Annotated in this window: 51 protein-coding genes, 1 tRNA gene and 1 other RNA gene (2 of these 53 running past the window's edge); 24 read left to right on the top strand and 29 right to left on the bottom strand. The window is 37.0% G+C overall.

Going from position 1 to position 57671, the window contains the following annotated elements:
- Both ccsA and JK139_RS01065 read right to left on the bottom strand, forming a co-directional pair.
- Nucleotides 1-2422 carry the 5' portion of a cytochrome c biogenesis protein CcsA gene (ccsA, locus tag JK139_RS01070; RefSeq protein WP_218330382.1) on the bottom strand. Its footprint begins 17 nt before the window's first position, so only the first 2422 of its 2439 coding nucleotides appear in the window; the start codon lies at nucleotides 2420-2422; its stop codon lies beyond the left edge, outside the window.
- 84 nt (nucleotides 2423-2506) lie between these two features.
- Nucleotides 2507-2914 carry a cytochrome c maturation protein CcmE domain-containing protein gene (locus tag JK139_RS01065; protein ID WP_074420202.1) on the bottom strand — a complete coding sequence of 136 codons (408 nt, stop codon included), beginning with the start codon at nucleotides 2912-2914 and terminating at the stop codon, nucleotides 2507-2509.
- A 144-nt stretch (nucleotides 2915-3058) separates the two neighbouring features.
- Between JK139_RS01065 and JK139_RS01060 the strand changes: the two genes are divergently transcribed.
- The 13 genes from JK139_RS01060 (at nucleotide 3059) to JK139_RS01005 (ending at nucleotide 13910) form a co-directional block, all read left to right on the top strand.
- A complete protein-coding gene (locus tag JK139_RS01060) occupies nucleotides 3059-3655 on the top strand; it encodes a hypothetical protein (RefSeq protein WP_218330381.1) in 597 nt (198 codons plus the stop codon).
- 28 nt (nucleotides 3656-3683) lie between these two features.
- The gene (locus tag JK139_RS01055) at nucleotides 3684-4979 is read left to right on the top strand and encodes a radical SAM protein (RefSeq protein WP_081299007.1); all 1296 of its coding nucleotides are present in this window, start codon (nucleotides 3684-3686) and stop codon (nucleotides 4977-4979) included.
- 18 nt (nucleotides 4980-4997) lie between these two features.
- Nucleotides 4998-5909, top strand: coding sequence for a DMT family transporter (locus tag JK139_RS01050; protein WP_218330380.1), 912 nt, complete (start codon nucleotides 4998-5000; stop codon nucleotides 5907-5909).
- A 120-nt stretch (nucleotides 5910-6029) separates the two neighbouring features.
- Complete coding sequence (locus JK139_RS01045; RefSeq protein ID WP_143439408.1) at nucleotides 6030-6611, top strand: hypothetical protein; 582 nt, start codon at nucleotides 6030-6032, stop codon at nucleotides 6609-6611.
- Nucleotides 6612-6746: 135 nt separating this feature from the next.
- The gene (locus JK139_RS15600) at nucleotides 6747-6881 is read left to right on the top strand and encodes a hypothetical protein (protein WP_262900152.1); all 135 of its coding nucleotides are present in this window, start codon (nucleotides 6747-6749) and stop codon (nucleotides 6879-6881) included.
- A 37-nt stretch (nucleotides 6882-6918) separates the two neighbouring features.
- Entirely contained in the window at nucleotides 6919-8142 is a 1224-nt protein-coding gene (locus tag JK139_RS01040) for a TCR/Tet family MFS transporter (protein WP_074420206.1), read from the top strand.
- 141 nt (nucleotides 8143-8283) lie between these two features.
- Nucleotides 8284-9279, top strand: a complete 996-nt coding sequence (gene pdhA, locus JK139_RS01035; RefSeq protein WP_074420207.1) for a pyruvate dehydrogenase (acetyl-transferring) E1 component subunit alpha — start codon at nucleotides 8284-8286, stop codon at nucleotides 9277-9279.
- A 47-nt stretch (nucleotides 9280-9326) separates the two neighbouring features.
- Entirely contained in the window at nucleotides 9327-10016 is a 690-nt protein-coding gene (locus JK139_RS01030) for a tetratricopeptide repeat protein (protein WP_074420208.1), read from the top strand.
- Nucleotides 10016-10525: a 6,7-dimethyl-8-ribityllumazine synthase gene (ribH, locus tag JK139_RS01025; RefSeq protein WP_081298999.1), complete on the top strand. Its 510-nt coding sequence runs from the start codon at nucleotides 10016-10018 to the stop codon at nucleotides 10523-10525. Before JK139_RS01030 ends, ribH begins: the two co-directional genes overlap by 1 nt.
- A 3-nt stretch (nucleotides 10526-10528) precedes the next feature.
- Nucleotides 10529-11248, top strand: coding sequence for a (Fe-S)-binding protein (locus JK139_RS01020; protein ID WP_074420210.1), 720 nt, complete (start codon nucleotides 10529-10531; stop codon nucleotides 11246-11248).
- A 25-nt stretch (nucleotides 11249-11273) separates the two neighbouring features.
- Nucleotides 11274-11693 carry an EVE domain-containing protein gene (locus tag JK139_RS01015; protein WP_074417932.1) on the top strand — a complete coding sequence of 140 codons (420 nt, stop codon included), beginning with the start codon at nucleotides 11274-11276 and terminating at the stop codon, nucleotides 11691-11693.
- 26 nt (nucleotides 11694-11719) lie between these two features.
- Nucleotides 11720-12418 (top strand): SIR2 family NAD-dependent protein deacylase, encoded by a 699-nt coding sequence (locus JK139_RS01010; protein ID WP_074417926.1) that lies wholly within the window; start codon nucleotides 11720-11722, stop codon nucleotides 12416-12418.
- A gap of 166 nt (nucleotides 12419-12584) precedes the next feature.
- Nucleotides 12585-13910 (top strand): hypothetical protein, encoded by a 1326-nt coding sequence (locus JK139_RS01005; protein WP_074420211.1) that lies wholly within the window; start codon nucleotides 12585-12587, stop codon nucleotides 13908-13910.
- Between the two features lie 6 nt (nucleotides 13911-13916).
- Here JK139_RS01005 and JK139_RS01000 read toward each other — a convergent pair whose 3' ends face one another.
- The gene (locus JK139_RS01000) at nucleotides 13917-15149 is read right to left on the bottom strand and encodes a nucleoside recognition domain-containing protein (protein ID WP_074417924.1); all 1233 of its coding nucleotides are present in this window, start codon (nucleotides 15147-15149) and stop codon (nucleotides 13917-13919) included.
- 246 nt (nucleotides 15150-15395) lie between these two features.
- On the opposite strand from JK139_RS01000, the gene ychF reads away from it, so the two are divergent.
- The 3 genes from ychF to JK139_RS00985 all read left to right on the top strand — a co-directional run bounded on the left by ychF (nucleotide 15396) and on the right by JK139_RS00985 (nucleotide 18643).
- A complete protein-coding gene (ychF, locus tag JK139_RS00995) occupies nucleotides 15396-16499 on the top strand; it encodes a redox-regulated ATPase YchF (protein ID WP_074417931.1) in 1104 nt (367 codons plus the stop codon).
- Between the two features lie 82 nt (nucleotides 16500-16581).
- On the top strand, nucleotides 16582-17724 hold the full coding sequence (locus JK139_RS00990; protein WP_218330379.1) for an NAD(P)/FAD-dependent oxidoreductase: 1143 nt from the start codon (nucleotides 16582-16584) through the stop codon (nucleotides 17722-17724).
- Nucleotides 17725-17773: 49 nt separating this feature from the next.
- Nucleotides 17774-18643: a glutaminyl-peptide cyclotransferase gene (locus tag JK139_RS00985; RefSeq protein WP_218330378.1), complete on the top strand. Its 870-nt coding sequence runs from the start codon at nucleotides 17774-17776 to the stop codon at nucleotides 18641-18643.
- A 7-nt stretch (nucleotides 18644-18650) separates the two neighbouring features.
- Here JK139_RS00985 and hisF read toward each other — a convergent pair whose 3' ends face one another.
- From hisF to prfB, 13 genes are all read right to left on the bottom strand, one after another.
- Complete coding sequence (gene hisF / locus JK139_RS00980) at nucleotides 18651-19439, bottom strand: imidazole glycerol phosphate synthase subunit HisF (RefSeq protein ID WP_218330377.1); 789 nt, start codon at nucleotides 19437-19439, stop codon at nucleotides 18651-18653.
- Nucleotides 19439-20164, bottom strand: coding sequence for a 1-(5-phosphoribosyl)-5-[(5-phosphoribosylamino)methylideneamino]imidazole-4-carboxamide isomerase (gene hisA, locus JK139_RS00975; RefSeq protein WP_074417921.1), 726 nt, complete (start codon nucleotides 20162-20164; stop codon nucleotides 19439-19441). Before hisA ends, hisF begins: the two co-directional genes overlap by 1 nt.
- A 10-nt stretch (nucleotides 20165-20174) precedes the next feature.
- Nucleotides 20175-20762 (bottom strand): imidazole glycerol phosphate synthase subunit HisH, encoded by a 588-nt coding sequence (gene hisH, locus JK139_RS00970; RefSeq protein ID WP_218330376.1) that lies wholly within the window; start codon nucleotides 20760-20762, stop codon nucleotides 20175-20177.
- Between the two features lie 49 nt (nucleotides 20763-20811).
- Nucleotides 20812-21582 (bottom strand): tryptophan synthase subunit alpha, encoded by a 771-nt coding sequence (trpA, locus tag JK139_RS00965; RefSeq protein ID WP_074417919.1) that lies wholly within the window; start codon nucleotides 21580-21582, stop codon nucleotides 20812-20814.
- Nucleotides 21579-22034, bottom strand: a complete 456-nt coding sequence (locus JK139_RS00960) for a GNAT family N-acetyltransferase (protein WP_074417918.1) — start codon at nucleotides 22032-22034, stop codon at nucleotides 21579-21581. The genes trpA and JK139_RS00960 overlap by 4 nt, the downstream gene beginning before the upstream one ends.
- Before the next feature lie 20 nt (nucleotides 22035-22054).
- On the bottom strand, nucleotides 22055-23269 hold the full coding sequence (gene trpB / locus JK139_RS00955; protein ID WP_074417917.1) for a tryptophan synthase subunit beta: 1215 nt from the start codon (nucleotides 23267-23269) through the stop codon (nucleotides 22055-22057).
- Between the two features lie 15 nt (nucleotides 23270-23284).
- On the bottom strand, nucleotides 23285-23923 hold the full coding sequence (locus tag JK139_RS00950) for a phosphoribosylanthranilate isomerase (protein WP_218330375.1): 639 nt from the start codon (nucleotides 23921-23923) through the stop codon (nucleotides 23285-23287).
- The gene (gene trpC / locus JK139_RS00945) at nucleotides 23914-24705 is read right to left on the bottom strand and encodes an indole-3-glycerol phosphate synthase TrpC (RefSeq protein WP_218330374.1); all 792 of its coding nucleotides are present in this window, start codon (nucleotides 24703-24705) and stop codon (nucleotides 23914-23916) included. The genes JK139_RS00950 and trpC overlap by 10 nt, the downstream gene beginning before the upstream one ends.
- Before the next feature lie 45 nt (nucleotides 24706-24750).
- Nucleotides 24751-25746 carry an anthranilate phosphoribosyltransferase gene (trpD, locus tag JK139_RS00940; protein WP_074417914.1) on the bottom strand — a complete coding sequence of 332 codons (996 nt, stop codon included), beginning with the start codon at nucleotides 25744-25746 and terminating at the stop codon, nucleotides 24751-24753.
- Between the two features lie 60 nt (nucleotides 25747-25806).
- Nucleotides 25807-26457: an anthranilate synthase component II gene (locus JK139_RS00935; RefSeq protein ID WP_228733071.1), complete on the bottom strand. Its 651-nt coding sequence runs from the start codon at nucleotides 26455-26457 to the stop codon at nucleotides 25807-25809.
- Between the two features lie 19 nt (nucleotides 26458-26476).
- A complete protein-coding gene (locus JK139_RS00930) occupies nucleotides 26477-27901 on the bottom strand; it encodes an anthranilate synthase component I family protein (protein WP_074417913.1) in 1425 nt (474 codons plus the stop codon).
- A 232-nt stretch (nucleotides 27902-28133) separates the two neighbouring features.
- Nucleotides 28134-30344 (bottom strand): alpha-N-acetylglucosaminidase, encoded by a 2211-nt coding sequence (locus tag JK139_RS00925; RefSeq protein WP_218330373.1) that lies wholly within the window; start codon nucleotides 30342-30344, stop codon nucleotides 28134-28136.
- Nucleotides 30345-30455: 111 nt separating this feature from the next.
- Nucleotides 30456-31545 (bottom strand): peptide chain release factor 2 gene (gene prfB, locus JK139_RS00920; protein ID WP_218330372.1). Its coding sequence is split into 2 segments (ribosomal slippage): nucleotides 30456-31484 and nucleotides 31486-31545, totalling 1089 coding nucleotides; the frame shifts between segments, so codons are not numbered across the junction.
- Nucleotides 31546-31780: 235 nt separating this feature from the next.
- On the opposite strand from prfB, the gene JK139_RS00915 reads away from it, so the two are divergent.
- Nucleotides 31781-32272, top strand: coding sequence for a hypothetical protein (locus tag JK139_RS00915; protein WP_218330371.1), 492 nt, complete (start codon nucleotides 31781-31783; stop codon nucleotides 32270-32272).
- On the opposite strand, the gene rnpB is transcribed toward JK139_RS00915, so the two are convergent.
- From rnpB to JK139_RS00880, 7 genes are all read right to left on the bottom strand, one after another.
- Nucleotides 32273-32616: RNase P RNA component class A (gene rnpB, locus JK139_RS00910), an RNA gene on the bottom strand. It abuts the gene before it with no gap.
- A gap of 12 nt (nucleotides 32617-32628) precedes the next feature.
- Nucleotides 32629-33330, bottom strand: a complete 702-nt coding sequence (locus JK139_RS00905; RefSeq protein ID WP_218330370.1) for a dienelactone hydrolase family protein — start codon at nucleotides 33328-33330, stop codon at nucleotides 32629-32631.
- 10 nt (nucleotides 33331-33340) lie between these two features.
- Nucleotides 33341-34375, bottom strand: a complete 1035-nt coding sequence (locus JK139_RS00900; protein ID WP_218330369.1) for a Smr/MutS family protein — start codon at nucleotides 34373-34375, stop codon at nucleotides 33341-33343.
- A gap of 195 nt (nucleotides 34376-34570) precedes the next feature.
- Complete coding sequence (smc, locus tag JK139_RS00895) at nucleotides 34571-38095, bottom strand: chromosome segregation protein SMC (protein WP_218330368.1); 3525 nt, start codon at nucleotides 38093-38095, stop codon at nucleotides 34571-34573.
- A gap of 215 nt (nucleotides 38096-38310) precedes the next feature.
- The gene (locus JK139_RS00890; protein ID WP_143439285.1) at nucleotides 38311-38757 is read right to left on the bottom strand and encodes a DUF3276 family protein; all 447 of its coding nucleotides are present in this window, start codon (nucleotides 38755-38757) and stop codon (nucleotides 38311-38313) included.
- A 90-nt stretch (nucleotides 38758-38847) separates the two neighbouring features.
- Complete coding sequence (locus tag JK139_RS00885) at nucleotides 38848-40707, bottom strand: ABC transporter ATP-binding protein (RefSeq protein ID WP_218330367.1); 1860 nt, start codon at nucleotides 40705-40707, stop codon at nucleotides 38848-38850.
- A gap of 56 nt (nucleotides 40708-40763) precedes the next feature.
- Complete coding sequence (locus tag JK139_RS00880) at nucleotides 40764-41201, bottom strand: CBS domain-containing protein (RefSeq protein WP_218330366.1); 438 nt, start codon at nucleotides 41199-41201, stop codon at nucleotides 40764-40766.
- Nucleotides 41202-41329: 128 nt separating this feature from the next.
- On the opposite strand from JK139_RS00880, the gene JK139_RS00875 reads away from it, so the two are divergent.
- Nucleotides 41330-41414, top strand: a tRNA-Ser gene (locus JK139_RS00875).
- Nucleotides 41415-41514: 100 nt separating this feature from the next.
- On the opposite strand, the gene JK139_RS00870 is transcribed toward JK139_RS00875, so the two are convergent.
- Nucleotides 41515-43524: an LTA synthase family protein gene (locus JK139_RS00870; RefSeq protein WP_218330365.1), complete on the bottom strand. Its 2010-nt coding sequence runs from the start codon at nucleotides 43522-43524 to the stop codon at nucleotides 41515-41517.
- 101 nt (nucleotides 43525-43625) lie between these two features.
- Complete coding sequence (locus JK139_RS00865) at nucleotides 43626-44333, bottom strand: C40 family peptidase (protein WP_218330364.1); 708 nt, start codon at nucleotides 44331-44333, stop codon at nucleotides 43626-43628.
- 160 nt (nucleotides 44334-44493) lie between these two features.
- On the opposite strand from JK139_RS00865, the gene dnaE reads away from it, so the two are divergent.
- Both dnaE and trxA read left to right on the top strand, forming a co-directional pair.
- The gene (gene dnaE, locus JK139_RS00860) at nucleotides 44494-48171 is read left to right on the top strand and encodes a DNA polymerase III subunit alpha (protein ID WP_218330363.1); all 3678 of its coding nucleotides are present in this window, start codon (nucleotides 44494-44496) and stop codon (nucleotides 48169-48171) included.
- Between the two features lie 180 nt (nucleotides 48172-48351).
- Nucleotides 48352-48669, top strand: coding sequence for a thioredoxin (gene trxA / locus JK139_RS00855; RefSeq protein ID WP_075051771.1), 318 nt, complete (start codon nucleotides 48352-48354; stop codon nucleotides 48667-48669).
- Nucleotides 48670-48729: 60 nt separating this feature from the next.
- On the opposite strand, the gene JK139_RS00850 is transcribed toward trxA, so the two are convergent.
- On the bottom strand, nucleotides 48730-49986 hold the full coding sequence (locus JK139_RS00850) for a nucleoside permease (RefSeq protein ID WP_218330362.1): 1257 nt from the start codon (nucleotides 49984-49986) through the stop codon (nucleotides 48730-48732).
- A gap of 184 nt (nucleotides 49987-50170) precedes the next feature.
- Between JK139_RS00850 and mqnE the strand changes: the two genes are divergently transcribed.
- Nucleotides 50171-51349 carry an aminofutalosine synthase MqnE gene (gene mqnE, locus JK139_RS00845; RefSeq protein WP_218330361.1) on the top strand — a complete coding sequence of 393 codons (1179 nt, stop codon included), beginning with the start codon at nucleotides 50171-50173 and terminating at the stop codon, nucleotides 51347-51349.
- Nucleotides 51350-51383: 34 nt separating this feature from the next.
- On the opposite strand, the gene JK139_RS00840 is transcribed toward mqnE, so the two are convergent.
- Nucleotides 51384-52820, bottom strand: coding sequence for an L-serine ammonia-lyase (locus JK139_RS00840; RefSeq protein WP_218330360.1), 1437 nt, complete (start codon nucleotides 52818-52820; stop codon nucleotides 51384-51386).
- 121 nt (nucleotides 52821-52941) lie between these two features.
- On the opposite strand from JK139_RS00840, the gene JK139_RS00835 reads away from it, so the two are divergent.
- The 3 genes from JK139_RS00835 to JK139_RS00825 all read left to right on the top strand — a co-directional run bounded on the left by JK139_RS00835 (nucleotide 52942) and on the right by JK139_RS00825 (nucleotide 55434).
- Nucleotides 52942-53595: a serine hydrolase gene (locus JK139_RS00835; RefSeq protein ID WP_218330359.1), complete on the top strand. Its 654-nt coding sequence runs from the start codon at nucleotides 52942-52944 to the stop codon at nucleotides 53593-53595.
- Between the two features lie 46 nt (nucleotides 53596-53641).
- A complete protein-coding gene (locus JK139_RS00830) occupies nucleotides 53642-54142 on the top strand; it encodes a hypothetical protein (protein WP_218330358.1) in 501 nt (166 codons plus the stop codon).
- Nucleotides 54143-54237: 95 nt separating this feature from the next.
- Nucleotides 54238-55434, top strand: coding sequence for a pyridoxal phosphate-dependent aminotransferase (locus JK139_RS00825; RefSeq protein ID WP_228733070.1), 1197 nt, complete (start codon nucleotides 54238-54240; stop codon nucleotides 55432-55434).
- 131 nt (nucleotides 55435-55565) lie between these two features.
- Here the strand turns inward: JK139_RS00825 and JK139_RS00820 are convergent, their stop codons facing one another.
- Complete coding sequence (locus JK139_RS00820) at nucleotides 55566-56555, bottom strand: YpdA family putative bacillithiol disulfide reductase (protein WP_218330357.1); 990 nt, start codon at nucleotides 56553-56555, stop codon at nucleotides 55566-55568.
- Nucleotides 56556-56603: 48 nt separating this feature from the next.
- Nucleotides 56604-57671 carry the 3' portion of a peptide chain release factor 3 gene (locus JK139_RS00815; RefSeq protein WP_218330356.1) on the bottom strand. It continues 519 nt past the right edge of the window, so the window shows 1068 of its 1587 coding nt (coding positions 520-1587); its start codon lies off the right edge, out of view; it ends in the stop codon at nucleotides 56604-56606.

The following is a 57671-nucleotide window of genomic DNA, read 5'->3' as shown; positions in this document are numbered from 1 at the left end:
GTGCCAGGCGGATTCGCTGATAAATAGACATAAAAAAGCCAATTACCATTATTACAACCCCCAACCAAAGCATATTAATCAGAGGAAACTCATATACTTTTAATGTTACCAAATCGGTAATGGCGCCACTCTCTCTTACTCCTATTTCTAATTTACCATCCTGCGGGTTACTCACTTTATTAAATTTCACTATCAGACTTTGTGCTTTAACCGTATCCGGATAGTTGATTAAATCGTTATTATCAATAACAATTCCGGGTGTTATGGGATAGCGGCGACCATCTTTAGTAATAGCAGTCATATCTAAAAACAATGCGGTTTCACCATTTTTAAATTTATCTTTTTGCGATTCAGGATTTACCTGCACTTTATTTAAGATAAGCATACCATTGCTGTAAAAAGTAGTATCGCCTGGTTTTATGGCAATATTTCTAAAAGTGGCAGTATCTGCCTGATCATTTTGCTGAAAGGATGATATGTATACAAAAATATCTCTGTTCCAATAGTGCTTTGAATCCGGATTGGGAGAAAAGCCTTCCATCCCTTTGTTATTTTTAATGATATCAGGATATACTTTGAACTGTTCTTTACCATTTTTGGCCTTAAAATCAATTTCATAATACCGTTTACGGTCTTTGGGGTTTAATGTATCCTGTACATAGGTTACCATGTATTTACCCATATCGGTAGCAACCCCTTTAAACAAAGTAATATTTTCTGCAGGATCTTCTTTTTTGTCTTTTTTAAACACTGCAATACCTGTTGTATTCCAACTCAATACTTCTTTTTTACTTGAAGAGATTAATACACCCAATAAAATCATTCCAAATCCAACATGCGCTACAGAAGCACCGGCAACCTTTAATTTTCCTTTTAAAACAATCCATATATAAGCAGCATTGGCAATAATGGAATAAATAGCCGCATAAATTCCCACATAAATGGCAACCAGAAAGCCAATACCTTGTTTGTTATAATGAATATTGCCCCAAATGCATATGGCTGAACCAACCAATAATGCTGCCACTGTTGGCCATAATATTTTTTTACCAAAATATTTTTCAGGCGTGCTTTTGTATTTAAAATACTGCGTTACCGCCGTTAAAATTCCAATGATTATTAAAATAAATATTTGAACCTGATTGAAAGAAAATTCCGGATCTTCAGGTGGAGCTATATTGGTACCAAATAATTTGTTATACACAGGAACGGATGTTTTGGCCGCAATAATAATAGCAGCAAGAAACAGTACCAATGCACCAATAAACATCCAAAATTCTCTGCTGTAAGTATTTTCTTCTTTCTGGATAGCCGGAATTTTTTTATAACGCAAGAAATATAAAACAAGGGCAGGAAATAAAAATACCAGTACAAACAATAACAACTGCACATTCATACCTAAATCGGTGAATGCATGTACAGAAGTATCGCCCAGTATACCACTACGGGTTAAGAAGGTAGAATAAAGCACTAAAATAAAGCTGAGAATATAAAAAAGATAGGTAGAACGTAAAGAATAGCCTGTTGATTTATAGATAAGATTCGTATGTAAGCCTGCAATCATTACAATCCAGGGTACTAAAGAGGCATTCTCAACCGGATCCCATGCCCAATAGCCGCCAAACGATAAACTTTCGTAAGCCCAGGCAGCGCCCATCATAATTCCGGTACCCAAAACAGCACCTGAAAATGCAGCCCAGGGAAGACTTATTTTTATCCAGCTATGGTCTTTTTTATATAAGCCTGCAATAGCATAGGCAAAAGGCACAATGGTTGAGGCAAAACCTAAAAACAATACCGGCGGATGAATGACCATCCAATAATTTTGTAATAATGTATTTAAATCATTTCCTTCATGAATGCGGGGCAATTGCAAATAATTTGGGTCAGAAAAAATAGGAATATCAGGCATTTGCTGACGCCATAAAATAAATGGATTACTCCCTACCTTGTAGCCAAAAAAGTAGATGCCAATTAACATAGAGGCTATGCAAAACTGCGCAAAACTTATCACCGTCATCACGCCTGCTTCCCATGTTTTGCTGGTTTTTATTAAAATCCAACCCAGCACACAATGCCAAAAACTCCACAATAAAAAACTACCTTCTGAACCTTCCCAAAAACAACTTAATATATATTTCAATTGCAAACTGCGGGAGGAGTGGTTCCACGCATAAAAATATTCAAAATAATGGTTATAAATAATATAATATAATGAAAAGAAAACACCCAATACAGAAATGGTTTCAATTAAAAATGAAATACGGGCAAGCTTTATCCAGCTCTGTTTGTCTGATTGCAGATCGGGAATACGAGCTGCATTAAAATAAGCAATGGTGGCCACTAATGAAGCCACCAAAGAAAGGATAGAAAAAAAATGACCAATTTGTCCGGGTAAAAGGTGTTCTCCGTTATACTGCATAATGTATCAACTTAATAAAAAGGGTAAATGAGTGGCAAACTAAGCATAAAATGAGGATTGAATGAAAAACCCTGTTGTTTATTGTTAGTCTTGCTTCGCCATAGATTTTTCGGTAGACTGGGGATTATCTTTATATTTTGAAGGGCACTTTAATAAAATATCTTTACATTCAAAATGATCACCATCCATACGGCCTTTTAATACCAACCGGTCGCTTTTTTCCATATCAGTAGGTTTGGTATTATGGTAAACAACTTTTACTGAATTGCCCAATGTATCAATGGCAGTAAAACTTAAAAAATTGGGGTCTTTCACTGCATCGTACTGAATGGGTTCATTTTTGTCGAGTTTAGCAATTAAATTCACAAATTTTCCCGGCTTTTCTTTTGCTGAAGCAATGGTTTCATAAGTGGTTAAATTACCGGTATAGCTAATTAAAACAGTAATGGCTGCTGCAATGGCTACTAATAATATCAAATGCATCTTCTTCATATCATTCGTATTTTACTGCGCAAAAGTACTTGTAAAATGAATAGATAATACTGATGTTACTCAGCTATTCTTAATTTATTGCCTTTCATTTAACAAAAATATGAGTGGGTGCAGTTTTTAAACCTATTTTTGCGGTTTTGGATTATGATAGCACGCCCTTCAAAAACATACGATTATATTATTGTTTTAAAATACCCTGTTCGTTTTTTTAAAGCAATTGACATCATTAGTCAGTTAATGCTGGTTATTGCAAGTGTGACTTTTATTTTAAGAGGTATTTTATTATATCATGCCGGCATTAGCGGCGGCATATACACCCTTTTTTTTCTGATTCCCATTTTAATCTTCAGCTGGTGGATATGGTGTTACCGGCAACAATCCAGAGGCTATATGCCTTTTTACCGGTTTGCTTTAATGATAGCAGCCTGGGGATGGTATTTGTATCCAAAAGGCCTATTCTTTGCCATTCTGTATTTAATTGCTGCGGTACTTGAAAAGCCGGCCAAGGTATTGCCGGAAGTTGCTTTCGACAGCAAAGAAATTGTTTTCAACAGTATTCCTTCCAAAAAAATTAGCTGGTTACAGGTAAATAATGTGATACTGAAAGACAATATTTTAACAATTGATTTAAAAAACAATCAATTGATACAAAAAAATGTGGATGCTGAAGTATCGGAAAAAGAAGAAGCTGAATTTAATGCTTTTTGTGCAGCGCAATTACGGGCCGCACAAAAAAATTAATTTATTTTTGAATTGAACGAAATTACACATGTTACAACAATCGCCTTTTTTATTGTATTCAGATGGTAATGGCAATATTTTTGAAGATGAAACCCTTTTTGCAACCGGACGTGCTGGTTGGGATGCATTTCAGGTGCCGGTAGAAGACTGGATAACCTTACCTGAAGGAGGTAACCTGTATGAATTACCACAACGTAGGGGCATTGGCGTTGATATAAAAACCGGTGAAATGCGATTGTGTGAAAAAGGCTGGGCGGTTGCGGCGTTTATTCCACCCGCACATACAGGATTATTTTTGGCTGCCTACGAATCGTTTCCCGATGCGCCCACCCTTCCATTATTCTGCTATACTGCAGCAGGTTGGTATAACAATACCATTTATGTACCTGCTATCAGAATTGAGAAAGATATTCGCCAGGAATGTGCAGGATATGATGAAAAACTGATTCAAACCGGCGCTAATCAATTACTGAAAAATTATCCGAGAAACAGGTTAGTACAACATTTAATGAATAATTGTTGTAATACCTATCACTGCCCCGCTGCCAGAAATTTTGCTTTGGGAAGATGGGAATGCCCTGTGCCTACCTCTCCGGCTTGCAATGCCAATTGCATTGGCTGTATTTCTTTTCAACCGGAAGAAGAAACTATTGTTTCAACCCAGGATCGGTTAACTTTTAAACCTACTGCTGCAGAAATTATTGAATTTACGGTACCCCATTTGCTACAAGCCCCCTATCCTATTGTAAGCTTTGGGCAGGGTTGCGAAGGTGAACCTTTATTGATGTGGGAAACCATTCGTGATGCCATCATTGAAATCAGAAAGCATACCTACAAAGGCAGTATTAATATCAACACAAATGGCTCTAAACCCGATGCAGTGGCCGAATTATGCAAAGCCGGTTTAAACAGTATTCGGGTGAGCACCAACTCTGCACAAAAAAGTATTTATACCAGCTATTATCGACCCAATAATTATGCATTTGAAGATATTATTGAAAGCTTGAAAACAGTTCGCCAATTTGGAGGATGGAGCAGTATTAATTATTTTGTTTTTCCCGGCGTAACTGATACTGTTAAAGAATATGAGGCTTTAAGAAAATTGATCCAAACTACAAAACTCAATATGATACAATGGCGTAATTTTAATATTGATCCCGACTGGTATCTGGGTCAAATTAATATGGTCGAAACAGGCGAAATGCTGGGCATTAAACAATTGCAACAATTAATACATGAAGAATTTCCGGAAGTAAAATTCGGTTATTTCAATCCTCCCATTGAGCGAATAAAAGGCAATTACGAAAAAGATTTTGCCCATTAATGAATGTATGAATCTCAAATGAGTAACAAAAAAGTTCTGGTAGGTTTTTCTGCTGCAATATTTGCAGTGGTATTGTGGTCTGGCAATTTTATTGTTGCAAGAGGATTGGCAAAATCAATTCCACCGGTACAATTAAGTTTACTACGATGGTGTACCGCCTCCATTCTTTTATTACCATTTGCATATGCAAAAACCAAACAACAATGGAACCTCATTATTCAACATCGCCGTTATCTTTTGGGTACTGCATTTATTGGAATTAGTTTATTTAATACACTGCTTTATTTTGGTGGTCATTATACACAAGCCATCAATCTTGCCATCATCGGAACTTCGGCATCACCGGTTTTTTCTACTTTTTTAGCCGCTATTTTTTTAAAAGAAAAAATTGGTATAGCCAGAATAACGGGCATGCTTTTATGTTTATGGGGTGTATTATTTTTAATGACAAAAGGTAACTGGCAACATTTACAGTTGTTAAAATTTTCAACAGGCGATATTTGGGTTTTCTTAAGCGCACTTTTATTTGCAGTATATACCATTATGGTAAAGAAAAAACCTGCACCCCTTGATGCAACGGTATTTCTTTTCACAATAATAACAGCCGGAACCCTGCTACTAATTCCATTATTATGGATTCAACCATTTTTTTTGCAACAAAAAATGATATGGACTCCAAATACCATTTGGATAATTCTTTATTTGGGCTTAGGCGCATCTGTTCTGGCTTATTTAAGCTGGAATAAAGCGATACCCTTGTTGGGTGCGGCAAGAACGGCCTTATTGGGCAATTTAATTCCGGTACTAAGTACTGTTGAAGCCGTTATTTTTTTGGGTGAAGCCTTCAGTAACATTCACTTAATAAGCAGTATCATTATTATTGCAGGCATAATTATTGCCAATTTACCAAGACTCAAAAAAGAAATTTAAATAAGCGTGAATGCACAACTGCTATTGATGAATTTTTAACAAATTTTCTCAATCATGGGCTAAACCTTTATGTACAAAAACAGTCTTTACAGGCACGTTTTCATTGCAAAAAAATTTATTATGCTTTATAAAAAAATATTCAATACTATTTTAATAGCTATTTTATTTGCTGCCTGTTCTACCCCTAAAACATATTTTACTGCTGCTATCCGCTCTCAATTAGCAGCTAATCATCAACCACTTGATAAAATTCAATTTTATAATGACAGGAATATTGTGTTAAGAAGAGATGTAAAAACCGGTGAAGCTAAAGTAAATGATGGTAAAGTAGTTTTGGAAAATGGCCGTAATGTAAATATTATTACATTAAAGAAAAATACGCCTGGTGTTTGTGTATTACAACGGAACAATATTGTAGGCATTGCATTTGAACAAGACAACAATAATTTTATCACTTTTGGCAAAACCAAACAGGCTCGGCCCAACGATCCCTATCGTATTTTAGCAAATGAATGGATCAATGAATATGGCGTAATTAATTATGATGGCCAACCATACCACATTGAGCCCGCAGGTACCGAAGCGAGTATTATGATTAAATCTAAAATTCTACGTAAACTCAATATTAGTCAACGCGAAATGAAAGGAAGAAAAGTAAATGATAATGATATGAGTAATCATACAGCAACTGAAAATAAATAAGCTGTGTAATTTCTTGCATTCTTATATAAACTACACCCTGAATGCAGTTTAACCTGCTATTTAAATTTGTTTTATTCCGACCAACTAACTTACCGGGAGGATTTCAGATGGCTCAAAAAAAACAACAAATCGGATATGATTTTATATCTGCAAGCTTTTGCTGCATTGCTTGAAGAAAAATTAACCGAGTATACCAATATTTCGGATGTATTGCAGGCATCAGCAAAACAAGCCTATTCCAATCTATTAAAAAAGATTGATTCAGGATAGATAATTTACTGTTATTTTGCTGCCACATTTTCACTTCATGGCAAAAGACAAAAAGCAGGCGGCATTGGGTTTTATTTTTATTACATTATTAATAGATGTTACCGGTTTTGGCATCATTATTCCCGTATTGCCCAAGCTCATTGAGCAACTTATTCATGGTAATTTAAGCCAGGCATCGAATTACGGTGGCTGGTTATTGTTTGTATATGCTGTGATGCAATTCATTTTTGCCCCCATTCTAGGCAATTTAAGTGACAGATATGGCAGGCGTCGTATTTTATTATTTTCTCTTTTTGGTTTTGGAATGGATTATTTGTTACAAGGCTTTGCACCCAATATATTCTGGTTATTTGTGGGCAGGTTTATTGCAGGCATAACCGGGGGTAGTTTTACCACAGCATCTGCTTATATTGCCGATATCAGTACTCCTGAAAAAAGAGCGCAAAACTTTGGAATGATTGGTGCAGCATTTGGCTTAGGTTTTATCATAGGACCTGTTTTAGGTGGTATTTTAGGTCATTACGGACCAAGAGTACCTTTTTTCGCAGCAGCTGTTCTGGCTTTTGTTAACTGGCTATATGGCTATTTTATTCTTCCTGAATCATTGCCTGCCGAAAACCGCCGAAAATTTGAATGGAAACGCGCCAATCCTTTGGGTTCACTGGTTCAATTAAAAAAATATCCGGTTATTTCCGGTTTGGTTTTCTCCATTACATTGTTGTACATTGCCGGCCATGCTGTACAAAGTTGCTGGAGCTATTATACTATGAGTAAGTTTGGCTGGGATGAACAAATGGTTGGCTATTCTCTCGGTTTCATCGGGTTAATTGTTGGCATTGTGCAGGGTGTTTTAATACGTTCCATTATACCCAGATTAGGTCAGGAGAAAAGCATATACATTGGATTAAGTTTATATGCAGTAGGTTTTCTTTTGTTTGCATTTGCCTCAACTACCTGGATGATGTTTGTATTTATGATACCCTATGCGCTGGGTGGTATAGCCGGCCCATCTATACAAGGTATCATCTCAAACCATGTTCCACCCAACGAGCAAGGCGAATTGCAGGGAGCATTAACCAGTTTAATGAGCGCCACTTCCATCATTGGCCCATTAATGATGACACACATCTTCGCTTATTTCACTTCCTCAAAAGCACCGGTGCATTTTCCGGGAGCAGCCATGTTATTGGGCGCCTTACTTACTTTTATCAGTACAGCGTTCGCTTATCGAACACTTAAAGCGGAAAAAACAGACCAATAAAATATTTGTGCTCTCACGGTAACAAATACATTTCTAAAATTTAGATAGAGCGACTCTTTCATTCACTGAAATTCACTTAAAATATTGCCCTCTGTAATTTACATTCTAAGTACTATATTTGCCCCTCAAAATTAAGTAGCAGTGGCAACAAAATTTACGAAAGAAACATACCTATACTGGTACGAATTAATGCAATTGATTCGCCAGTTTGAGTTGAAAGCAGAAGAAATGTATAAAATGGCCGGAAAAATCAGAGGTTTTTTTCATGCCTATGTAGGCCAAGAAGCTATTGCAGCCGGCTGTATGACAGCAACTACGCCCGATGATCCATTCATTACCGGATACAGAGACCATGGCTGGGCATTAGCAAAAGGAGTATCACCCAATGCCTGTATGGCGGAATTATATGGAAAAGCTACCGGTTGTTCTAAAGGAAAAGGTGGCAGTATGCACTTTTTTAGTGTTGAACATAAATTTTATGGCGGTCATGGCATTGTAGGTGCACAAATTGCTACCGGTGCAGGTCTAGCCTTTGCTGAACAATACCGTGGCACCAATAATGTTGCCTTATGTTTTTTTGGCGATGGTGCTGCCCGTCAGGGAATTTTACATGAAACATTTAATCTGGCTATGCTGTGGAAATTGCCTGTTATTTTTATTTGTGAAAACAACAACTATGCAATGGGCACTTCTGTTCAACGCACATCAAATGTTGTTGACATTTATAAATTAGCAGATAGTTATGATATGCCCGGCGATAAAGTAGATGGTATGATTCCGGAAGATGTACACGAAGCCGTAGCCCGTGCCGTAAAACGTGCCCGTGAAGGCGGTGGCCCTACTTTGTTAGAAATGAAAACATATCGATACAAAGGTCATTCTATTTCTGACCCCCAGAAATACCGTACCAAAGAAGAAGTAGATGAATACAAAAATCAGGACCCCATTCACAAGGTTTTACAAACCATCTTAACCAATAAATTTGCTACACAGGAAGAGATTGATGCCATTGATGCTAAAATTGCCCAGGTTGTTGAAGCCTCCGTACAATTTGCCGAAGAAAGTCCATTCCCCGATGATAGTGAAGTTTACAAAGATGTATATGCAAACGACAATTATGTTTTTGATATTGATTAATTAAAACAATAACACAATACAACTTAACACTTAAACCCACTATTGTAATGAGTGAACATACACACCAACACGTTGAAAAAGACCCATTATTAAAAGCTGAATATTTTTGGAATAAATATTCAAAACAAATTACCATTGCCGTTATTGCAATTATTGTTGTGGCGGGTGGATGGTATGGATACAATCAATACATTGTTAAACCCAAAGAAGAAAAAGCAGCAGAAGCTATTTATAAAGCACAGGAATATTTTGCTCAGGATTCTTCTAATCTGGTATTAAACGGTGACGGATTTAACAAAGGTGTTCTTTATATCATTAAAAACTATGATGGTACAAAATCAGCCAATTTAGCTAAATATTATGCAGGTATCAGTTACCTTAAATTAGGCAATTTTGCAAATGCTGTAAAATACCTGAAAGAATTTTCAACCGATGCCCTGCAAATTCAGATGTCTGCCTATGGCGCATTGGCTGATGCTGAAGCTGAATTAGGAAAAAATGATGATGCCATTCAAGATTATAAAAAAGCCGGAACCACTTTCCCTAAAGATGCGTTCTCCTCTTCTGAATACCTGTTCCGCGCAGGTTTATTAAGCGAAACATTAGGTAAAACGAAAGATGCCATTGAATTCTATAAAGAAATCAAATCAAAATACCCGCAAACCGATAAAGGCCTTCAGGCCGATAAATACATTTATAGATTAAGCATCGAAAAAAATGATTTAAGCGTAAAATAATGACTGCAAAAGGAAATACAACATTACATAAAGGCATCCCCGTAATAAAGGATGCCTTTGTATTATTGGTTAAAACCGAATGGAATGCACCTATTGTTGATGCATTGGAAAAAGGTTGTATCAAAATTTTAAAAGCCAATCATATTGGTTATAAAGTGATGACGGTACCTGGCGCCATTGAAATCCCATTTGCTATTCAACAACACTTCGACTTTACTGTTAATATACCCGATGCTTATATTGCATTGGGAACGGTAATAAGAGGCGATACACCACACTTCGATTATGTTTGCAAGTATGTAACCGAAGGTATATTACAACTGAATTTGAGTTTAGCAAAACCGGTAATTTTCGGTGTACTAACAGTTGAAAATGAACAACAGGCCAAAGAAAGAATTGGCGGAATACATGGCCACAAAGGAGAAGAAGCGGCCATTACAGCCATTAAAATGATTGATTTAAACAGAAAGATTCAGGCCCAGCAGTTTGAGTTTGATATAAAGTATTAGGAAATGAATGTGCAATTGTTTATACCATGTTTTATTGACCAGTTGTATCCGCAGGTTGGTTTCAATATGGTAAAAGTACTGCAAAAAGCAGGATGCACGGTTCATTACAATACCAACCAAACCTGTTGCGGCCAACCGGCTTTTAATGCCGGATTTTGGGGCGAATCAAAAGAAGTTTGTTCAAAATTTATCAAAGATTTTTCAGGAGATGAATTTGTTGTTGCACCCAGCGCCAGTTGTATAGGTTTTGTAAAAAATTACTATCCCAAACTATTTGAAAACACTTCTATGCACAACGAGGTAAAATCATTAACTGAAAAAGTGTATGAGTTTAGTGATTTTTTGGTAAATATTGTAAAGATAGAATCTTTTGGTGCCAGTTTTCCTGCAAAAGCAACGTATCACGACAGTTGTGCAGCCCTTCGGGAATGTGGATTGAAACAGGAACCCAGAAAATTATTGCAGCAGGTAGCCAGATTAGAATTGGTTGAAATGAAGGATGTAGAAACCTGTTGCGGATTTGGCGGAACCTTTGCCGTAAAATTTGAACCCATCAGCGCAGCTATGGGCGATCAAAAAATAAGCAATGCACTTGCTACAGAAGCTGAATACATTATTAGCACCGATATGAGTTGCCTAATGCACCTACAGGGCATAATTAACTATCAGCAAAAACCCATTCAGGTAATGCATTTGGCCGATGTGCTGGCAAGCGGTTGGTAAACTTAGTCAGTTAAAAAATGATATTATGCAATACTGGTTAGTAAAATCAGAACCTTTTAAATACAGTTGGGAACAATTTGAAAAAGATGGACAAACCTTTTGGGACGGCGTGCGTAATTATGGCGCCCGTAACAATTTAAAAGCCATGAAAAAAGGTGATTTAGTGCTTTGGTACCATAGTAATGAAGGCTTGGAAATTGTAGGAATTGCACAGGTAATTAAAGAATATTATCAGGACCCCACTACTGCTGAACCTGCATGGGTAGTGGTTGATTTGAAACCTTTTCAAAAACTTAAAAAACCGGTTTCACTTGCACAGGTAAAAGCAGATGAACGTTTAACAAATATGGATTTGGTTCGCTTGGGTAGACTTTCCGTTCAAACCGTAAAACCGGAAGAATGGAAGGTCATTATGCAATTAAGTGAAACCAAACTAAAAAAATAACGGTATCGCATTTACATTTATTCATAATGCTTAAACCTAATATTGTTGTACTAACCGGAGCCGGTGTTAGTGCCGAAAGTGGATTAAAAACCTTCAGAGATGCTGATGGGCTTTGGAATGGTTATGATATCAACGAAGTAGCCACACCACAGGGGTTTGCAAAAAATCCAGCGCTTGTGCTCAATTTTTATAACCAGCGAAGAAAAGATGTGGCCAATGCACAACCCAATGCTGCACACTATTTCCTTGCATCGTTGCAAGAACAATATTCCGTTCAGATTATTACGCAAAATATTGATGATTTACACGAACGAGCCGGAAGTAAAAATGTATTACACCTGCATGGCGAAATTTTTAAAATGCGTAGCATTGCCAACCCCTTCCTAACCTACCCCATTCATGGTGATATTCATTTGGGTGATCTTGCACCAGATGGAACACAACTCAGGCCATTTATTGTTTGGTTTAATGAAGAAGTACCCTTACTGGGAAAAGCGGCAGAATGGGTTGCCGCAGCAGATATATTGATCATTATTGGCACTTCCTTACAAGTATACCCGGCAGCAGGATTAATCAACTTTGTTTTGACCGGTACACCTATTGTAATTATTGATAAAAATATACCCCCTTTCCCTTCAAAAAAGAATATCATTACAATTGAGCAGCCTGCTACCAAAGGTGTTGAAAGTTTGCCGGCCGTACTTGAGGCGCTTAGCGATTCCTAAGTATGTTTTGCCAGGTTAAATTGTTAAAAACTGTTGGTAACAGTATACAAACATAAAATTGATTGTAACATTGCATATAACATCCGGCCGATATCAATTTTTTATTTGAACAATTCTGAAGAATACATTATCAATAATAACATTCTGATTATCTAAGGCATCATCCATGAAAAAAATCATTCTCAGCATCATACTGTTTGTATTTGTTACCGGAAATCTGCTTGCACAAAGAAAAGCAACAGCATCTTTACTGGAGTTAGAACACTTTATTCAGCAAAATAAACAATTGGTAACAGATACAACCAACCCATTTTTATCGATGTTAGAAAAAGGACGCATCCAATATTTTAAACCATTATACAAAGCTTTTGTACTAAAAAATGAATTAATTGACACGCATGGTTTACCGGCCTATAACGAAGATGTAGCGCAGGCTTTGGCATTTGCAGGTGATTATCAGTCAGCTTTGTATTATCAGGAACAAGCTTCTGAACCACTGCCCGACAGCTATATTAACACGGTTACAAAAAAGGTGGAAGCATTGAACAATCTTCAAATGGTTCCCGCCATTCCATTTATTTTAAAGCAAGCAGGAAATCGTTCCATTGTTTTAATAAATGAATCGCATAGCAAACCACAGCACAGAGCTTTTGCCATTGTGTTGTTAGAAGGATTGTATCAGCAGGGTTTTAGATACTTAGCTATGGAAACTTTAAATCCTTATAAAAATGCATCTTTAAAACAACTTACCGTACAAACAGGATATTATACTTCCGAGCCGGTTTGTGGTGAATTGGTGAGAAAAGCATTGCAAATGGGATTTACATTATTGCCTTATGAAGATGAGAATGCCAACCGGCTCAGCAACAATCAGCGTGATTCAATGCAGGCCGTTCATTTAGCTCAATTTATGAAAAAACATCCATCTGAAAAAATTGTCGTGTTGGCCGGGTATGAACACACAGCTCAATTGGCATGGGATCGTGAAAGTATTCCCATGGCAGTGTATTTGCGCTATTTATCCGGTATAAAACCTTTGAGTATTGACCAGACTGAAATGACCGAGGGTAGTAATTCTGATTATGGCCGCTTGTATTATGCTGCATTCGTTCATCAACACAATATTAAACAAACGGTAATTCCTTTGCGTAACAATATACCGGTACAATTGTTAGATTCGGGAGTGTATGATATGTATGTTGTACACCCACCTACCAAATACCAGGATGGCAGACCTGCCTGGTATAATTTTAATAACACCAGAAAAGAGATACCTGTTTCACCCGCATACAAAACACTCTTCTTTGTTCAGGCATTTTATAAAAACGAATGGGGCGAAAAAGAAGAGGGAATTTATATACCTGCAGACCAAACTTTTGTAAATGCAGAAAATGGTTTTTACTACCTGTATTTATATCCGGGAAAATACCAAATTGTATACCGCGATAAAGCCTACGCAATATTGGGTACCAAAGAAATTACAGTACAGTAGTGATAATTATCTAAAAAAGATATATCCAATAATAATGGCTGCTATAACACCAATAAAATCAGCCAGCATGCCGGCCCAAATTGCATAACGTACTTTTTTAATACCCACACTTCCAAAATACAGGGCTATTATGTAAAAAGTAGTATCTGCTGATCCCTGAAAGGTAGATGCCATTCTGCCCACAAAAGAATCAGCACCATGCGTTTGCATTACATCCAACATTAATCCACGTGCACCACTGCCGCTAAATGGCTTCATAATGGCAACGGGCAAAGCAGGTGTAAAATCGGCATTAATGCCCAATAATTGAATGCCGTGTGTTAACACATCTACCAAATAACCTAAGGCACCACTATCTCTAAATACCCGTATTGCAACCAACATACCAACTAAATATGGAATAATTTTCAACACCACATCAAATCCATTTTTTGCGCCATCAATAAAAGCATCAAATACATTTATTTTTTTCCATAAGCCTCCAATAATAATCAGTACAACAATCAGCATTAACAATAAATTACCCGATACCTTACTAAAAACGGCTTTATCGGGCGCAGATAATCCATTTACCCAAAACAATAATGCACCCATTATGGCCAGCAGGCAAGCCAGCCACGTTACCAAAACCATATCCCATTTTAGTTTTTGCCAAAACCCAACAATAATAATAGACGCCATTGTTGCAACAACTGTAGCCAATACACAAGGTATAAATACACTGGCCGGTTCATGCGAACCTGCCGCCAAACGATAGGTAAGAATAGATAAAGGAATAATGGTTAATCCGCTGGTATGCAGCACTAAAAACATAATTTGTGCATTGGTGGCTTTTTCTTTTACCGGGTTTAGCGTTTGCAAACTTTCCATTGCTTTTAACCCAAAAGGAGTTGCAGCATTATCTAACCCCAACATATTGGCAGAAAAATTCATCACCATCTCACCCATTGCCGGGTGCCCATCCGGCACTCCGGGAAATAAGCGCTTCATAAAAGGATTTAATATTTTCGATACAAATCGGATAGCACCTGCCCTTTCTGCAATATTCATCAATCCTAAAAAAAACACCATGGTTCCTGCCAGAGGAAATGCCACATCAATTACAGAACCTTTGGCAGTATCAAACATTCCATCCACCAATGTTTTAAAAATTTCGGTATCATGTAAAAAAATAAATCTATACAATGCAATTACAAATGCAATCAGAAAAAAAGCAATCCATACAATATTCAACGCCATTTTATAAAGGTTTTAATACAATCAATGAATGTAAAGCCTGATTTTACAGTTAAACTGTGCTATTATCCCAACTTTTTATCAAAATTTCAAATACTTGTTTAAAATAGGCTCTTCCAAATTTTCATTGAAAATAAGCATTCTGTAAATATGAATAAGACCTTACTTTTGCGGCTTAATAGAACAAATTACTTTGCTGTAATTAAACCTGTTCGGGAGCTAGTTACAGTTATACTAAAACAAAAAACAATGGCTTTACAAGCAGGAATTGTAGGATTACCCAACGTAGGAAAATCAACTTTATTTAATGCCGTTACCAACAGTGCCAAGGCGCAGGCCAGTAATTATAGGTTTTGCACCATTGAACCCAATGTAGGTTTGGTAGATGTACCCGATGAACGTTTACAACATTTGGCCGCTTTAGTAAATCCCAATAGAATTGTACCCACACAGGTAGAAATAGTAGATATTGCAGGTTTGGTAAAAGGTGCCAGTAAAGGAGAAGGCCTGGGCAATAAATTTTTAGGCAATATTCGCGAAGTAGATGCGATTATACACGTTATCCGTTGTTTTGAAGATGAAAACGTGTTAAGAGAAGAAGGGGCCATTAACCCCATTTCCGACAAAGAAATTATAGATACAGAACTACAATTAAAAGATTTAGAAAGTGTAGAGAAAAAAATTCAGAAAACGGAAAAGTTGGCTCGTGTAGGTTCCGAAACCAAAGCGCAGGCAGAGTTAAAAACGCTTTTACAATGTAAAGCACATTTGGAACAAGGAAAAAGCATACGTTCATTACAACTTTCAAAAGAAGAAAAAACAGCTATTGATGATTTGTTTTTGCTAACCGACAAACCAGTTTTATATGTAGCAAATGTAGACGAGGCCAGTATGCATACCGGCAATAAATATTCTGATATTTTACTGAAAGCCGCCAATGAAGAGGGTGCTCAGATGATTATTATGAATAATGCCATTGAAGCAGATATTGCAGCGATGGAATCGGCAGATGACCGCCAATTATTTATGGAAGAATACCACATGAAAGAACCGGCGCTAAACCGATTAATTCAAAGTGTATATAAACTTTTGAATCTGGAAACTTATTTCACGGTTGGCGTTCAGGAAGTAAGAGCATGGACCATACATGTGGGCTGGAAAGCACCGCAAGCTGCCGGTGTTATACACAGTGATTTTGAAAAAGGCTTTATTAAAGCGGAAGTAATTGCTTATGAAGATTTCATAAAATATGGTAGTGAGGCCGCCTGCCGCGATAATGGCAAACTAAGAATTGAAGGAAAAGAATACATTGTTAAAGATGGCGATATTATGCACTTCAGGTTTAATGTTTAACGCTTAGAAATAGCATCAATTCAACTTCTAAATGCTTTCTTAAAATGTAAGTATTTGATGTGATGTTTTGTACATTTGATAAATGCAAGCAAATATTTCAATTTGGGAAAAAGAAAGTTTTTTTGCACCTCAGGATGTAATTATTGTGGGCGGTGGATTAATGGGTTTATGGACCGCCATTGCATTGATAGAAAATGCACGTACTTTACGCGTTACCATACTTGAAAAAAATATTACCCCACTAGGTGCTTCTACCCGAAATGCCGGTTTTGCCTGCTTTGGCAGCCCAACAGAATTACTGCAAGATGCACAAAAACTGGGAGAATCGGCCATGTTAACTATAACAGAAAAGCGATTTAGAGGGATAGAAAAAATCACACATTATATTCCTAAAAATCAAATTGAATACGATCCCTGTGGTGGTTATGAATGTATTACTAATGATCAATTAAAATTAGATACGATTGCAGATAGCATTGCCTATCTCAATAAATTACTGGCGCCCATTACAGGAACGAAACGCACATTCATTAGAAATGATGCTGCACTCTCCACTTTAGGCTTACAACATTTTGATGCGCTGATTCAAAATAAAATGGAGGCCGGATTACATAGCGGTAAATTAGTACAGGCATTACAAACAGAAGCAATAAGCTTGGGTGTACAAATATTAAGTGGTATTGAAGTAACTGAATGTTTGCAACACAACAATGGGGTACAGTTACATACCCGTCAAAATTTGGTATTTACCGCTGAAAAAGTGGTGTTATGTACTAATGCATTTTCAAATAACATTTTTACCGGGCAAACCATTCCCGTAACACCCGGAAAGGGTCAAATTATTCTCACGTCGCCCATCGAAAATTTGCCATTACACGGCACATTTCATTTTGATGCAGGTTTTTACTATTGGCGCAATTTGGGCAACCGTATTTTGCTGGGAGGTGCCAGAAACAAAGCGTTTGAAGAAGAAACCACTACCTCACTTACTACTTCTGCTACCATACAAACTGCATTGGAAGATTTTTTGAAAACACATTTGCACCCTTCCATTCATTATACCATTGAACAAAGATGGAGTGGTATTATGGGCTTTACCGACAGCCATTTACCCTACATTCATTTTATAGAATCCAATATTTTAGCTGCTATTGCCTGCAATGGTATGGGAGTTGCTTTAACACCCATCATTGCAGAAGAGGTTGCTGATAGGTTAATACAATGAAACTAATCCATTCAACATACTTTTCTATTCAAAAAATGAAACCATTACAATGAACATTTCAGAAAAAATTTTTTTTAAAAAAAAAATTCGGTTGATGCGCCCAATCAATATTGTATTGTTTAGTATTTTGCTGTTTTTTACAGCATGCCATAATAACAACGAGAAAGAAAATACCTATCCCACTACTCCTTCCATTCCATCGCTTTCTTATAAAATCATTAGCGTATTGCCGCATGATACTACTTCCTTTACCGAAGGATTAGAGTTTCACAAAGGCTATTTGTACGAAAGTACCGGCGACCCTGATTATGCAGGAAGAAGTAAATTGGCAAAAATAAATACTACAACAGGCATGGATGAACAAAAAATTATTTTAGCACCCGCCTATTTTGGAGAAGGCATTACATTATTGAATAGAAAAATTTATCAACTTACCTATAAAGAACAAAAATGTTTTGTATATGACGCCGCTACTTTTAAAAAATTAAAAGAATTTACTTATCAGGGTGAAGGCTGGGGTATGACCAATGATGGAAAATATTTAATTATGGATAATGGCAGTAATGAGTTGATTTATCGCGATCCGGAAACTTTTAATATTGTAAAAACCGTGCCTGTTACCGGTGTCCCAAAAGATTATAACGGACATGATGTTTTCATTAATGAGTTGGAATATGTAGATGGTTTTATTTATGCCAATTTATATACCATGGATTTTGACCAATTGGTAAAAATTGATCCTGCAACCGGTAAGGTAATGGGTATTTTGAATTTAAACGGATTGTTGGAACGTTATGCCCCACCTGCCGAAACCTCAAAACGTGATGTACTGAATGGCATTGCATACGATAATGCCAATAAAACATTTTATATAACAGGAAAATACTGGCCAAAATTATTTGCCATCCAAATTCAATAACATTATACTACGATCGAATTGGGATATTGCAGCTTTTTAAATATTTTTTTAAATCGGGTATCCCCATTTCTTTGAAATGAAAAATACTGGCGGCCAGCGCAGCATCTGCATGTGCATGGTTGAACACTGCTTCAAAATGTTCCATGGTGCCACCACCGCCACTGGCAATTACCGGTATAGGTAATGCAGTACTGAGCTGTTTGGTAATATCCAAAGCAAAACCTTTTTTAGTGCCGTCGTTATTCATAGAGGTTAATAAAATTTCGCCGGCACCGGCATTATATGCCTGCTGAGCCCATTCCATACAAAGCATTGCTGTTTTAGTTCGGCCACCATTCAAATAAACATACCATTGTCCATCAGCCTCCTGCTTTGTATCAATTGCCAGCACCACAAACTGACTACCAAATTCATTGGCTAATTGTGTAATTAAATCAGGTTGTTTAAATGCAGCTGTATTTACTGAAACCTTATCAGCACCATTGTGCAGTAATATGGATGCATCATTAATAGAACTTACTCCACCGCCCACTGTAAATGGTATATTGATATGCTGTGCAATTCGGTTGGCTAATTCTTTAAACGTTTTGCGTTTTTCAACAGTTGCCGTAATGTCTAAAAAAACCAATTCATCAGCTCCCTGTTGTGCATAAAAAGCACCAAGCTCAACAGGATCTCCGGCATCACGAATCTGCTCAAAATGAATTCCCTTTACGGTGCGGCCATCTTTAATATCTAAACAGGGAATAATACGTTTGGTTAAGCCGGACAATATGGGTTTATTTTTTGTTTCCATTACAATGATGCATTAAAATGAACCAAATCGTTCAATGATATTTTATTTTCATAAATAGCTTTACCTACAATGGCACCGCTGCAACCTATTGCTTTTAAATCAACCAAATCCTGCAATTGGCTGACACCACCACTGGCAATTAAGTGCAAATCAGGCAACGATTCAATCAGATTTGTATACAATTCAATGGAAGGACCTTCCATTCTGCCATCCTTACTTACATCGGTACAAAAAATTTGCTGTACACCCAAGGCAAGATAGGTGGCCATAAAATCTTTTACGGGTAGATCGGTGGTTTCCATCCATCCATGAATGGCAATACATCCGTTTTTTACATCTGCCCCCAATAAAAATTTAGTAACGCCAAATTGCTGTAACCATTCTACAAACAATTCCTTGTTCTTCACTGCTATACTTCCTACAGTAACCAATGCAGCTCCTGATTCTAAAACCACTTGTACATCGTGTGTGGATTTAACACCACCGCCAAAATCAATTATTAAACCGGTTTCGGTAGCTATGGTTTCCAGCACTTTCCAGTTGGAAACTTTACCCATTTTTGCACCATCCAAGTCAACCAGATGTAATCGTTGAATACCGGAAGCTTCAAACATTTTGGCAACCTCTAAAGGGTTTTCATTATAAATTTTTTTCTGATCATAATCGCCTTCCGTTAATCGGACGCATTTTCCATCTATAATATCAATGGCGGGAATAATTTGCATAGAATAACTTTTATAATGCGATGAAATTTTTTAAAATCTTTTCTCCAATCTGTGCACTTTTTTCAGCATGAAACTGTACACCATAAAAATTATTTTTATGGATAGCTGAAGCATAAGGTTGTATGTAATTGGTTATAGCAATGGCATACTGATTATGTGGAACATAATAGCTGTGTACAAAATAACAATAACTTTCTTCAGGTACATCTTGCATAAGCGGTGATGATAAATGATAAATGGTATTCCATCCCACCTGTGGTATTTTAAGCATTGCACCACTTTCAAATTTTTTTACCGGTTCATCAAAAACCCCTAAACATGTTGTATTATTCTCTTCCGAATATTTACAAAGCAATTGCATACCCACACATATACCCAATACAGGTTGTTTCAATTTGGGAATTAGAAGATGCAAATTATTTTGCTGCAAACTTTTCATGGCACTGCTTGCCTCTCCTACTCCGGGGAAAATAATTTTATCTGCACTCAGTATGGTTGCATGATCATTAGAGAGTATGGTTTTAATACCAATTCTTTCCAACGCATACCGCACACTTTGAATATTGCCTGCATTGTATTCTATAATTACAACTTTCATGAATGCTAACTATTTATGGTATAAAAAACAATTTTCACGCTCAAAAAAACTATTTGATAATGTTTTGTAAAAAGTTTTTTGTGCCGGTTTCAATATCAACTGAACTCGACAAAGCCTTAATATAAGCACTACCTATAATGGCGCCATTGCTGTACTTACAAGCAGCAGTAAATGTTGCATGGTCTTTTATGCCAAATCCAACCATAATTGGATTTTTTAAATGCATTTGCTGTAAGTTTTGCAAATATTTTTCTACTTCTGCAAAATTTTTATCATTTCCTGTGGTTGCAGATGAACTAACTGCATATAAAAATCCTGAACTTAATGCATCTAATTTTTTGATTCTTGTTTCAGAGGTTTCAGGGGTTATTAAAAAAATAAAATCTAAACCATATTTTTTTATCATGGCTCCGTACATGGTTTCAAATTCGTATTCCGGTAAATCGGGGAGAATTAATCCATCTACACCCACTTCCACAGCTTTTTGGCAAAAAGCTTCAAAGCCATATTGCAAAATCGGATTCATATAACCCATTAAAATAATGGGCACATGAATGGTGTTTCGGCAATCCTTCAATTGTTCAAATAATACCTGAATGGTCATGCCATTTTGAAGTGCAATACTGCTGCTTTCCTGAATAATAGGGCCATCTGCTAAAGGATCACTGTAAGGCATACCCAATTCAATTAAATCTGCACCGTGGTTTTGTAATGCCTGCATTACTGTTAAAGTACTATTTAATTCAGGATAGCCGGCCGTACAATACACATTGAGTACATTGTTTGATTTTTTTAAGAATACCTCTGTTATTCTACTCATATAGAAAAATATTTTTGCATGTATAATTTTATTGGATCGTTTGTGGGAAAAATCATAAAACCTAATTGCTGATACAATTTTTGTGCTCCGGTATTTAAATGCAATACTTCTAATGCTACTTTCTTTTTAAGCGCTGTTGCTTTAATACACTGTTGATTAATTAAGGTTGTACCAATTTTTTTATTCTGAAATAAGGGATGAATGTATAAACTACTGATGAAAATTTTTTCTGTATCTTCTGCAATTTCTATGGTACCAATGGATTGATTTTGCCATTCAATGATCTGTGTTTGTTCGGGAAGAAAATTATCCCGATGAAACTGCTGTTGAATGACTTCATCCCATCCCCATATTGCATGTACATAATCATACAGCACTGTTTTTTTTAATTCATAAAAGAAAGCACTGTCGTTGATTGTTGCCTGCCTCAGATTCAATTGATGAACATCCATCCTTTTAATTCTTTAAAAAATTAAGCATTTATTTCCATTGCCTGCATGTAAGTAGATAAATCTTTATCCCCTCTCCCACTTAAACAAATCACAATAACATCGGTGGGTTTAAAATGCAATTGATGTAGTGCGGCAAAAGCATGTGCTGTTTCCAATGCGGGGATAATACCTTCCAATTTACTTACTTCAAATGCCGCTTTTAAAGCTTCTTCATCTGTTGCACTTAAAAATGTAGCTCTTCCGGTTTTAAATAAATGAGCATGTAAAGGACCTATTCCAGGATAATCTAATCCGGCTGAAATGCTATGTGGCTCTACCACTTGTCCGTCAATGGTTTGCATCACTAAACTTTTACTGCCATGCAAGATACCCGGTTTACCCAATTGTGTGGTAGCAGCACTCATGCCACTGTTAATACCATGCCCTGCAGCTTCTACAGCAATTAACTGTACAGCAGTATCTTCCAGAAAATGATAAAATGCACCCGCTGCATTACTGCCACCTCCTACACAGGCAATAACATGCGTTGGTAATTCGCTTCCGGCTTTTTCTTTTAACTGCCATCTTGTTTCTTCACTGATAATGCTTTGGAAACGAGCCACCATGTCAGGGTAAGGATGCGGACCAACAACACTGCCAATTACATAATGGGTATCGTTTGGATGATTAATCCAATCGCGAATGGCTTCATTGGTTGCATCTTTTAATGTTTGGCTGCCACTGGTGGCCGGAACCACTTTTGCACCCAGCATTTGCATACGGGCAACGTTAGGGGCCTGACGTTCAATATCTTTTACACCCATATACACAATGCATTCCAACCCTTTTAAAGCACAAACAGTTGCTGTGGCAACACCATGCTGACCGGCGCCCGTTTCGGCAATAATTCGTTTTTTACCCAAACGTTGTGCCAATAAAACCTGCCCTATAGCATTGTTAATTTTATGAGCACCGGTATGGTTTAAATCTTCTCTCTTAAAATAGATATTTGTGTTGAATTGTGCACTGAGGCGTTCTGCTAAAAATAGCGGTGAGGGCCTTCCTACATAATCGTGTAGCAATTGGTTAAATTCTTCAACAAAAGTTTTTTCCTGCATAATTTCCAAATACCTGCTACGCAATTCTTCCACATTTCTGTGTAACATTTCCGGAATATATGCACCGCCAAACATCCCAAAATAACCATTGGCATCGGGATGAGTGAATGATTGATTTTGTTTTTTTTCAGCTATCATAAAAAAAATTTAGAATTAAATATTTGTAACACTGTTTACAAATTCCTGTACCAAAGCTAAGTTTTTTATACCCGGGGCTATTTCAAAACGGCTGTTAATGTCTACCGCAAACAAATCTTTTGCAACGGTATCCTGCATAAAAGCGGCTAAATGATGTACATCTTCAGGCTGAATTCCACCGCTTAAAAAAAATGGTTTTCGAATAGATAAGCCTTTGAGCATATTCCAATTAAATTTTTTGCCGGTACCCCCGTATCCAACACCTTCCGTATCGAATAAAAACATATCCACCACATCTTGATAATCTTTAATTTTCCAAAGAATATTATCCTGCTCGCTGATTCTAAATGCTTTAACCGTAGTAACATAGTTTGAGAGATTTTCGCAGGTACGCGGACTCTCATCGCCGTGCAATTGAACCAGATACAAACCACATTCATCTACCATTTTTAAAACGGTATCTTCTTTTTCATTCACAAAAACGCCCACTTTATTAATATTCCCTTTTATTTTTTTAATTGTATCGGTTGTATTGGTATTCAACACGTAGCGTGGGCTTTTTGGATAGAAAATAAAGCCACAAAAATGCACCCCCAGATCGTTCAATTGACGCACCTGATTCATATCTGTCATACCACAAACTTTTACCCGCATAATTCAGAGTTTAGCTGATGAACAAATTGTGTAAATGCAATTTCCGGAGATGCATGTTTCATAAAATTTTCTCCCATTAAAAATCCTTTAAAACCTGCTAATTTTAATTGTTGAATACTTTCAATACTTGAAATACCACTCTCGGTAATTGCAATTTTATCATCAGGTATTTTGGCAATTAAATGGAGAGATGTTTGAATGTTTACTTCAAATGTTTTTAAATTTCTGTTGTTTACGCCCACTAAATCAACTTCATTACAAATATGTTGCAGCTCATCTGCTCCATGTATTTCTAATAACACTTCTAAGCCTAATTGTTTAGCAACGGTTGCCAATTCTTTTACCTGTTGTGGTGTTAAACAGGCAGCAATCAGCAAAATAACATCGGCACCAATGGCTTTGGCTTCATAAATCTGATAAGCATCTATCATAAAATCTTTTCTTAAAATAGGAACAGGTTGGATGCGTGCCTGTTGCAAATCTTTGAACGAGCCACCAAAAAAAGATGCATCTGTTAATACAGATATGCCGGCTGCATATTTTGCATAAGCACTTGTAACTGTTACTACATCGGCCGTAACATTGATGATTCCTTTTGAGGGTGATTTACGTTTAAACTCTGCTATTATACCACTTGTATTGCCTTTCTGTAAAATTGATTTCAATGAAATAGTATTGCGCCTGAAAAAAGGCATTTGCCGTAAATCATTAATAGATGTTTGCTGCTTTGCCAATGTAACCTCAGCTTGTTTTTTTGCTACAATTGTTTCTAAAATATTCATTGTAAATTTTATTGTTCAACTAATAAAACCAGCGGTTGATGAATGTTATGCTTGCAAACGAATGAGTTGCTGTAAAGTTTGATAGGCCTTACCACTTTCTAAACTCTCAATCGCTGCAAGATATGCATCATCATAACTGTTAAAAGCTTTTGTGGCATGAAGTGCCATTGCGGCATTGGATAGCACCACTGCATTTTGTGCCCAGGTGCCCTCCCCTTTCAAAATATTTAAAAATATTTTAGCTGCCTCTTCAACAGAGTTGCCGCCATAAATATCCTGCGGCTGTACCATTCTTTTACCCAAATTTTCAGGTGTTAAAATTTGTTCACCATTATTGGTAATTACTTTTGTATCGCCGGTTAAAGAAATTTCATCATAACCATCTAAAGAATGTATAATGGTAAACGATTTGTTGGTTTGTTGTAACAGATAATTGTAAATTCTGGCCATTTCTAAATTATAAACCCCTACTAATTGGTAGGCAGGAGAAGCAGGGTTGACCATGGGACCTAACATGTTAAAAAATGTTCTTACGCCAATGCTCTTCCGTAATGGGCCAACCACTTTTAAAGCCGGATGAAATAAAGGTGCATGCAGAAAACAAATATGAACGGTATCTAATTCTTTTTGCAAAGTGGCCACATCATTTTTAAAACGATAACCTAATTGCTCCATAACATTAGATGCGCCACTAATAGAAGTTGCACCATAATTGCCGTGTTTGGCAACTTTTTGGCCAGCACCTGCTGCAATAAAACAACTAATGGTAGAAATATTGAATGTATTTTTTCCATCGCCTCCGGTTCCTACAATATCCAATGTTTGATAATCTTCAAACGGAAGTTGCACACAAAGTTCCAGTAAAGCATCGCCAAAACCCTGTAATTCTTCTATGGTGATGGTACGCATTAAATAAACCGTTACAAATGATGTAATTTCATATTCATTGTACATGCCTTTACTGATGTTCAATAATACTTCTTTTGCTTTTTCCCTGCTGAACGACTTGTATTCAAACAAGTATTGTAAAATCTTCTTCATATTGTATATTTTCAAAAAATAAGATCTGATTAAAAATCAAGGCAGTTAGTTCTATTGGTTTCATGAATGGATTAACCAATTACGGAGAATCTCCTCACCTAAAGGCGTTAGAATACTTTCCGGATGAAACTGAACACCTTGTATATCATATATTTTATGTTGCATAGCCATAATATTTCCTGCATCATCGGTTGCAGTTATCTCCAGCTCTTCCGGTAAGGTTGCCTTATTAATAATCCAACTATGATACCTGCCTGCTTCAATGGTGCGTGGCAAATTTTTAAACCAGCTATTCGGCTTTTGCGTAGCCTGATTGGCAATATGAACCTGCGTAGCTACACCATGAAACACTTTGGTTAAGTTGGTAAGTTTTGCGCCAAATGCTTCACCAATAGCCTGATGGCCTAAACATACTCCTAAAATTGATTTTGTTGCAGCATACTTTTGAATTAAGGGCAATAATAAACCTGCCTCCTCCGGTATGCCGGGACCCGGCGATAAAATGATTTTATCAAATTGTGCTATGGCATCCAATTCAATTTCATCATTTCTACATACGGTTACTTCCTGTTGCAATAGGAATGAAACCATGTGCACTAAATTATAGGTAAACGAATCGTAATTATCAAACACCAATAATTTAGTAGGCTTTATATCTCCTTTCTGCATGGTGCCGGAGCTGTGAAATGGTTGTGCAATTTCAGTATTCATCAATTCAAATAAATTTTAGTTAATGGATGTTGATGTTAGTGGCATATTCAACGGCTTTTTTCAATGCCCCAAGCTTGTTGTTTACTTCCAGTAATTCGCTTTCCGGATTACTTGCGGCAACAACGCCGGCACCTGCCTGATAAAACAGTGTATTGTTTTTACTTAAAAAGGTTCTAATCATAATGGCATGATTGCAACTGCCATCAAACCCTATAAAACCAAGTGCACCACCGTAGTAGCTACGAGATGTTGTTTCCAAACCATCAATTAACTCCATTGCTTTAAATTTTGGTGCACCGCTGAGGGTTCCTGCTGGAAAGGTTTTGGCCAGTAATATAAATGGATTTGCACCTTCGGCAATTTTTCCGGTTACTTCACTCACCAAATGAATAACATGACTGTAATAATGTATTTGACGAAAATGGCTTACCGTTACATCGGTACACAATCTGCTTAAATCATTCCGAGCCAAATCAACCAGCATTACATGTTCTGCATTTTCCTTGGCATCGAGTAATAATTTTTCGGCAGCAATGGCATCTACTGCATCATTCCCTGTTCGCTTAAAAGTTCCTGCAATGGGATGTACAACTGCTTTCCCATCTTTAATAATCAATTGTGCCTCGGGTGATGAACCCATTAATTTATAATCACCATAATCAAAGAAAAATAAATAGGGAGAAGGATTAATGCTGCGTAATGCCCGATATACATTAAACTCATCGCCAATAAAAGTTTGCTGAAACCTTCTGCTTAAAACAATTTGAAATACATCGCCTCTTAAACAATGCTGAATGCCGGATTTTACCATGGCAATATATGCTTCATCTGAAATGTTGGATGTTTCATTGCCTTTAACAGCAAATGGGAAAACCGGTATGTCTTTACTTTGAAGTAAACTTTCAACACGTTCTACTTCCGACTCAATACCTTGTATTTTATTTTCACACAAAAACAATTCATCATTGAAATGATTGATGATGATAATATATTGATAAAAACGATACCGCATTAATGGTATAGCGGGTTGGGTTGTGGCTTCTTTTTTAAATTTGATGGTATCAAAAAAAGGAATAGTATCATAGGACGTATATCCGAAAAAGCCCTGTGCACTTTTTACCGTTTTATTGTCAGCAGGTGCCACTTCAAATCTTTGCATAAAATTCCAAACCACCTCCTGAACCGATGTATTATTATTTAAAGGAATTTTTTCAGGTTGTTCGCCTGGCAACTTAAATTCTATTTGCTGATTAGATGAGATTTCAATACCCGCAAGTGCATTAATGCAAATAAAACTAAAACTATTTTCTGCAACATGATGATCGGTACTTTCCAATAAAATTGTATCTCTGAATTTATCTCTGAATCTTAAATAAATACCAACCGGTGTGTACACATCGGCTAGTAATTTTTTCTCTTCTGTTGTTACCAAAATTTTTTTCATAAAAAATATCTATTTTATATTAAAGCATTTCAATACTGTTTTCTCTGCATGATTCTATTACCTGATTTCAAAAAAAAACCCCAACACAATTGTCGGGGCTTGTATAAATGTACATATGCAATGTGCAAGGCATTATAATCCCCGAAAGAGATTTGAATGCCACCACCACATATTGTTGATTGTATTTTTCATTGCTTTGCGAAGATGATACAGAAATTTGAAACCAACAAAATTATTTTACAGCCATAATTGCAGACGCATATTTTGAATATAACCGTTTGCTTACCTGCATTGTATTACCAATGGGCTGATCCGGAAAATGGAGTTTATTTTCAACCCAGCCCGATTCAAATTCCATGAGTGCCTGATTGAACTTATCCTGATCAAAATTGGTATTATCCTGCATATTTTTTTCAACTGCATCAATAAACATTTTCCATCTTTCACGGTAATAGGTTTGCATTAATCCTGCCCAGGCTCTGTTAGCATAGTCGGTTAAATGTTTACCGGGCTCGCCCCAAACCGTTAAAATTCTTTTTGCATCTTGGGCATAATATTGTTTTTCCTGAGAAGTGGCCGCCATTTTTTCTGCATCTGCAATCCAGCTACCCAACAAAAAATTTTGATTGGTTGCCAGAAGTGTATCCATATCACTCAATAATGCTAACATTTGCTTGCCATACTGTTGAACGGCATCGGTATTGTGTTCGTTATAACTTTTGGTAAAACCATCACGAAGCACAGCAAAATAATTTCCGAGTACCTGCCGGCCGGTATTTACTACATCGTATAAATAAACCGGAGGTATATGTGCATCAACAGGTGCCTGCAATAATAAATGCCAGGCCTCTAATAAGTTTTTGTTATTATATTTAATTTGGGGATCAGTTGTCCAGGTATTGTGTCCAGTAAAAGCCGGACGGGCATTGGTTAAAGTAGCACGCCCTAAACCGGCCCTTTCAGCGTATGTAGTATGTAATAAAATATTCCAGGCTTTTTTTACAAATTCGTTGTTGGATCCATACCGGCTTTTAGCCCAGTTATTTACCCAATTGGCAACATTTACAGGGCCTGAGCTCCAGGCCTTGTCGAATACATATTGATACATGATGGGGTTAACACCAAACCCTTCTAAAGTTGAGCCCAAACCTTTCATATTTGCACCTCCCTTCTGAAAAGTATTTTCCATTCTTTCCTCTATTTCCTCAAGGTTGCCCGACATCATGGTATTGCCGCCAAAATTGCCAAGATAGCACCAGATATAGGGTTGGCCATAAAAGGCATCGGTAAATTTCCATATTTCGGTATTATCACAGTAATAATCTAACAATGTCATTTTACCTTGCGGAACAGCCGTTAAAAAGGCTTTAATACGTTCATCTGTCCATTGTTTACGCTGGTAATAAAAAATCCAGCTCATTTGTAACCACTCTGCTTTGGGATCGGTTTGCAGCATAGATTCATAGATGGTTTTGGCTACTGAAGCCAGATAATTAGGTTCCCAACTGGGAGGAGTTACTTCATTAAATGGATCGGCACCATAAATATGACTGGTGCCCAATAATTTGGTTTGTTCTTCTAAATAAGCTTTTTGTATGGGTTTAAATAAGGAATCAAATGGATCTAAAAAATAACTTTCATATTGTTTACTAAACTCGCCCCACTCACCCAATGAATGAATTTTTGCTTTAGGATAAATGGTGGCAAGTGCCTCAGGAACATGGCCTGCAAATGCAGGTAAAACAGGCTTCATACCCAATTCTTTTTCACGTTGCACAATTTTTTTCTGTAAGACTAATTGTGTGTTGATCCAATGCATGGGCAATGGCCCTTCCCATCTGTCAATATTGGCCATTCTGTGCCAGGGCAAATAGGCGGGGCCGGTAAAAAAACTTCTGATTTGTTGATCTGTTAACCCAAATTTTTTCCATACTTTATACCAAATGGCTTCCTGGCCGGTTATGGCCAAAGGCATATTAATGCCATTTAATGCCATCCAGTCAATAAACCATTGCCAATCTTGCCAACCCCACCAGGGCATGGTATAACCAAATGTGCAGTAATTTAGAAAAAAACGCTCATTACAACGAGCTTTTAGCCCAATGGCTTTATCTAAAACAGGCATTTTTTGCGGCACGGTTACCCCTTCATTTCTGTACCACGAAACATTGGCTAAGCAGGTATTTTTCAAGTAATAGTTTAACCCAGCGGCCATAGCATTGACGTTACTGCCTTTAACAATGAGTTGATTATTTTGCCAATTGATAAAAAAAGAATCAATGGCGCAATGTTCAATTTTTTGAAATTGTATAGCAGCGGCATATTGGGGTACTACTCGTTTAGCCAGTGCCTGTGCAGCAATTATATCAGGCGTGCTTTTGTTTTGCTGTGCATGTACCTGTAAAAAACAACAGATCAATAATAATGAGAACAACCGTTTCATATGTTTCCTTTTTAGAAGTGACTAAAAAATAACACCCAAACTTATAATGGCATGGCTGTGAAACACAAGCAGATAATTTTTTTTCAATAATGAAAAAAGCAGATGTATATTTTACAAGCCTTCTTTTTCCAACATTAAGTAAGCTTTAATAAATCCATCTAAATCGCCATCCATCACCGGCCCCACATTGCCCACTTCATAATTGGTGCGATGATCTTTAATCATTTTATAGGGATGAAATACATAACTCCTGATTTGACTTCCCCATTCAATTTTCTTTTTAGTTGCATTGGTAGCATTCACTGCTTCTTGCCTTTTACGTAATTCCTCTTCATACAACCTGCTTTTCAGCATCTTCATGGACATTTCTCTATTTTCGCCCTGTGTACGTGCCTGCTGACATTCTACAATGATGCCTGAAGGTATATGCTTCAATCGCACAGCGGTTTCAACCTTATTTACATTTTGGCCACCTTTACCACCGCTTCGGTAAAATTCCCATTCTACATCGGCCGGGTTTACGGTTATTTCAATGGTATCATCAATTAACGGATACACAAATACCGATGCAAATGAAGTATGCCTTCTTGCATTGCTATCAAAGGGCGAAATTCTTACCAAGCGGTGCACACCACTTTCTGCTTTTAAAAAACCATAAGCAAATGTTCCGTCAAATTGCAAAGTAACACTCTTAATACCGGCTCCATCACCTTCCTGCAAATCCACCTCCGTTATTTTCCAGCCCTGCTTTTCGCCATACATAATATACATGCGCATCAGCATTTCTGCCCAATCCTGACTTTCAGTACCACCTGCACCGGGATTAATTTGCATCATAGCAGGCAATTCATCTTCCGGTTTATTTAATGTGCTTTTAAATTCAGCATCTTCAATAACGGAAAGCGCATGTTCATAAGCTGCTTTAGTTTCTTCGTCCGTAGCATCCCCGGCCTTCCAAAATTCAAACAGCACTGCAAAATCTTCAACAGCGGTATCTACCTGTTTAAATATATTTATCCAATATTCATGAATCTTAATAGATTTCATGATGGCTGTTGCCCGCTGATTATCATCCCAAAATCCGGGAGAAAGTGATAACTGTCGATCGGTTTCTAATTTTTGCAAACGATTATCCACGTCAAAGAAACCTCCTCAGGACAAGCACTCTGTCCCTCATATTCTTAATTTGTTCCTGTGTCATATACTTACAAAAATAAGGAATTGAAAAGTTTTGGCAGTAACGAAATAGGAATGAATGATAAGGAGTATTGTATTTCCTTACATTGTTTGATTTTATTCGAATTTTAATTATCCCGCACGGAGCTTATTCATTGAATATTTTTATCTTTAATTTCTTGAAATGTGCAACCATTGATACAATATCTAAATGCCCTGCTGTGTAGTAATTGATTATTCAAATCATTAAAAAAGACACCTTGAAAAAGTTACTGATTTATTGCTTACCATTGATAATGATATCCTGTTCTAATCATTCATCAGACTCTCAGGCAATGCAGGCAAAAATTGACAGTCTTCAAAAGCAAGTGAATAAAAGTTACAAACCGGGGTTGGGTGAATTTATGTCGGCCATTCAGGTACATCACGCCAAATTATGGTTTGCCGGCACCAATCAAAACTGGGAATTAGCCAATTTTGAAATTCATGAAATAATGGAAGCCATAGATGATATTCAGCAATATTGCACAGACAGGCAGGAATCGAAAGAAGTGGTGATGTTACAACCTGCAATAGATAGTCTAAATAAAACCATTGCGTCAAAAAACAAATTGGCTTTTAAAAGCAGTTTTATTTTTTTAACACAAACCTGCAATAATTGTCATAAAGAAGTACATTATAATTTTAATGAAGTGGTTATTCCTACCACGCCACCCTTTAGCAATCAGTTATTCACCATGCCTAAACCATAAAAAGCTACAAACCTCATAAGCCGGATTCTGTTTCTACACTATCATTTATCTGCGATAAACATTACTGTTTACCTGTTGCTGCCTACCCTGAGCCTTGAACGAGCAGCTCTCAAAACGGCTCTATATGTGGCATTGCAGCACCCAAGGTTTACCCGTTGCTACCGTTACCGATAACAACCGTGAGCTCTTACCTCACATTTTCACCTTTACCCCGTCAATGCAGGGCAGTTATTTTCTGTGGCACTTTCTCTCACCAATTGGTGGCCGGCTGTTCACCGGTGGGTTGCTCTGTGCTGTCCGGACTTTCCTCCCTGTTAAAACAAGGCGATAGCGCGGGTTTGTAGCCAACTGTAAAGTTATTGTAAATTATTTTGTAAGAAAGCTAAACTTAATGCCCATGCTTCTTTTGCCGCTTTTGGATGATAACTTGCCTGTTCATTACAATGAAATCCGTGATCGGCATAAGAAAAAATAACTTTCGCATAATCTTTATTGGCGGTTATTAAGGCCTGCTCCACTTCGTTTCTATGTGCTTCTGTAATATGCTGATCTTTACCACCATAAAAAAAGAGTTGTGGCCCATGTAGCTCATTTACTCTATTGGCAAGTGCATGCATGCCACCGCCATAAAAAGAAATGCCTGCTGACAATGGTGCAACCATATTGGCCAATAATGCAACTCTACCACCGAGACAAAAGCCTATGGATGCAATTTTATTGATTTGAACATTTTGTTCATTTTGTAACCAATGGTAGGCAGCTAGAATATCGACCGATAATTGTTCGGTGGTTAAAGCCTGAAAATGCGGTGCAATAACACTAAAATCATCATAGCCGGTTGCAAAACCAGGTGCGGTTCTATGGTATAATTCCGGAGCAATTACCACATAACCTTCATTAGCCAATCGTTGTGCTACATCTTTAATATGATGGTTTACACCAAATGCTTCCTGAAACAATAGTATACCGGGTAAACTTTTATTGGTTTCAGGATGTGCAATAAATGCATTCATTTGTGATCCATCGCTAACAGGCAATATAATGGTGTCTGTATACATGTTTCTTAATTTAATATTGAAAATAAATTTCTGTTGCACCATAACCATAACGCGGATGGTATTGATTTACAAAAGTTTTTACCTCTTTTCTTGTTTTTAAAATAGCATGAATTTCATCGCGTAATTTTCCACTGCCAACACCATGTATAACAATGAGTGAAGGTTGCCTGTGGGTAATAGCCAAATCATACCATTTTTCAAATTCTTTTAGTTGATACATTAAAATATCAAAATTGTTCATATCCTTCCAATTATCTAACAACTTTTCCATGTGCAAGTCAACCTCTGAACGTGGAGCTGCCAAATGCTCTTTTATTTTTTTGGCTTCATATATTTTGTAGCCTTGCGCTGCAAGCCCGGTTAATTCAAATTTTTCAGCTTCCGGTGCATTATCAGGATATGTTTCAAATAACAAATATTCAATTACAGATTGATTTTTACTTTTCAATTCTTCTATTTTCAAAAACAATTGTTTTGATTTTATTTTGATTGCAGTTTCAAAATGAGGAGCTTTATTTTTTTGCGGATTGTGTAAACTAAAAGTAAAATGAAAAGATGGCGCATCATTTACTGAAGCAAAATCAATGTCGTGCAGATAAAAATCATGAAAAGGCAATATAGAATTATTTAATTCGAAGGATGCTGTACCAAAAAAGTGTTGGCTATACTCAAATTGGTAAGCCACTGCTGTTCTGTTGCGTAAATAAATTTTAAATTTTTCAACTACCTCATCATTAAACTCATCAAACATAAATACAGGTAACAATGACAGCCATACACCATCAGCAACTTTTGCTTTATTGGGTATAGGTTTTTCTTTTGGAATTTGATCAATATATTTTTTGGGTACTTCTTTGGGAGCAGCCTGCTCTTTTTTTTGCTTACTGAACCGATAAAAATAAGGAAAATCAATCTGATCCATATATGCCGGAAATTGAACCCCTCGCACCTCTACCAGCACCATTTTATCATTAATAATTTCTACCACCTTGCCCGATTCATGGTTATGCAGAATGATAATCTCATCACCTACCTGATATTTCATTTATATAATTTAAAAGTGAATGGAAAAAGCATTTCGCATTTAGTTGATGCAAAATATTGTTCAATGTTATTTTAACTATTGTTAACACACTGTAAACACAGTTTGCAAATTTACAAATTCTATGTTGCAAGGTTTTGATAAAAAAACCGCCTCGTGTTAAGAAAGCGGTTTCAAATACTTTTGTTGAAGGTAAAATTAATTCAGGCTTCTAAAATCAACCGGAACCAATTTACTGACACCGGGTTCCTGCATGGTTACACCATAAATTACATCCACCGCACTCATAGTTTGTTTATTATGGGTAATTAAAATGAATTGAGAGTTTTCACTAAACTTTTTAATCATTTGCGTAAACTTGGTAACGTTGGCATCATCTAGTGGTGCATCTACTTCATCCATAATACAAAATGGTGCTGGCTTAATCAAATAAATGGCAAACAGCAAAGCTGTTGCGGTTAGGGTTTTCTCACCACCGCTCAACTGGGTAATGGAGGATGGACGTTTCCCTTTGGGTTTAGCCATAATTTCAATACCGGTTTCAGCTAAATTTTCTGGATTTTCCAATACCATATCACAGGTATCTTCTTCTGAAAACAGTGCTTTAAATACTTTTTGAAAGTTATCGCGAACCTTATTAAAAGTATCTAAAAATTGTTGATTGGCGGTAGCCTCTACCTCCTGAATGGTTTGTAATAAACTTTCTTTTGCCTGAACTAGGTCATTTTTTTGTTCCACAATAAACTCATATCGTTTTTTCATTTCCTGATACGCTTCAATTGCTGTGGGATTGACTTCACCAATGTTTTCCATCCGCTTCCGCATCTTGTCGCTGGTGGCCTGTAACTCTTCCAGCGGCATTTCTGTGGTACGGGATTGCTCTAAAATTTCTTCCAACGAAATTTTAAATTCCACATTCAATCTTTCCTTCATGCCTGCCAATTGCAACTTCAATTCATTCAATTTATCTTTTATTTCAGCCAGCAGATGTTCTGCCATTTCACGTTGCTTATTTTTCTGGCGTACATCATTTTCTTTTTCCTGCAATATATTGCGCAAATTGTAATAGGCCTGATCTGCCTCATTCAATTGCTTTTCTTCTGTTTCCTTTTGCTTCATTAGCAGTATTAGCTCTTCTTCAATGATTTCAACTGTCAGTTTCCCATCTTCAATTTGTGTAGCGGCTTCTGCCAATTGCCGGGTATTATTTTCTATTTGCTTTTGCAGATCGTTCAACTGATTTTTTTTGAACTGCAATTCCTGTTGAATGGCATTGATTTTACTTTGCTGACGGGTAAGCTGCAGATTAAATTCATTGAACTGAATATTAGTAAGATTATAATCCTGCTCTGCCAACTGATAGTCCTGTTCAATCATGGCCATTTCATTGCCCAACGCTTTCAACTGTTCATTCAGTTGCGCAAGGGTTAGCCTGGTTTCAGCAATGCTATCCTGCTCATCCTGCATACGTTGTTCAATTTCTTCTATCCGTAGCTGGGTTTGTTGCTGAGAAGCAGTGATGTTTTCAATTTTATTTTTAGCAGCAAAAACCTGATTAATTAACTGATTAATTTCATTTTCAGTGGCACGTATGGTTTGTTCTTTCAACTGTTCATTAAACCCCACAACTTTTTGATGGTTGTGCTGAATATCTGCTTTCAGTAAATTTACAACTGCTTCCTGCTCCTGAATTTTTTCTTCTAATTTTTCCAAATTTTTTGCACGCCCAATTTTCTTTCCTTCAAACAAGCCAACGCTACCGCCGGTTAACGTGTATTTACCCTTTACAATTTTGCCCGATTTTTCCAAAATAATGGCATCAGAAAATATATCCTGTTCCATTAGAACTTCTGATTCTGCAATAAATACATGGCCAAGTAAATAAGCAGCTAATGGCCGGTATTGATCATCTACTTCAATAATGTCCATGGCCGCAATGGTTTGTGCAGGCTGTGCTATGCCGGTAGAATAATGTTGAAATTTATCCAACATAAAAAAGTTGGCTTTCCCTTTTTGGTGTTTATCTAATAAACGTACTGCCTGCAAACCTTCTTCTAAATTATTTACCACAAAATAGTTGAGATAAGGCTCCAACACATTTTCTACTGCGGCCCGATAAGCTTCTTTTACATAAATAATGTCTGATAAAATGGGGGCCTGATTATCCCATTCCGGATTTTTATGCAAAAATTTAATGCTTTCAGGGTAACCTTCCATTGAATCGATTAAACTCTTTAAAAGGTTGTATTCATTTTTGCGTGCATCTAACTTGCGGCTTTCATCTGCTAACTGATTGCGTAAAACTTCCAGCTCTTGTTGTGTTTCCAGAATTTGCTGTTTGGTTTTTTCATGTTGTTCCTGCATTTGTTGCAAATGTGTACGCTTTTCAGCCAGGGTTTGTTCTTTTTGGGTTAACTCAATGGTTAATTGTTGCAATTGTGCTTCCCTATTTTTTTGTTCGGTAGTTAATTGCATTTGCGAACGCTGCAAATTTTGTATAGAAGTATCGGCAATGGCTACTTTTTTTTCTGCGTCAAACTGTGACCGTTGTAATTGCTGATATTGCTGGCGTAGTTGATCAACGCCGGCTCTTTTTTCATCAAATATTTGCCTTTTCAGTTCCACCTCATATTTTAGGTTTTCTAAATTGGCATGCATATCTGCCAACTTATTTTCTTCATCCTTTATTTGTACTTTACTGAAAGCAAGAGATTCATCAATTCCTTTTAACTGGCCTTCCGCATTTTGAAGAAAATGCTTCAAATTGGTTTCTTTTTCTTTTAAAAAAACTAATTTTTGTGAGGCGAGATTTTTATCATTTTCTTTGGTACGCAACTGTTGCACCAGTTCATTAAACTGGTATTGCATGCTTTGCAATGCCCTTTCTTTTTCTATAAACCCAATTTTTTCCTGCTCTAATACTGCTTCCTGATTGGCTATTTCAGCCTCTAAGCGTATTTTTTTATCGGTTTCAAGTTCCTGCTGTTCCTGTAAATTTTTATAGGTTAAATTAAATCCTTCCAGCGAAGCCTTGGCCAATTCAACGGCTATGATTTTATATTCTTTTTTTATTTCATAGTATTTTTCAGCTTTTTTAGCCTGGCTTTCTAAGGATTTTAGCTGGTTATGAATTTCAAAAAGTAAATCTTCAATTCTGGCTAAATCCTGTTCGGTAGCATCTAATTTTGATTTTGCTTCCTTTTTTCTGGTTTTATAAATGGTAATACCGGCCGCTTGTTCCAACATTCTTCTGCGGCTGTTATCTTTGTCTTTAATAATATCATCTACCATTCCTAGTTCAATAATAGCATAACTGTCATTACTAACACCGGTATCTAAAAACAGATTATGAATGTCTTTTAAACGGCATGCTACGTCGTTTAAACGGTATTCACTATCTCCATTTTTATAAAACCTTCTGGTAACGGTAACGGTGCTAAATTCGGTAGGTAATAAATTTCTGGTATTTTCGAAAGTGAGGCTTACTTCAGCCAAACCGCTGGGGCTGCGGGTTTTAGAGCCATTGAACACCAATGCATCCAGATTTTCACTACGCAATGAGGAAATTTTCTGTTCACCAATTACCCAACGGATACTATCAATAATATTGCTTTTACCACAACCATTGGGCCCGATAATGCCGGTAATTCCTTCATCGAAATTAACGATGGTTTTATCGGCAAAACTTTTGAAACCTTTTATTTCTAATGACTTTAATCGCACAGTTCTACAGTTTTTTAGTACCTGCGAACATAGCTAAAAACCTTTAAAATTGTATGCTTTGGAATATTTTGTGGAGAACTGGGGTTAAAATGAGGAAAAATAAAAAGATATGCTTCTAAAATGCAGTTCTGTAACAGATTTTGCACAAAAAAACCTTACTTTTTGCGTTGAATGCTCGAAGTAAGGTTAAAGCTATTTTAGTATAATGTTCTATTTTACCACTTGTCAACTTCTTCTGTACCGGTATTATTTACCTCAGATATTGTCGTTTCAACTGAAGTAGTTGCTATTTCAATAGGGGCAACTTGTTCTTCTTCTACAACTGAAACAACAACATTTTGTTCTGCCGGTTCATATCCTTCTGATTCGGAATATTCGTGATTAAAAGCATCAAAATCAAAATCGGGCATTAAATCTGTTTTAACAAAATCAACCGCTTCGCCCAATGCTTTAATAAATTTATTAAAGTCTTCTTTATACAAGAATATTTTATGCCTGTCGTAGCCATTATCATCAAACCTTTTTCTGCTTTCGGTAATCGTTAAATAATAATCGTTGCCTTTTGTAGCTCTTACATCAAAAAAATAGGTTCTTCTTTTTCCTGCCCTGATACGTTTACTATAAACGCTTTCCATTTTTTTTTCGTTATTCTCGTACGCCACAGTTGTAAAGATTTTGGTTACTGAATTATTTGTGCTTGGCAAATATAGTATTGTTTATGAATTACCAAAACTTTATACCTGAAAGCTTTTTTAAGCTTCAAAAGCAGTTGCATTTTTTTCCAATACCTGTATGCGGTACAATTCTGCGTAATAACCATTTAATTGCATTAGGCTTTCATGGGTGCCTTCTTCGGTAATTTCACCATCTTCTAACACTACAATTTTATCGAATCTGAATGTTGAGAAAATACGATGGGTAATAATAATGCCGGTTTTATCTTTTAAAAAATTATACAGATTGGTTACAATTTCGTTTTCGGTTTTTGCATCAACGGCACTTAAACAGTCGTCAAATACAATTACTTCGGGCTGTTTTATTAAGGCTCTGGCAATGGATATTCGTTGCTTTTGGCCACCGCTTAAAGTAACGCCCCGCTCTCCTACCAGTGTTTCATAATGTTTATCAAAACTCATAATTTCATTGTGTATGCTGGCGTTTTTTGCTGCCTGCTCAACCTGGGCTTTATCAACAGGCCATTGCTGACCGAATGCAATATTATTGGCAATGGTATCACTAAACAGAAATACATCCTGCGGAATATAACTGATTTCTTTTCTAAGAATTCTCAGTGGAATATTCTGAATATCGTGCCCACCAATGGTAATATTGCCTTTATCGGGGTTATAAAAATGCAATAATAATTGTGCAACGGTTGATTTTCCGCTACCGGTTCGTCCCAATAACAATACTTTTTGGCCGGCCTGTACGGTTAAATTAAAATTAGATAATGCCTGTATGCCTGTGTTGGGATATGTAAAACTGATTTGATTGAAATGAATATCACCCGAAACATGCACCGGTTTTAAATTCGGTTTATCTTGTATTTCCGGTGTAGTGTTTAAAAACTCATTGATTCTTTTTTGTGAAGCAGCAGCCCGTTGAATCATACTGGCCGTCCAGCCAATTGCACTTACCGGAAACGTAAGCATGTTAATATAAATTACAAACTCTAAAATGGTTCCTGCACTTACATTATATTGTTGATGAATGAGATACCATCCGCCAATGGCAATGGTTAATAAAGTACTGATGCCAATTAACAGCGTCATGGATGGGAAATAGATGGCTTCTACCTTCGCCAGACCAATGGCATTTTTTTTGTATTCCTCGCTGTTTTTATCAAAAAAATGCAACATCGATTTTTCCTGAACAAATGATTTAATAACCCGAATACCGGAATACGATTCCTGCGCAGCGGTAGTTAAATCGGATAATAGTGCCTGAATTTTTTCGCTTTTCCGGTTAATGATGGTATTTACATAATAAATGGTAATAGCCAAAATGGGCAATGGCGATAATACATACAATGTTAAATGCCAATTGGTTTGAAACATAAAGAACAGGCAGAAACCAATGGTAGCGGCCAAATTAATAAAATACATCACTGCCGGGCCGGCATACATTCTTACCCTGCTTACATCTTCAGTAATACGGTTCATTAAATCGCCGGTACTATGCGTTTTATAAAAAGCAGCGTCTAATTGCTGATAATGGGTAAATATTTCATTTTTTTGATCAAACTCTATATGGCGGCTCATTACTATAATGGTTTGCCGCATTAAAAACATAAAGAAACCACCTATTAATGCCAGTAAAAACAAAACCACTGCACTGATGAAGATATTGGTTGAAAAACTGTTGTTTTCTGCCTGAATAACTTTAATAAAATGTTGCACCAAAAAATCGTAATTGGCAATCCGTTTATTTTCATGTATAGTATTAGCTGCAATTTGGTGTTGAATCAGATGCTCAGCCTGATCTACCACATAACCGGAAACCTGAGGAGCCAGGATTCGAAAATAGTTAGACAGAATAATGAAAAGTATACCTAACAGAAATCTGGTTTTATATTTCCAGAAATATTTATTTATTACGGATAATTGTTTCATGAACCGCAAAGATAAGAAAAGCGGTTTGTATCAATTTTTTCTGTGGAACCCCTTTTTTAAGTGGATTGTATGTAACTGTGCAGTTGTTCGATGGTTTCTTTTTGGTCGTGAATGGTTTCATAAATTACATCATTAATAGAAACAATACCACATAAACTATCTATTTGATCGAACACCGGCAAATAGCGGATATTGTTATCACTCATGATGTGCATACAACTTTCAATAGAAGTTTCGGGGGTAATATGCGGCAATCCTGTACTCATAATTTCTGCAACGGTGGTTTGTTCAGAATGTTTACCGGCTAAAATTACTTTACGGGCATAATCACGTTCGGTAAGTAAGCCAATGTATTGTTTTTGTTCATTTTGAACTACTACAGAGCCAATGTTTTTGTCGGCCATTAATTTTAAAGCATCAAAAACCAATGTGTTAGCAGGTACGCCTATCACAGCAGTACCTTTTCTGTTTAAAATATCTTTTACTTTTTTCATATTTAGAAGCAGTTTAGCAGTTACAAAAGCCAATGGAAAATACAATTTAAAAAGGATATTACAAAATAAGAAGCAGATAAAGTATAATTTTTTTGGAAGATAAACAGCCGCACCTTTATTTTGCACCCGGAGAGATGGCAGAGCGGTTTAATGCGGCGGTCTTGAAAACCGTTGACTGTAACAGGTCCGGGGGTTCGAATCCCTCTCTCTCCGCTCTCAATAAAAAAACTCCTGAAAATTCAGGAGTTTTTTTATGATATATATTCAAGCAAATGCTATCCATTACTACCTAACACCAACAAGGGTAAAACATTTATTTATTGCTGTTTTTTTTATTATGATGGGTAATATACCTGGTGGTTTCATAAATAGCCTGCATACATAACTGCATATCTTTTTGAATAGAATCAGTTAGGGCATTTTTAGGAACCGGGGCATTATTTTCCATTGAAAATATTTTTATTTTATCGGGCTTGCCAATTGGCTGAGTTACAAAATATTGGTGTTTCAATAATCCTAATTGTTGTTGTTCTCCTTCAAAAATAAATGCCATGTTTTGGGTAGTATCTTTTACATGCAATATGTCTCTGCCCATTCCGGTATTGGTGTAGGGTATGTTGGCAATGCCTGCTAATACAGGCAATACATCTACCTGCGAAGCCAGCATGGTGTGTTTGGCAGGCTTTACCAGTTTGGGGCCATAAATAATGAAAGGTACATGGTTTTTGGTAAGCCCTTCAGCTGTATAAGCTTTGGGAAATAAGGCTTCCGCATTCCCTACTAAACCATGGTCGCCAATAAATGCAATAATAGTGTTATTAAAATAGGGCTCTTTTTGTATGGTTTCAATAAAATGTTGCACATTAAAATCAAAATACCGAAATGCGTTTAACTCTTCATTCGATGTAAAGCCATATTTCAATAAAGTATCATTGGGTACGGTAACCTTTTTAAACGTTTTTAAGTCTTCTGCAGCAATTGAATAAGGCCTGTGGTTATCGGCCGTTTGTATTACGGCAAAAAATGGGCGATTCTGTTTTGCCAGCACTTTATTGGCTTCTGTAAACAAATTATGATCGCTAATACCCCAAACATCTAACCGTGGTGCGGTATAATTTTTCTCTTCATAAATATGCAAACTATCTATATTATTTTCCAACAAGCCTTTTATATTGGCCCAACTGGTACTGCCACCAATAAAATAATAATGGCCGTAATTTTTAAATGAATTAATGATGGTTTGCTGATCAACAATTTGCGGATTACGACTGGCCGTTTTATTTTGTTCAACATCGGTTAATCCGGTAATAGTGGTCCAAACACCACGTGCCGTTCCGAAACCGGGTGTAAACATATGATCAAAGAAAATACTTTTGGTTGCTAATTGATCAATAAAGGGCGTACTGTTTAACGGGTTACCAAACAACGAACTTTTATAAGCACTAAAACTTTCTGAAATAACTAAAATAATATTGGGATATGTGGTTGCAGACAAACTGGAATCGGGTACAATATGCCTGGTATAATTTAAATGATTGGCATCCGGATGGGTAATGCCTAAATAGTTGGCCATTAAAGAATAATATTTCTTTGCCTTTTCCACATCATAAGTAGATTGCCGAAAAGCCAGCGTACTGAAAAAACTTTGAAATGGATTTAAAGCGGCCTGCGCATTAAAATCGCTGTTCAACGAAAATGCATCACTCCAACGCAGTGGAAACTGATCAAATTTCCCAAAAATTCCAAAGCCAAATAGTAGAAAATACAGGATGGAAAATAAACCTCTCCGTTTTCTGTAAGGCTCCTGCATATCAGCAGACTGTGCAATGAGCCTATGAGTATATTTTACCAAAAAAAAACTGAGCCAGATAAAAAGAATCATTCCCAATAAAACCCAAATAACATGATAGGTTTCCCACAACATGCCGAGTGAAATGCGTGTATTATGTAAAAAATCGAGTGCCTGTGCATTTAAGCGCACATCTAAATAAGCAAAATGTCCATAATCAAATGCATAAAACAAGGTAAACAGCACAATAGCTACGAACCATAAAATATAGGCAACTGTTTTCCCCAATTTTTTTCGGAAAGGATGCAAGGGCTTAATGGCACCCAATATTAACATCAGTATGGCCATAATACCTACATCCCTGGCATCAAACCGAAAACCCATCCACAATACAGACAAAAAAGATTTCCATGAAAAAGCACCTGTATTGAATAAGCAGAAAGTAAAAATTCGGGCAATACTCATCAGCAGGAAGAAAGTAGCAGACAATATGAGTATCCAGCGCTGCAGGCGCGACAGTAGATTTTTTTGCATAGTAAGAGGCGTACAGTTAAAAAAAGAAAAACAAGCTGTAAAAATAATGTATTTCAATAAAAGCGAAAGTTATGATTGAACGCAATGGACAAATTGCAGGCTTAACGAACCCTGCCGGCACCACGGTAGGCTCTTTTCCAATAAGGATCATTCAAATCGCTGATGGTAACACCACTGCTTGTAGAAGCATTGGCAAATTTTTGATTGGCTATATAAACACCTACATGTGAAATGGCCCTGCTTCTTCTACCACCGGTATGAAAAAATACCAAATCACCTTCCTGCAGCGAATCATCGGGTATTTTAGAACAGCTATTATATTGTTCCTGCGCTGTACGGGGTAAATTCACTCCATAAACATCCCGCATTACAATATAGGTAAAAGCAGAACAATCAATACATGCTTTTGTACTGCCGCCTAAGCAATAATTGGTGCCCCACCATTCATCAATTTCTTGAAGCAAAAGAATATCGGTTAGCTTTTCAACCGTTACATCCATTATAATGGCATATTTCATTTGCAGCCAGCTGGCTTTTTCGATACTTACCCAGCTATTGGGATTATTTTCATTGGCAGCAGCACGATTCAAGGTGTTAATTTTTGTAGTAGCTGTTTTATGGCGGGAATTTACAACTGAACCGGGGGCAATTTCTATTCCATCAATAAATTCAGGGTTTCCTGATTTTACCGATTTGGAAGTAGTGGTTAATGAATTATCGTGGGCTGTAATTTTCCGCAAAGTTTTACAACCGGTTACAGCTAAAACTATTCCCGCAATAAAAAAAACTGTTATACAACGCTTTGCCATAGCTTGCAAAATAAACAACCCTTTTTTAAGCTGCCCAAACCTGCACAACTTTTATCCATTCAACTTTATAACACCGGAATTGTGGATAAATTTTTCAACTTCATTTGCCTGCCGAAAGCAGTACATTTGACTTTTGAATGGTTTCAAATTTTCAACAGTCATGCCTAAATTTTCACATCTACATGTTCACTCGCAATATTCCTTACTCGATGGGGCAGCTTCCATCGGTTCACTTTACAAAAAAGCGGCCGCTAATAACATGCCGGCTGTGGCTTTAACTGACCATGGAAATATGTTTGGCGTATTTGATTTTGTGAATCAGGCCTGGAAAAACACAAAAGTAGTTGGTAAAGATACCAATGGTAAAGATATATTAGAACCTGTTATTAAGCCTATTGTGGGTTGCGAATTTTATGTGGTAGAAAACAGGCATATTAAAACTTTCACTAAAGAATTAAAAGACCACCGCTACCATCAGGTATTGCTGGCTAAAAATAAACAAGGCTATCAAAACCTCATTAAATTAACCTCATTAGGATTTATTGAAGGCATGTATAGCAAGTATCCCAGAATTGACAAAGAATTAATTCTGCAATACCATGAAGGCCTCATTGCCACCACCTGCTGCATTGGCGCTTATGTGCCACAAACCATTTTAAAAGGCGATACTGCCAAAGCTGAACAGGAATTTAAATGGTGGTTAGATATTTTTGGCGAGGATTATTATATTGAATTACAACGCCACAACATTAAAGAACAGGAAATCATCAACCATACCCTTTTACAGTTTTCCAAAAAATACAATGTTCCGGTAATAGCTACAAACGACAGCCACTATACTGAACGTGACGACTACAATGCACATGATATTTTATTGTGCGTAAATACAGGTGAAAAACAATCAACACCAGGTTTTGATGATTTTGTAAATGATGAAGTGCAGATCAAAAACCGGCGTTTTAAATTTCCGAACGATCAGTTTTATTTTAAAACACCGGAAGAAATGGCTACCCTGTTTGCCGACATTCCGGAAGCAATTGACAATACCAATGCCATTGTAGATAAAATTGAAGTACTGAATTTAAAAAAAGATATTTTACTGCCGGCCTTCCCTATTCCGGTTTCTTTTAAAATTCATGATGATGATAATTTGAACCAGTGGGAATATTTAAAACACCTTACTTATGAAGGAGCCAAACAACGTTATGGCGAAATAAATGCCACAACCCAAGAACGTATTGACTTTGAATTGTTTACCATTAAAACCATGGGCTTTGCAGGCTACTTTTTAATTGTAAGCGATTTTATTAAGGCAGGCAGAGACATGAAAGTGTTTGTAGGCCCGGGCCGCGGTTCTGCCGCCGGTTCGGTAGTGGCTTATTGTATTGGCATTACCAATATTGACCCCATTAAATACAATTTATTGTTCGAGCGGTTTTTAAACCCCGATCGTAAATCAATGCCCGATATTGATACCGACTTTGATGATGATGGCCGTCAGAAAGTAATTGATTATGTGGTTGAGAAATATGGAAAAAATCAAGTGGCACAAATTATTACCTATGGTACCATGGCTGCCAAAAGCAGCATTAAAGATGTTGCCCGGGTAATGGATTTGCCGCTGGCCGAAGCCAATATGCTGGCTAAATTGGTGCCCGATAAACCCGGAACCGAATTAAGAAGAGTTTTACATGCACCCATCACCGCCAAAGAGGGCGAAAAATCATTAGAAGAAAAAGAAGGATATACTCAGGAAGATATTGAGAACATTAAAAAACTCAGGGAAATTTATGCCGGAGATGATATTCGTGCCCAGGTTTTAAAAGAAGCTGACAGACTTGAAGGCAGCATCCGCAATACCGGTGTGCATGCTGCAGGCATCATCATTGCCCCAAAAGATTTAACGGAACTGATTCCTGTTGCTACTGCAAAAGATTCTTCTTTATGGTTAACACAAATTGAAGGCAATAGTATTGAAGAGGCCGGTGTAATTAAAATGGACTTTCTGGGCTTAAAAACGCTTTCTATTCTTAAAACCGCACTTGAATTAATCAAACAAAATCATCAAATAGAAATTGATTTAGATACCATTCCATTAGATGATGAAAAAACTTTTCAATTATATCAGAAAGGTGAAACCAATGGCACATTCCAGTTTGAAAGTGTTGGCATGCAAAAATACCTGCGTGAATTAAAGCCCGATCAGTTTGATGACTTAATTGCCATGAACGCATTATACCGCCCAGGCCCTATTGCTTATATTCCCAGCTTTATTGCCCGTAAACAAGGACGAGAACAAGTGGTATACGATATTCCGGAAGCAGAACTATACCTGAAAGATACTTATGGCATTACCGTTTATCAGGAACAGGTTATGTTATTGAGCCAGAGTTTGGCAGGTTTTAGCAAAGGCGATGCCGATGTGTTGCGAAAAGCAATGGGTAAAAAACAAAAAAGTGTGCTTGATAAAATGAAAGCGCAGTTTATTGAGGGCGGTAAAGCCAAAGGACATTCAGCAGATGCTTTGGAAAAAATATGGACTGACTGGGAGGCCTTTGCGCAGTATGCTTTCAATAAATCGCACAGTACCTGTTATGCTTTTGTGTCGTATCAAACTGCCTATTTAAAGGCACATTATCCGAGAGAATACATGTCGGCTGTTCTAAACCATGCAGGAAGTATTGATAAAATTACTTTTTTTATGGAAGAGTGTAAGCGAATGGGTATTAAAGTTTTGGGGCCGGATATTAACGAATCGTTAAAAGGCTTTGCCGTGAATAAAAAAGGAGAAATTCGTTTTGGATTGGGTGGCATTAAAGGCGTAGGTGATGCCGCTATTGAAAACATTATTGAAGAGCGCAATAAAAACGGGCAGTTTAAAGATATTTTTGATTTTATTAGAAGGGTCAATCAACGTTCTGTCAATAAAAAATCGATGGAAAGTTTGGCATATAGCGGTGCGTTCGACTGTTTTCCACAAATGAATCGGGCACAATTTTTTGCCAAAGGCGATGGAGATAAAATTAGCAATCTGGAAAAAATTATTAATTATGGTGCTGCCAGTGTACAAATAAAAAGTGGTACTGCCAATACTTTGTTTGGAGAACTGCCTGTTGCCATGGAAATTCCGGCACCCAAAATAGCTGAATGTGAAGAGTGGCCTTTAACAGAAAAATTAAACTATGAAAAAGAAGTAACGGGTATGTTCATGAGTGGGCATCCATTAGATCATTACCGGTTTGAATTGCAACATTATCAAATTATTGAAATTGCAGAGTTTAATGAAGTAAAAATGGATACCAACCTCATAAAACAAGCTGCCAATTTAACGGTACGCATAGCAGGTTTAATTGTAGATGTACAACATAGGGTAACCAAAACAGGCAAAAATTTTGGCTCATTTATCATTGAAGATTTTTCAGGAAAAACAGAATTCACCCTTTGGAGTGAAGATTATGTAAAATTTCAAAACTATTTGGAAAAGGGCCAGAAAGTATTTCTCTCAGGCAATTTCAGGCAACGTTATAAAAGTGAGGAAAATTTTGAATTTAAAATTAACCAGCTCTATCTGTTAGAAACCCTGAAAGAACGAACTACCCGTATGCTCGAAATCAATATGGAGCCAGTTGACCTAACAAAAGAATGGATTGATTTTTTAGCCGAAAATGTGAAAGCATATCCGGGAAAAACACTTTTAAAATTCAACATAATTGATAACGCTGAAAACCTGAAAATTAGTTTATACAACAATGAAGTGAGTATTTTACTGAATGATGATTTAATCCAGTTTTTACAAAACCATCCGGAAGTACAGGTAAATGTGCATTTGCAAAATTAATGGCCGAATCAGCAACTGACGATTTGCCTCATATTAGGGCAAAATGGCTGAAAACAAACGTTTCAGTCATCACAAAGTCATAATTAACAGTGGTGTATAACTGGTTTCAAACATATTGTAAGTTTGGATTTATTTTTGCGACAAATTAATAAATTATTCATAACCATAAAAAATTGTACAATGGCTTTAGAAATTACAGATGCGAACTTTCAAACAGAAGTTTTGGCAAACGATAAATTAACTATGATTGATTTTTGGGCAGAATGGTGTGGCCCTTGTCGCGCTATTGGTCCGGTTGTAGAAGAGCTGGCAAAAGAGTATGAAGGTGTGGTTAAAGTGGGCAAATTAAATGTTGACCATAATCCGCAAGTAAGTTTAAACTATGGCATTACCAGCATCCCTGCTATCCTGTTTATTAAAAATGGAGAAGTAGTTGATAAATTAGTGGGCGCACAACCCAAAGCCAATTTTGTGAAAAAAATTGAAGCGCATAAGTAAAATAGATTGACTCAATTTCAATGAGGCCGTCCCAACAACAATGAAGGCGGCCTCATTCTTTTAATGTTGCATTTGCAATACTTCTTCCGGCCTGTGTTTATGCCGAAACAGCAGCAAAAATAATACTGCAATAATAATGGCATATACAGAAAACGACATCCAGATACCATACCAATCAAGGCTTTTATCGCTATGGGTAAAAAATTTGGAGATGGCATAGCCACTGATACGACTTCCCAATAAAGCACCTACTCCATTAGTCATCATCATAAAAATTCCCTGTGCGCTGGCACGTATTTGTGGTTTTATCTGCGTATCTACAAACAAAGAACCGGTTATATTGAAAAAATCGAAAGCCATTCCATAAACAATGCAGGAAAGAATAATCATCCACAATCCATTACTAGGATTGCCATATGCAAACAAACCAAAACGCAATACCCAGGCTAACATACTCAACAACATCACTATCTTAATTCCAAACTTTCTAAGAAAAAAAGGAATGGCCAAAATAAACAAGGTTTCAGAAATTTGAGAAATAGACATAATAATAGCCGGAAATTTTACGGCAATGGTATTTTTGTAGGCATCAATCTTTGCAAAATCATGCAAAAAAGTATCACCATAAGCATTCGTTAATTGCTGGGCAGCACCCAAAAGCATAGCAAAAATAAAAAACAGCGCCATTTTGTATTGTCCAAACAGAGAAAAGGCCTTTAACCCCATCATGTCGGCAAATGATTTTTTCTCACCGGTTTTTGCCTGCGGCGGACATTTGGGTAAAGTAAATGCATATACACCAAACAATAATGATGCGATAGCAGCCACATAAAATTGACTGGCAGAAGTTTCAATATGCAATAAACTTACAATCCACATGGCTACAATAAAACCAATGGTACCCCATACTCTGATGGGAGGAAAATCTTTAATAATATTTTTCCCGTTTTTAATTAATGCAGTATATGAAACCGTATTGGCCAATGCTAAAGTTGGCATATAAAAAATCATATACAATAACAGTACCCAGAAAAAAGTATCGGGATCATTTACCGCAGGTAAATAAAACAATATTGCAGCACCTGCTAAATGACAAAAAGCCAACAATTTTTCGGCATTTATATATCTGTCGGCAATAATTCCCATAATAGCCGGCATAAAAATAGCAGACATGCCCATAGTTGAAAAAATTTTACCAAAATCCTCTCCCGTCCATTGTTTGTTTTGAAACCAATAAGCACCCACAGTAATTAACCAGGAACCCCAAATAAAAAACTCTAAAAAACTAAGCAAAATCAATCTAAACTTAATATTCATTGCATTTGTTTTTCTTCTTGCATATAATAGATGGCAGTATTTTAAAACGCCAGGCAACTCCATTCAGAGCAAGCAAGGTTAATAATAATTTAAAACGGAAGATAGTAATTTTTGCTTATCGCTTAACATTCCCTTCATGTGAACAATTATAATGGTAGTTTTGCCTGTCAAAAAAAAATAGAAGATGAAAGCAACTGTATATAACTCCTCGGATATGCTGATTCAAACAGCAGATAAAAATTTACAACCCATTGCCGAAAAAATATTTGCCAATCAGCGTATCAGTTTTGAAGAAGGTGTACAATTATTTGAAAAAGGCTCTTTACCATTTTTAGGTGCATTGGCCAACTTTGTACGAGAACAAAAGCATGGTGATAAAACTTATTTCAATCGTAATTTTCATATCGAGCCTACCAATGTTTGTGTGTTCAGTTGTAAATTCTGTGCCTATTCCCGTTTATATGCACACCGCGAAGAAGGCTGGGAACTGAGCATTGAACAAATGCTGGATATTGTGAAAAGCTATGATGGTAAACCGGTTACTGAAGTGCATATTGTGGGGGGTGTTCATCCTAAAATGGATTTACGGTTTTTTACCACGCTGTTGAAGGCCATTAAAGCACATCGCCCCGATTTACACATTAAAGCATTTACCCCCGTTGAGTTGGATTATATGTTTAGAAAAGCCAAAGTTTCTGTTGAAGAAGGCATGCGCATAGCACATGAAGCAGGTTTAGACTCATTACCCGGTGGCGGTGCAGAAATTTTTCATCCGGAAATACGTACCCAAATTTGTGCAGACAAAGTAGATGCAGATGGCTGGTTACACATTCATAAAGCGGCGCATCAATTAGGCATGCATACCAATGCCACCATGTTGTATGGCCATATTGAAAAATACTGGCACCGGATTGACCACATGGAACGTTTGCGTCAATTGCAGGATGAAACCGGCGGGTTTAACACATTTATTCCTTTAAAATTCAGGAATAAAGACAATGACATGAGCCATGTGCCGGAATCAACCATTGTGGAAGATTTAAAAATGTATGCAGTAGCAAGGCTGTATTTAGATAATTTCCCGCATATTAAAGCCTATTGGCCTATGTTGGGCAGAAAGAATGCACAACTTACACTTCAGTTTGGTGTGAATGATATTGACGGCACCATTGATGATTCTACCAAAATTTATTCAATGGCGGGAAGTGAAGAACAAAATCCAAGCATGTCAACCGCCGATTTAGTTACCCTGATTAAACAGGTAAACCGCCAACCTGTAGAAAGAGATACACTGTACCATGAAATAAGAGATTACAGCAATTTAAGTTACGATGCTATTGTTGCCAATCCATTATTGAATTAATCTAATCTATTCAGTTCAATCATGTGTTAGCACATCAACATTCGCTTAAACCCAATGGAATATTTACAGCAAGACCACCATCGGAGGTTTCTTTGTATTTGCTGTTCATATCTAAAGCCGTATCCCACATGGTTTTAATTACTTTGTCTAAACTTACTTTGGCAAAATCTGGCGCACTTTGTAAAGCCAGTTGCGATGCGGTAATGGCCTTAATAGCACCCATGGTATTGCGTTCAATACAGGGTATTTGTACCAACCCGCCAATGGGGTCGCAGGTTAAACCCAAATGATGCTCCATGGCAATTTCTGCAGCCATTAATGCCTGTCGCTGGCTACCTCCCATACATTCAGTTAAAGCAGCGGCTGCCATGGCACTGCTTACACCAATTTCGGCCTGACAGCCACCCATTGCCGCTGAAATGGTTGCCCCCTTTTTAAATATCGATCCAATTTCGGAAGCGGTTAACAGAAAACGAATAATTTTATCGGTTTCATTTCCATTACAAAAACAAATAAAATATTGCAATACGGCAGGTATTACACCGGCAGCACCATTGGTAGGAGCTGTAACTACCCTGCCAAACGATGCATTTTCTTCATTTACCGCCAAAGCAAAACAACTTACCCAATCTAATGTGTATTGAAAGGCGTTGCCGCCAGCCTGTATTTTAGTAAGCCAAATATCATAATCCGGCGCAAGGGTTCCACCCATTAATTTTTTATTCAGCTCAAATGCCCTGCGTTTTACTTTTAATCCACCCGGTAATTCGCCTTGTGTATGGCACCCTCTGTAAATACAATCTCGCATGGTTTCCCAAATATGTAAAACGCCTTCGCGAGTGGCCTCTTCACTACGCCACGCCAGTTCATTTTCCATCACCACATCACTAATGCTAAGGCCTTTCATGCACCAACGCAATAAATCATTCGCCCTATTAATCGGAAAAGGCAATTCAACCTGATGATGTGTGGAAGCAAGCTCCTCACCTTCCTTCACAATAAAGCCTCCACCAATAGAATAATAAGTAGCACAAATTTCTTGACCATCACTTAATGATATCAAAAAAGAAAGACCGTTTGGGTGATAAGGCAACGTTTCCTGTTTCAAAAAAATAATATCATTTTCAGGTTGAAAATCAATTGCTATTTCATTGCCTAAATACAAAGTGCCCTGTTCTCTAATTTGAGCCACTTTTAGAAGAATGGAATTTACATCAATCGTTTCAGGATTTTCGCCACAAAGCCCCATCATTACAGCAATATCGGTACCATGCCCGTGCCCTGTTTTGGCTAAAGAACCATACAGTAACACTTGCATTTTTTGTACTAACTGTAATTGATATGCAGTCTGTAAATTATTAACGCATTGCAAAGCTGCTTTCCATGGCCCCAATGTATGCGAACTGGAAGGCCCCACGCCTATTTTAAAAATATCGAACACTGATATTGACTCATGTACCTGATTTGCCATTGTGCAAAGTTAGGAACCGGCTTCATGTAATGTTACAGGATTTGTATATTTGGAAATGCTTCAAAAAATGTTTATTTTTTTTATCATCGCAATATTGTTTGCCTGCAATACCCCTAAAAAAATGATGCAGAATATGCTTCCGGTTAATTTTTTAGAAACCTTAATGCAACAACATCCCGACCAATTTTCAGCCATTTTACAAAACCGGCAGGCATATAATGTTCAAATTATTTACACCCAAATTAACCGTGATAAAAACAACCAGCCCATCCTTACAGAATATCATTTCTACACTTCCAACAACTATTTCTATCCGGCCAGCACGGTAAAAATGCCCATTGCTTTTTTGGCATTAGAAAAATTAAATGAAATCAATATTTCCGGCGTTAATGCAAACACCACTTTAATTACCGATAGCAGTGCACCCCAACAAAGTTTTGTTTTTACACAGCCAACCGCTATTGATAGCCGGCCTACCATTGCCAATTACATCAAACAAATTTTTTTGATAAGTGATAATGATGCATTTAACCGCCTTTATGAATTTTTAGGACAAAAAACCATCCTGAATCAACTCAAACAAAAAGGTTATCCCAATGCCATTATCCGCCATCGGCTACAGGTAAGTTTAACAGATGAGCAGAACCGCCAAACCAATGCCTGCTCTTTTTACGACACTTCAGGTAAACAGTTATGGCACCAACCGGCGCAATATAACGATGGTCCATTGCCGAACCTAAATGTGTTTTTAGGAAATAAATGGTTATTACAATAATGGAACATTGGTTCACCAACCCTTTAATTTCTCAGAAAAAAACAGGGTGTATTTAGAAGATTTAACGCATATACTCCGCTCCGTTATTTTTCCGGAATCTGTTCCGCCTCAAAGCAGGTTTAACTTAACAGCCACCGACAGACAATTTCTGTTACATTGGATGAGCGCCTACCCCCGCGAAAGCAATTATCCTAATTATGATACTATTGCATACTGGGATGCTTATTGCAAATTTTTAATGTATGGTTCACAAAAAGGGTCTTTACCCAAAAACATCAGAATTTTTAATAAAGTAGGCGATGCTTATGGTTTTTTAACCGATGTAGCCTATATCATCGATACCCAAAATAAAATAGAATTTATGTTGAGTGCAACCATTTCCTGCAATTCAGATGGTATTTATAACGACGATCAATACGATTACGATTCCATCGGCTATCCATTTATGAAAAACATCGGACAACTGCTTTACCAATATGAGTTAACAAGAAAACGGACATACGTGCCAGATTTATCGGAATTTATATTCGATTACCAAAAACAGTAAATTTTATTTAGTTTTTTCAGTTTCTGCTGAAAATTCTCTAATAAACCTGTTCAGTAATTAAGTACATTTGGTGCCATTTAAAAAGCAATTGAATCATGAGCACCAATTTATCTACTTTACTACTGCGTTTCAGCGAACCCGAAACACTTAAAATGGCCAAATTAGGTCGCGAACTAAGGGCAAAAGGCATTGATGTAATTGACCTGAGTTTGGGAGAACCCGATTTTGATACCCCCCAACATATAAAAGATGCAGCCATTAAAGCCATTAACGACAACTGGAGCCATTACACACCTGTTGCCGGATTTGCCGATTTAAAAGAAGCCGTTTGCACCAAATTAAAACGCGATAACCATTTAGATTATAAACCCGAAAATATCATTACCTCAACCGGCGCCAAACAAAGCTTAGCCAATGCCATTTTAGCCTTGGTGGATGAGGGTGATGAAGTAATTATACCCACACCGTATTGGGTTACTTACTCTGAACTGGTTAAAATTGCCCGTGGCCATGTTGTTGAAATAAGAACTACGGTTGAAAATAATTTTAAAATTACACCACAACAATTAGAAGCGGCTATTACTTCCAATACCCGTGTTTTCATGTTCTCATCACCATGCAACCCTTCCGGCGCTGTTTATACCAAAGAGGAACTGGCTGCTTTGGTAAAAATATTTGAAAAGCATCCAAAAATCACCATTTTATCTGACGAAATTTACGAATACATTAATTTCATTGGTCAACATGAAAGTATTGCGCAATTCTCTTCCATCAAAGAAAGAGTGGTGGTGATTAACGGATTAAGTAAAGGCTTTGCCATGACGGGCTGGCGCTTAGGTTATATTGCAGCCAATACAGATATTGTAAAAGCCTGCGAAAAATTACAAGGCCAGTTTACCAGCGGCACCTGCTCTATAACTCAAAAAGCAGCTGTAGCAGCACTTACCGGCGATTTGGCACCTTCACGTGCCATGACTGCCGAGTTTGCCCGCCGCAGAGAAAAAACATTAGCATTGGTAAAGAGCATTCCGGGTTTTAAATGTTTTGAACCACAGGGTGCATTTTACGTATTTCCTGATGTAAGTGCTTATTATGGTAAAAAGAATGGCACTGAAACTATTGCCAATGCGGCCGATTTAAGCATGTTCTTACTAAACACAGCACATGTTTCATCCGTAATGGGCGATGCTTTTGGTGAACCCAACTGTATTCGATTCTCTTTTGCCAACAGCATGGAAAATATTGAAAAGGCCTGGGCAAGAATTAAAGATGCACTTGCAACTTTGCAATAAACTAATTACCAACGGGATGGTATTGTTGTACCCGGCATTATATACCATTGTGCAGTTTCGTTGCGTCGCACACTTGTACGTTCTGTTCAGTATGCAGCCACTACAAAATACCATCCCGCTTATTATTTATATTATGTATTTTTTGCGGCAATATGATTCAAAATTTTAATCGCATGTTCCCGCGAATTTTCAATAAATAACCGGTGTGTATTCAAACCACCACAAACCACACCGGCTAAATAAATGCCGGGTACATTGGTTTCGTGTGTGTTTTCATCATAAGATGGTTTCTTTACCCCATCATCCGACAATTGAATACCCATTTGCTGCAGGAATGAGAAATCGGGCTGATAACCCGTAGCTGCAATCACCCATTGGTTGGGAATGATAACCGCACCATCCGGCGTTTGAATATGTACCTGATGTGGTTCTATAGCCGTAATAACAGAATTAAAATATGCCCTGATAGAGCCTTCTTCAATTCTGTTGATGATATCTGGTCGTACCCAATATTTTACCCTTTCACCAATCTGGCTTTCCCGAATTACCATGGTAACGTTTGCGCCCTTACGCCAGGTTTCTAATGCAGCATCAACTGCCGAATTATTGGCACCTACCACAATCACCTGCTGAAAAGCATAAAAATGAGGATCTTTATAATAATGCGTAACTTTTGGTAAATCTTCCCCCGGTACATTTAATAAAAAAGGAATGTCATAAAACCCTGTTGCAGTAACAATATTGTAACTGTGATAAGTAGCCTTTGAAGTTTTTACCTCAAAAACAGGTTTATTTCTTTCCTGTAACGGCTTGACACACAATACTTTTTCAAACAAATGAATATTGAGTTGTTCTTTAATGGCCACTCGCCTATAGTATTCCAAAGCTTCATTACGAGTAGGCTTTGACGCAATGCTCACAAATGGAACGCCACCAATTTCTAACTTTTCAGAAGTTGAGAAGAATGTCATATTCATGGGATAATGGTACAATGAATTCACCAGACATCCTTTTTCAAGAATTACATAATTTAATTGATGTGTTTTTGCTTCTAATGCACAAGCCAAACCAATGGGTCCGCCACCAATAATGATTACATCGAGTATTTCAGATTCGTTCATCGCAAATATTTAATACGAATTAGGGTCAATTCATTTATTCAACAAAAGTTACTTATGAATTTCACTGCTAAAGTGAAAAATAATATCCGGGTTATTGGTAATTTCCGTATTCAAAAACCATTCGCTTTGTGCCAGGTATACCGGATGTCCATCTTTGTCTTCTACGGTATTCTGTTGTTTAAACCTAAGGAAATCTTCTAATTTTTTTGCATCATTACTGGTAAGCCAACAGGCTTTATAAAAAGGCAGCGATCTGAACTCAACCGCAGCGCCATATTCCTGCAATAACCGGTATTGAATCACCTCAAACTGCAACTCACCAACGCATCCAATAATCTTTTTGGTTCCCCCAAATTGAGAAAATAACTGCGCAACACCTTCATCAGTTAACTGCTGTATACCTTTTTCAAGTTGTTTGGCTTTCATTGGATCCTTATTCACCAACTCCTTGAATATTTCCGGAGAAAATGTGGGTATACCCAGAAAATAAAAGTTGGCTCCCGCTGTAAGTGTATCACCAATTTTAAAATTTCCGGTATCAAACAAACCCACCACATCACCAGGATAAGCATCTTCAATCACATCTTTACTTCTTGCCAAAAATGAATAGGGATTATTAAAGCGAATATCTTTATTCAACCGAACATGATGGTAATATTTACTACGTTCAAATTTACCACTGCAAACTCTCAAAAAAGCTATTCGATCTCTATGACGGGGATCTAAATTGGCATGTATTTTAAAAATGAATCCACTAAATGTACTATCATCTGGAGCTATCGATCCTTTTGAGGTAGCCCTGTTTCTCGGTGTAGGTGCAATATGAATAAAAGTATTCAACATCTCCTGCACCCCAAAATTATTCACAGCACTACCAAAGAATACGGGCGCTACTTTTCCTGCTAAATAATCATCAATCACCAAATTGCCATGTACACCTTCAATCAGTTCCACATCCTCTCTTAATTGCGCAGCATCGCGTTCACCAATTTTATTGTCAACAATTGGGCTATTCAAATCATCAATTTGTAATACATCCTCATCATCTGCTTTGGTGCCGGCAGTAAATAGCAATAAATTTTTATTGGTAATATTGTAAACCCCTTTAAAATCTTT

Source organism: Hydrotalea lipotrueae (genome assembly GCF_019249625.1).
Classification (GTDB): domain Bacteria; phylum Bacteroidota; class Bacteroidia; order Chitinophagales; family Chitinophagaceae; genus Hydrotalea; species Hydrotalea flava.
Note: the sequence above shows the minus strand (reverse complement) of the source record. Positions and strands in the feature narration are given on the sequence as shown.

Excerpts from the sequence above, each read along its gene's own strand:
- JK139_RS01065 (WP_074420202.1), bottom strand. The coding sequence starts at position 2,914 with ATGAAGAAGATGCATTTGATATTATTAGTAGCCATTGCAGCAGCCATT.
- JK139_RS01060 (WP_218330381.1), top strand. The coding sequence starts at position 3,059 with ATGATAGCACGCCCTTCAAAAACATACGATTATATTATTGTTTTAAAA.
- JK139_RS01055 (WP_081299007.1), top strand. The coding sequence starts at position 3,684 with ATGTTACAACAATCGCCTTTTTTATTGTATTCAGATGGTAATGGCAAT.
- JK139_RS01050 (WP_218330380.1), top strand. The coding sequence starts at position 4,998 with ATGAGTAACAAAAAAGTTCTGGTAGGTTTTTCTGCTGCAATATTTGCA.
- JK139_RS01045 (WP_143439408.1), top strand. The coding sequence starts at position 6,030 with ATGCTTTATAAAAAAATATTCAATACTATTTTAATAGCTATTTTATTT.
- JK139_RS15600 (WP_262900152.1), top strand. The coding sequence starts at position 6,747 with ATGATTTTATATCTGCAAGCTTTTGCTGCATTGCTTGAAGAAAAATTA.
- JK139_RS01040 (WP_074420206.1), top strand. The coding sequence starts at position 6,919 with ATGGCAAAAGACAAAAAGCAGGCGGCATTGGGTTTTATTTTTATTACA.
- JK139_RS01030 (WP_074420208.1), top strand. The coding sequence starts at position 9,327 with ATGAGTGAACATACACACCAACACGTTGAAAAAGACCCATTATTAAAA.
- ribH (WP_081298999.1), top strand. The coding sequence starts at position 10,016 with ATGACTGCAAAAGGAAATACAACATTACATAAAGGCATCCCCGTAATA.
- JK139_RS01020 (WP_074420210.1), top strand. The coding sequence starts at position 10,529 with ATGAATGTGCAATTGTTTATACCATGTTTTATTGACCAGTTGTATCCG.
- JK139_RS01015 (WP_074417932.1), top strand. The coding sequence starts at position 11,274 with ATGCAATACTGGTTAGTAAAATCAGAACCTTTTAAATACAGTTGGGAA.
- JK139_RS01010 (WP_074417926.1), top strand. The coding sequence starts at position 11,720 with ATGCTTAAACCTAATATTGTTGTACTAACCGGAGCCGGTGTTAGTGCC.
- JK139_RS01005 (WP_074420211.1), top strand. The coding sequence starts at position 12,585 with ATGAAAAAAATCATTCTCAGCATCATACTGTTTGTATTTGTTACCGGA.
- JK139_RS01000 (WP_074417924.1), bottom strand. The coding sequence starts at position 15,149 with ATGGCGTTGAATATTGTATGGATTGCTTTTTTTCTGATTGCATTTGTA.
- ychF (WP_074417931.1), top strand. The coding sequence starts at position 15,396 with ATGGCTTTACAAGCAGGAATTGTAGGATTACCCAACGTAGGAAAATCA.
- JK139_RS00990 (WP_218330379.1), top strand. The coding sequence starts at position 16,582 with ATGCAAGCAAATATTTCAATTTGGGAAAAAGAAAGTTTTTTTGCACCT.
- JK139_RS00985 (WP_218330378.1), top strand. The coding sequence starts at position 17,774 with ATGAACATTTCAGAAAAAATTTTTTTTAAAAAAAAAATTCGGTTGATG.
- hisF (WP_218330377.1), bottom strand. The coding sequence starts at position 19,439 with ATGGAAACAAAAAATAAACCCATATTGTCCGGCTTAACCAAACGTATT.
- hisA (WP_074417921.1), bottom strand. The coding sequence starts at position 20,164 with ATGCAAATTATTCCCGCCATTGATATTATAGATGGAAAATGCGTCCGA.
- hisH (WP_218330376.1), bottom strand. The coding sequence starts at position 20,762 with ATGAAAGTTGTAATTATAGAATACAATGCAGGCAATATTCAAAGTGTG.
- trpA (WP_074417919.1), bottom strand. The coding sequence starts at position 21,582 with ATGAGTAGAATAACAGAGGTATTCTTAAAAAAATCAAACAATGTACTC.
- JK139_RS00960 (WP_074417918.1), bottom strand. The coding sequence starts at position 22,034 with ATGGATGTTCATCAATTGAATCTGAGGCAGGCAACAATCAACGACAGT.
- trpB (WP_074417917.1), bottom strand. The coding sequence starts at position 23,269 with ATGATAGCTGAAAAAAAACAAAATCAATCATTCACTCATCCCGATGCC.
- JK139_RS00950 (WP_218330375.1), bottom strand. The coding sequence starts at position 23,923 with ATGCGGGTAAAAGTTTGTGGTATGACAGATATGAATCAGGTGCGTCAA.
- trpC (WP_218330374.1), bottom strand. The coding sequence starts at position 24,705 with ATGAATATTTTAGAAACAATTGTAGCAAAAAAACAAGCTGAGGTTACA.
- trpD (WP_074417914.1), bottom strand. The coding sequence starts at position 25,746 with ATGAAGAAGATTTTACAATACTTGTTTGAATACAAGTCGTTCAGCAGG.
- JK139_RS00935 (WP_228733071.1), bottom strand. The coding sequence starts at position 26,457 with ATGAATACTGAAATTGCACAACCATTTCACAGCTCCGGCACCATGCAG.
- JK139_RS00930 (WP_074417913.1), bottom strand. The coding sequence starts at position 27,901 with ATGAAAAAAATTTTGGTAACAACAGAAGAGAAAAAATTACTAGCCGAT.
- JK139_RS00925 (WP_218330373.1), bottom strand. The coding sequence starts at position 30,344 with ATGAAACGGTTGTTCTCATTATTATTGATCTGTTGTTTTTTACAGGTA.
- JK139_RS00905 (WP_218330370.1), bottom strand. The coding sequence starts at position 33,330 with ATGTATACAGACACCATTATATTGCCTGTTAGCGATGGATCACAAATG.
- JK139_RS00900 (WP_218330369.1), bottom strand. The coding sequence starts at position 34,375 with ATGAAATATCAGGTAGGTGATGAGATTATCATTCTGCATAACCATGAA.
- JK139_RS00885 (WP_218330367.1), bottom strand. The coding sequence starts at position 40,707 with ATGAAACAATTATCCGTAATAAATAAATATTTCTGGAAATATAAAACC.
- JK139_RS00880 (WP_218330366.1), bottom strand. The coding sequence starts at position 41,201 with ATGAAAAAAGTAAAAGATATTTTAAACAGAAAAGGTACTGCTGTGATA.
- JK139_RS00870 (WP_218330365.1), bottom strand. The coding sequence starts at position 43,524 with ATGCAAAAAAATCTACTGTCGCGCCTGCAGCGCTGGATACTCATATTG.
- JK139_RS00865 (WP_218330364.1), bottom strand. The coding sequence starts at position 44,333 with ATGGCAAAGCGTTGTATAACAGTTTTTTTTATTGCGGGAATAGTTTTA.
- dnaE (WP_218330363.1), top strand. The coding sequence starts at position 44,494 with ATGCCTAAATTTTCACATCTACATGTTCACTCGCAATATTCCTTACTC.
- trxA (WP_075051771.1), top strand. The coding sequence starts at position 48,352 with ATGGCTTTAGAAATTACAGATGCGAACTTTCAAACAGAAGTTTTGGCA.
- JK139_RS00850 (WP_218330362.1), bottom strand. The coding sequence starts at position 49,986 with ATGAATATTAAGTTTAGATTGATTTTGCTTAGTTTTTTAGAGTTTTTT.
- mqnE (WP_218330361.1), top strand. The coding sequence starts at position 50,171 with ATGAAAGCAACTGTATATAACTCCTCGGATATGCTGATTCAAACAGCA.
- JK139_RS00840 (WP_218330360.1), bottom strand. The coding sequence starts at position 52,820 with ATGGCAAATCAGGTACATGAGTCAATATCAGTGTTCGATATTTTTAAA.
- JK139_RS00835 (WP_218330359.1), top strand. The coding sequence starts at position 52,942 with ATGATGCAGAATATGCTTCCGGTTAATTTTTTAGAAACCTTAATGCAA.
- JK139_RS00825 (WP_228733070.1), top strand. The coding sequence starts at position 54,238 with ATGAGCACCAATTTATCTACTTTACTACTGCGTTTCAGCGAACCCGAA.
- JK139_RS00820 (WP_218330357.1), bottom strand. The coding sequence starts at position 56,555 with ATGAACGAATCTGAAATACTCGATGTAATCATTATTGGTGGCGGACCC.